General features: G+C 62.2%; 49 protein-coding genes (1 of these 49 running past the window's edge). 13 read left to right on the top strand and 36 right to left on the bottom strand.

Translation table 11 applies throughout. The annotated features are described in order from the left end of the window. The 17 genes from ACQ5SP_RS14900 to ACQ5SP_RS14820 all read right to left on the bottom strand — a co-directional run. The coding region (locus ACQ5SP_RS14900) for a hypothetical protein (RefSeq protein WP_430939193.1) at positions 1-77 on the bottom strand (77 nt) is incomplete at its 3' end. A gap of 219 nt (positions 78-296) precedes the next feature. Next, the gene (locus ACQ5SP_RS14895; RefSeq protein ID WP_430939188.1) at positions 297-1037 is read right to left on the bottom strand and encodes a hypothetical protein; all 741 of its coding nucleotides are present in this window, start codon (positions 1035-1037) and stop codon (positions 297-299) included. 179 nt (positions 1038-1216) lie between these two features. Continuing rightward, positions 1217-1564, bottom strand: coding sequence for a MarR family EPS-associated transcriptional regulator (locus ACQ5SP_RS14890; protein ID WP_430939187.1), 348 nt, complete (start codon positions 1562-1564; stop codon positions 1217-1219). A gap of 614 nt (positions 1565-2178) precedes the next feature. Continuing rightward, complete coding sequence (wecB, locus tag ACQ5SP_RS14885) at positions 2179-3315, bottom strand: non-hydrolyzing UDP-N-acetylglucosamine 2-epimerase (protein ID WP_430939186.1); 1137 nt, start codon at positions 3313-3315, stop codon at positions 2179-2181. Between the two features lie 2 nt (positions 3316-3317). Beyond that, complete coding sequence (gene wbjC, locus ACQ5SP_RS14880) at positions 3318-4454, bottom strand: UDP-2-acetamido-2,6-beta-L-arabino-hexul-4-ose reductase (RefSeq protein ID WP_430939185.1); 1137 nt, start codon at positions 4452-4454, stop codon at positions 3318-3320. Positions 4455-4458: 4 nt separating this feature from the next. Further along, positions 4459-5490, bottom strand: coding sequence for a polysaccharide biosynthesis protein (locus tag ACQ5SP_RS14875; RefSeq protein WP_430939184.1), 1032 nt, complete (start codon positions 5488-5490; stop codon positions 4459-4461). A gap of 507 nt (positions 5491-5997) precedes the next feature. Then, positions 5998-7164, bottom strand: a complete 1167-nt coding sequence (locus ACQ5SP_RS14870) for a hypothetical protein (protein WP_430939183.1) — start codon at positions 7162-7164, stop codon at positions 5998-6000. A gap of 8 nt (positions 7165-7172) precedes the next feature. Further along, positions 7173-8210, bottom strand: coding sequence for a pseudaminic acid synthase (gene pseI / locus ACQ5SP_RS14865; RefSeq protein ID WP_430939192.1), 1038 nt, complete (start codon positions 8208-8210; stop codon positions 7173-7175). Continuing rightward, positions 8203-9825: a UDP-2,4-diacetamido-2,4,6-trideoxy-beta-L-altropyranose hydrolase gene (gene pseG, locus ACQ5SP_RS14860; RefSeq protein WP_430939182.1), complete on the bottom strand. Its 1623-nt coding sequence runs from the start codon at positions 9823-9825 to the stop codon at positions 8203-8205. Before pseG ends, pseI begins: the two co-directional genes overlap by 8 nt. Then, complete coding sequence (gene pseF / locus ACQ5SP_RS14855; RefSeq protein WP_430939191.1) at positions 9825-10493, bottom strand: pseudaminic acid cytidylyltransferase; 669 nt, start codon at positions 10491-10493, stop codon at positions 9825-9827. Before pseF ends, pseG begins: the two co-directional genes overlap by 1 nt. 8 nt (positions 10494-10501) lie before the next feature. After that, positions 10502-11665 carry a UDP-4-amino-4,6-dideoxy-N-acetyl-beta-L-altrosamine transaminase gene (pseC, locus tag ACQ5SP_RS14850; protein WP_430939181.1) on the bottom strand — a complete coding sequence of 388 codons (1164 nt, stop codon included), beginning with the start codon at positions 11663-11665 and terminating at the stop codon, positions 10502-10504. A gap of 21 nt (positions 11666-11686) precedes the next feature. Further along, positions 11687-12961: a lipopolysaccharide biosynthesis protein gene (locus tag ACQ5SP_RS14845; protein WP_430939180.1), complete on the bottom strand. Its 1275-nt coding sequence runs from the start codon at positions 12959-12961 to the stop codon at positions 11687-11689. A gap of 446 nt (positions 12962-13407) precedes the next feature. After that, positions 13408-15318, bottom strand: coding sequence for a polysaccharide biosynthesis protein (locus tag ACQ5SP_RS14840; RefSeq protein ID WP_430939179.1), 1911 nt, complete (start codon positions 15316-15318; stop codon positions 13408-13410). A 175-nt stretch (positions 15319-15493) separates the two neighbouring features. Continuing rightward, positions 15494-16705 (bottom strand): glycosyltransferase family 4 protein, encoded by a 1212-nt coding sequence (locus ACQ5SP_RS14835; protein WP_430939178.1) that lies wholly within the window; start codon positions 16703-16705, stop codon positions 15494-15496. Positions 16706-16709: 4 nt separating this feature from the next. Continuing rightward, a complete protein-coding gene (locus ACQ5SP_RS14830) occupies positions 16710-17840 on the bottom strand; it encodes a DegT/DnrJ/EryC1/StrS family aminotransferase (protein WP_430939177.1) in 1131 nt (376 codons plus the stop codon). Between the two features lies 1 nt (position 17841). After that, positions 17842-18720 (bottom strand): sulfotransferase family protein, encoded by an 879-nt coding sequence (locus ACQ5SP_RS14825; protein ID WP_430939176.1) that lies wholly within the window; start codon positions 18718-18720, stop codon positions 17842-17844. Beyond that, positions 18717-19307 carry a sugar transferase gene (locus tag ACQ5SP_RS14820; RefSeq protein WP_430939175.1) on the bottom strand — a complete coding sequence of 197 codons (591 nt, stop codon included), beginning with the start codon at positions 19305-19307 and terminating at the stop codon, positions 18717-18719. The genes ACQ5SP_RS14825 and ACQ5SP_RS14820 overlap by 4 nt, the downstream gene beginning before the upstream one ends. 550 nt (positions 19308-19857) lie before the next feature. Here ACQ5SP_RS14820 and ACQ5SP_RS14815 point away from each other — a divergent pair. Continuing rightward, positions 19858-21033: an ATPase gene (locus tag ACQ5SP_RS14815; protein WP_430939174.1), complete on the top strand. Its 1176-nt coding sequence runs from the start codon at positions 19858-19860 to the stop codon at positions 21031-21033. Positions 21034-21042: 9 nt separating this feature from the next. On the opposite strand, the gene ACQ5SP_RS14810 is transcribed toward ACQ5SP_RS14815, so the two are convergent. The 12 genes from ACQ5SP_RS14810 to ACQ5SP_RS14755 all read right to left on the bottom strand — a co-directional run bounded on the left by ACQ5SP_RS14810 (position 21043) and on the right by ACQ5SP_RS14755 (position 31977). Next, positions 21043-21981, bottom strand: coding sequence for a type II secretion system F family protein (locus ACQ5SP_RS14810; protein WP_430939173.1), 939 nt, complete (start codon positions 21979-21981; stop codon positions 21043-21045). A 32-nt stretch (positions 21982-22013) separates the two neighbouring features. Continuing rightward, complete coding sequence (locus tag ACQ5SP_RS14805) at positions 22014-22970, bottom strand: type II secretion system F family protein (RefSeq protein ID WP_430939172.1); 957 nt, start codon at positions 22968-22970, stop codon at positions 22014-22016. Between the two features lie 9 nt (positions 22971-22979). After that, positions 22980-24395, bottom strand: a complete 1416-nt coding sequence (locus ACQ5SP_RS14800) for a CpaF family protein (protein WP_430939171.1) — start codon at positions 24393-24395, stop codon at positions 22980-22982. A 29-nt stretch (positions 24396-24424) separates the two neighbouring features. After that, positions 24425-25057, bottom strand: a complete 633-nt coding sequence (locus tag ACQ5SP_RS14795) for a L,D-transpeptidase (protein WP_430939170.1) — start codon at positions 25055-25057, stop codon at positions 24425-24427. Continuing rightward, positions 25057-26196, bottom strand: coding sequence for a hypothetical protein (locus ACQ5SP_RS14790; RefSeq protein ID WP_430939169.1), 1140 nt, complete (start codon positions 26194-26196; stop codon positions 25057-25059). Before ACQ5SP_RS14790 ends, ACQ5SP_RS14795 begins: the two co-directional genes overlap by 1 nt. A gap of 37 nt (positions 26197-26233) precedes the next feature. Continuing rightward, positions 26234-26878, bottom strand: coding sequence for a TadE/TadG family type IV pilus assembly protein (locus ACQ5SP_RS14785; protein ID WP_430939168.1), 645 nt, complete (start codon positions 26876-26878; stop codon positions 26234-26236). A gap of 41 nt (positions 26879-26919) precedes the next feature. Then, the gene (locus ACQ5SP_RS14780) at positions 26920-27393 is read right to left on the bottom strand and encodes a TadE/TadG family type IV pilus assembly protein (RefSeq protein WP_430939167.1); all 474 of its coding nucleotides are present in this window, start codon (positions 27391-27393) and stop codon (positions 26920-26922) included. A 271-nt stretch (positions 27394-27664) separates the two neighbouring features. Next, entirely contained in the window at positions 27665-29083 is a 1419-nt protein-coding gene (locus tag ACQ5SP_RS14775; protein WP_430939166.1) for a type II and III secretion system protein family protein, read from the bottom strand. Positions 29084-29194: 111 nt separating this feature from the next. Then, the gene (cpaB, locus tag ACQ5SP_RS14770) at positions 29195-30190 is read right to left on the bottom strand and encodes a Flp pilus assembly protein CpaB (protein WP_430939165.1); all 996 of its coding nucleotides are present in this window, start codon (positions 30188-30190) and stop codon (positions 29195-29197) included. A gap of 237 nt (positions 30191-30427) precedes the next feature. After that, positions 30428-30625, bottom strand: a complete 198-nt coding sequence (locus ACQ5SP_RS14765) for a Flp family type IVb pilin (RefSeq protein ID WP_430939164.1) — start codon at positions 30623-30625, stop codon at positions 30428-30430. A gap of 346 nt (positions 30626-30971) precedes the next feature. Beyond that, positions 30972-31451 (bottom strand): prepilin peptidase, encoded by a 480-nt coding sequence (locus ACQ5SP_RS14760; RefSeq protein ID WP_430939190.1) that lies wholly within the window; start codon positions 31449-31451, stop codon positions 30972-30974. Between the two features lie 16 nt (positions 31452-31467). Further along, entirely contained in the window at positions 31468-31977 is a 510-nt protein-coding gene (locus ACQ5SP_RS14755; protein ID WP_430939163.1) for a tetratricopeptide repeat protein, read from the bottom strand. Positions 31978-32250: 273 nt separating this feature from the next. Between ACQ5SP_RS14755 and ACQ5SP_RS14750 the strand changes: the two genes are divergently transcribed. After that, positions 32251-33456, top strand: a complete 1206-nt coding sequence (locus ACQ5SP_RS14750) for a glycosyltransferase family 87 protein (RefSeq protein ID WP_430939162.1) — start codon at positions 32251-32253, stop codon at positions 33454-33456. Positions 33457-33523: 67 nt separating this feature from the next. Here ACQ5SP_RS14750 and ACQ5SP_RS14745 read toward each other — a convergent pair whose 3' ends face one another. Continuing rightward, positions 33524-33667: a hypothetical protein gene (locus ACQ5SP_RS14745; RefSeq protein ID WP_430939161.1), complete on the bottom strand. Its 144-nt coding sequence runs from the start codon at positions 33665-33667 to the stop codon at positions 33524-33526. 41 nt (positions 33668-33708) lie between these two features. Between ACQ5SP_RS14745 and ACQ5SP_RS14740 the strand changes: the two genes are divergently transcribed. Beyond that, complete coding sequence (locus ACQ5SP_RS14740) at positions 33709-34116, top strand: hypothetical protein (RefSeq protein WP_430939160.1); 408 nt, start codon at positions 33709-33711, stop codon at positions 34114-34116. A gap of 18 nt (positions 34117-34134) precedes the next feature. On the opposite strand, the gene galE is transcribed toward ACQ5SP_RS14740, so the two are convergent. After that, positions 34135-35148: a UDP-glucose 4-epimerase GalE gene (gene galE, locus ACQ5SP_RS14735; protein WP_430939159.1), complete on the bottom strand. Its 1014-nt coding sequence runs from the start codon at positions 35146-35148 to the stop codon at positions 34135-34137. Positions 35149-35335: 187 nt separating this feature from the next. On the opposite strand from galE, the gene ACQ5SP_RS14730 reads away from it, so the two are divergent. Further along, positions 35336-35647 carry a hypothetical protein gene (locus ACQ5SP_RS14730; protein ID WP_430939158.1) on the top strand — a complete coding sequence of 104 codons (312 nt, stop codon included), beginning with the start codon at positions 35336-35338 and terminating at the stop codon, positions 35645-35647. A 3-nt stretch (positions 35648-35650) separates the two neighbouring features. On the opposite strand, the gene ACQ5SP_RS14725 is transcribed toward ACQ5SP_RS14730, so the two are convergent. Continuing rightward, positions 35651-36115, bottom strand: coding sequence for an Lrp/AsnC family transcriptional regulator (locus ACQ5SP_RS14725; protein ID WP_430939157.1), 465 nt, complete (start codon positions 36113-36115; stop codon positions 35651-35653). A gap of 113 nt (positions 36116-36228) precedes the next feature. On the opposite strand from ACQ5SP_RS14725, the gene putA reads away from it, so the two are divergent. Both putA and ACQ5SP_RS14715 read left to right on the top strand, forming a co-directional pair. Then, positions 36229-39705, top strand: a complete 3477-nt coding sequence (gene putA / locus ACQ5SP_RS14720; RefSeq protein ID WP_430939156.1) for a bifunctional proline dehydrogenase/L-glutamate gamma-semialdehyde dehydrogenase PutA — start codon at positions 36229-36231, stop codon at positions 39703-39705. A 76-nt stretch (positions 39706-39781) separates the two neighbouring features. Next, positions 39782-40555 (top strand): rhomboid family intramembrane serine protease, encoded by a 774-nt coding sequence (locus ACQ5SP_RS14715; RefSeq protein ID WP_430939155.1) that lies wholly within the window; start codon positions 39782-39784, stop codon positions 40553-40555. 63 nt (positions 40556-40618) lie between these two features. Here ACQ5SP_RS14715 and argF read toward each other — a convergent pair whose 3' ends face one another. Together argF and ACQ5SP_RS14705 are read right to left on the bottom strand one after the other, a co-directional pair. Beyond that, positions 40619-41545 (bottom strand): ornithine carbamoyltransferase, encoded by a 927-nt coding sequence (gene argF / locus ACQ5SP_RS14710; RefSeq protein ID WP_430939154.1) that lies wholly within the window; start codon positions 41543-41545, stop codon positions 40619-40621. Between the two features lie 30 nt (positions 41546-41575). Next, positions 41576-42766, bottom strand: coding sequence for an aspartate aminotransferase family protein (locus ACQ5SP_RS14705; RefSeq protein WP_430939153.1), 1191 nt, complete (start codon positions 42764-42766; stop codon positions 41576-41578). Positions 42767-43031: 265 nt separating this feature from the next. Here ACQ5SP_RS14705 and ACQ5SP_RS14700 point away from each other — a divergent pair, with 265 nt between their 5' ends. Next, positions 43032-43949: a DMT family transporter gene (locus tag ACQ5SP_RS14700; RefSeq protein ID WP_430939152.1), complete on the top strand. Its 918-nt coding sequence runs from the start codon at positions 43032-43034 to the stop codon at positions 43947-43949. Here the strand turns inward: ACQ5SP_RS14700 and ACQ5SP_RS14695 are convergent. Further along, a complete protein-coding gene (locus ACQ5SP_RS14695; RefSeq protein ID WP_430939151.1) occupies positions 43921-44733 on the bottom strand; it encodes an ABC transporter permease in 813 nt (270 codons plus the stop codon). The two genes, ACQ5SP_RS14700 and ACQ5SP_RS14695, sit on opposite strands and share 29 nt — an antisense overlap. Before the next feature lie 149 nt (positions 44734-44882). On the opposite strand from ACQ5SP_RS14695, the gene ACQ5SP_RS14690 reads away from it, so the two are divergent. The 6 genes from ACQ5SP_RS14690 (at position 44883) to ptsP (ending at position 50849) form a co-directional block, all read left to right on the top strand. Continuing rightward, positions 44883-45470 (top strand): GcrA family cell cycle regulator, encoded by a 588-nt coding sequence (locus tag ACQ5SP_RS14690; RefSeq protein WP_430939150.1) that lies wholly within the window; start codon positions 44883-44885, stop codon positions 45468-45470. A 107-nt stretch (positions 45471-45577) separates the two neighbouring features. Then, entirely contained in the window at positions 45578-46057 is a 480-nt protein-coding gene (locus ACQ5SP_RS14685) for an NUDIX hydrolase (protein ID WP_430939149.1), read from the top strand. A gap of 74 nt (positions 46058-46131) precedes the next feature. Next, complete coding sequence (locus tag ACQ5SP_RS14680) at positions 46132-46590, top strand: DUF1178 family protein (protein WP_430939148.1); 459 nt, start codon at positions 46132-46134, stop codon at positions 46588-46590. Between the two features lie 15 nt (positions 46591-46605). Beyond that, positions 46606-47274, top strand: a complete 669-nt coding sequence (locus ACQ5SP_RS14675) for an SDR family NAD(P)-dependent oxidoreductase (RefSeq protein WP_430939147.1) — start codon at positions 46606-46608, stop codon at positions 47272-47274. A gap of 81 nt (positions 47275-47355) precedes the next feature. Further along, positions 47356-48594, top strand: coding sequence for an aspartate kinase (locus ACQ5SP_RS14670; protein WP_430939146.1), 1239 nt, complete (start codon positions 47356-47358; stop codon positions 48592-48594). Positions 48595-48602: 8 nt separating this feature from the next. Further along, the gene (ptsP, locus tag ACQ5SP_RS14665) at positions 48603-50849 is read left to right on the top strand and encodes a phosphoenolpyruvate--protein phosphotransferase (RefSeq protein WP_430939145.1); all 2247 of its coding nucleotides are present in this window, start codon (positions 48603-48605) and stop codon (positions 50847-50849) included. A gap of 54 nt (positions 50850-50903) precedes the next feature. Here ptsP and ACQ5SP_RS14660 read toward each other — a convergent pair whose 3' ends face one another. Next, a protein-coding gene (locus ACQ5SP_RS14660) for a hypothetical protein (protein ID WP_430939144.1) crosses the window boundary here: on the bottom strand, positions 50904-51297 show its 3' portion. The gene runs 68 nt beyond the window's last position; only the last 394 of its 462 coding nucleotides appear in the window; the start codon falls outside the window, past its right edge; its stop codon occupies positions 50904-50906.

Raw genomic sequence — 51297 nt, 5'->3', positions numbered from 1 at the left:
ACGTCATGGCCGAAATCCGAGAAACACACCCCCGAGACGAGCCCCACATAGCCCGTGCCGATCATCGCGATACGCATCTACTAAAAAGGCCTCCTTATTTCAGCATATTCTGTCAAATGCCCGATAACGCAACACAGCGCCTCAAGTAGCGGAGCGATAAGCGCACCAGTGAATGCCCAAGCAACGAAGCGATAGCGCGATGACAAAACACGGCGCCCCAAGTAACGAAATGGTAGGGCCGCGAAAAAGCGCGGGCTGCAACGATCCCGAACCCGGCAGACACATCGAAAGAGCCTTCATCGGGGGGGCGTCGCCAGGTTCAGGGCTTCGGCGCGATCTCGGCCGTACCAGCGCATCTTCGAGGAGTTGCCGCTCAGCATCTTAGTCAGAACCTCTTCACCAATGCCCTGTTCGCGGAAAAGACTGGTGAGCTTGTAGGCAAGAATGATGGACATCCTGTATGTGCCAATGATGCATGAGCGAAAGAACGCCACGCGCCCCGGCTCCTCCATGCCTCTCCCTGCCGGGCCCTCGGCGGGAAGCTCCGCCTGCGCCGCGTTGCGGCCGGTGTCAGCTTCACGCCCAGGGCCATCTGCCTCGCGGGAGAACAGGCGACAGTATCGCTCCAGTTCCCGGGCCTTTTCATCGCTGTCCGTGGTCGGATCAGGTGAAAAACCGATGAATGGAAGGTGGAAGCCGAGGCGGCCATTTTCTCCTACCTCTCGCTCTCTCCCGTGGACGAAGACAAGCGCGCAACCCGACGCACAGTCCTGCCCGGCTGGAATAAAGGTGGCGAGCCCCGCGCTTTGCACCTGCTCACCAATCGCGAGTGCTGCGCGCAGAGTGCCGCCCGGCCCCGACAGGCCAAGCCTTGCCAGGTCATTTCCGGCGATCAGCCGCCGAAACTCACCCGCATCCGCAACACCGATCACGCCGTCCATGAAAAGCGTTTTGCTGGCCTGATCGATGCGGAACTCGGCGCTCATGGCCCCGACGGGCAAGAAGAGAGAAAATACAGTCAGTACGGATCGAAGCATGATGCGGGGCCATGTTTGCCAGGGGTGGATCTGCCACGAACGCGTTCATCACCTGCCGTCTCTTGGCGGCTCGACCCCACCTCTCTTCTTTCAAAGCCAGCGATGAAGCTATGCCTCAACCGCACCTCCGCGAGCGGCGCAGCGGGCAGGAAAAACCCGCAATAGCGCACCCGACCGCCTCACGCCTCACCGCTCGTTCGCGGCGCCGGCGCGCCTTCCGCACCAAGCGAAAGCTCTTCCTCGAGCGCGGCAATCTCGGCCTGCAAGGCTTCGTATTCGGCCCATTTGCGCTCGAGAAAGCCCCGTGTCAGCCGGGCTTTCTCCGCGATCCCCCGCGGGGTCAGAACATAGGCGTAGCGCAGCTTGTGATTGGACGCCTGGAAATTGCGGATCTTGATGTAGCCCTTGTCCGCGAGCGCCTGGAGACAGTAATTCACGCGCCCGAGGCTTGCCCCGAGCTCCCGGGCAATCTCGCGCTGGCTCAAATGCGGGTTGGACTCGAGGAGGCGCATGACTCGGAAGTGCATGTCCTTTCGAAGCGCGCTGCGATCAGATATGGGACGGCTCCACGGCTACCGCACCGCCGCATACCTCATGCGACCGGCCTACCCTGTCGTTTTTTCGCCCTGCGTCGTCCAGGAACTCTTCACCGTTCAAGCTTGAACATCCATGTAAAAACATGCTGTGAGCGCGTTTGCAATCCCCCGGGACGGTGAAATCTCACCCCTAAAAACGGAGCGCGCCACGCTCGCCACGGCTCACTGGCATAACGCTCTTCTCACCCTTTGCCTGCAACCGGTCCGGGCCATTCGGGAGATCTGTAGCCCTCGACCCGAGATCGGATGACCCGCGCGAAAACGCGCGGACGCCAATATCTCCGGCTGACGCGCATGCGCGCCCGGTGGGCAATATCCCGTCTGCGCGGCAGAATTCCAACAAGAGGAAGGCCATTAGCACCGGATGTGCATCACCGAAAGGCGTCGCGCACCTACTTGTCATCAAGGCCACGTCCCGGCAACAGGGCGATTGGTCGTGCCCCTTGTCTCCAACCTCGCTGCCGCAGGGCCGAAGATGGGGCTGCAACGGAGATCCAAAGTGAAGGATCCTGCCAGCAACAAGACTGCGTTCCGAACGCACCAGGTCAGTTTTTCTTCCACACAACCCGGTTAACATAGTCGATGTAGCTGAGAATAATCCGCAGTACCTTTTCGCTGACATTCGTTGTTCTGTAATCGGCCACAAGGCGTAGACCTCGCGCGTCGCCGCGCGGCTGATCTTCCAGGACGGCAAGACCCTGGCGGACTCTGTCGCTACTGAGTCCCACCATCATGACCGCGCCCTCTTCCATGCCCTCCGGACGTTCATGAGTCTCGCGAAGATTGAGAGCCGGGAAGTTCAGGATTGAGCTTTCCTCCGTGATTGTACCGCTATCGGAGAGCACCGCCCTGGCGTTCAGTTCAAGATGTACGTAATCGTGGAAGCCCAACGGTTTTTGCAGGCGCACACCCGGGTGAAATGGGATATCGGCCGTTTCGAACCGCTTCCTCGTGCGCGGGTGGGTCGAGACCACGACGGGCAGGCCATGATCTTCGGCCACGGCATTCAGCACATCGGCAAGCTTGCCCAGGTTTTTGTCGCTGTCGACATTCTCCTCGCGATGGGCACTAACGACGAAATATTTCAAACGATCGAGCCCAAGCCGCGAAAGAACCGTCGAGGCCTCGATCTGCGGCAGGTAATGGCTTAGCACCTCGAACATTGGGCTACCCGTCTTGATCACCATGTCGGGTGGCAGTCCCTCCCGTAGCAGATAGTCGCGCGCAATGGTGCTGTAAGTCAGATTGATATCTGCTGTGTGATCAACGATACGACGGTTGATTTCCTCGGGAACCCGCATGTCAAAGCAACGGTTCCCGGCTTCCATATGGAAGATTGGGACCTGGCGACGCTTGGCTGGGATCGCCGAAAGACAAGAATTGGTATCGCCCAGTACCAGAAGAGCCTCAGGCCGAACATCGGCGAGAATTTCATCAACTGCCGATATCAGGTTGCCGATCGTGTTGGAGGGACCACTACTCCCGACCGCACTGGCAAGGAAATAGTCCGGTTTGCGGACACCGAGGTCTTCGAAAAAAATCTGGTTCAATTCATAGTCATAGTTTTGGCCTGTGTGAACGAGCACGTGCTCACATGTTCTGTCGAGCAACGCCAGAACGCGGGACAAGCGGATTATTTCGGGACGGGTGCCTACGACAGACATTACCTTGATTTTCTGCATGCTCAAACCTTGCTTGGGATCGTATCCGGCCGGTCGCGGTCAAATATTTCGTTCGCCCAGAGCATCACGATGAGCTCCTCGGAACCGGTATTCGTGACATCGTGCACCCAGCCTGGAATCGTCTCAACCACCTTTGGCATGGAGCCCCTCGATCTGATCTCGATAATCTCGTCGGTCACGAGATGACGGAACCGGAAAAGGGCTTCACCCTTGATGACCAGAAACTTCTCGCACTTGGTGTGGTGATAGTGTCCGCCTCTCGTTATTCCCGGATCCGCAGTCAGAAAACTGAATTGGCCGCTGTCCGGAGTTTTAAGCATCTCTACGAAAACACCCCTGTCATCGCCGTGTCGCGGCACATCATACGCAAATCGGGACTTTGGGAGGTAGCTCAGGAAAGTTGCATAGAGCGCTCGGGGCAGCCCGGCGCCGACCCTCTCGATGCGGAGCGACTTGCGACCGCGTTCAAAAGCTTCGATTTGTGCCGCAATATCGCCGAGAGTCGTCTTGTATTCGGGTGCAACCGCGGCGAAACGGAAGCCGGAGTCGCGGCATGTCAGGATCTCTGAAAGGACAGCATCCAGAACGTCGTCAACATAAACGAGCTTAAGGTTCTTGGACGGATCGTCGATCCGGATCGGCAATCCATTTGCGATATTGTGGCAGAAGGTTGCGACAACGGAGTTATAGTTCGGACGGCACCATTTGCCAAATACCCCGGGAAAGCGAAACACCACGACCGGGTTGCCGGTGTCCTGCGCGAGCTCACGCACAGCATCTTCGGCTGCCAGCTTGCTGAGGCCATAGGGGGTTTCGAGCTCGGCTTGAGCCGACGAGGCGAGAATGAGCGCAACCTGGCGCCCGCGGCGTTCATTCTCGCCTCGTATAGCATCGCAGAGTTTGGCCGTCAGGCCGACATTCACATCGGCAAAAGCGCGTTGGTCTTCCGGCCGATTTTCACCAGCAAGATGAACAATCGCGTCCACTTTGGCAATTAGCTCGGAGAGAGTCGCCGGATCATCGCCGCGGTCAAAGCGCGACACGGTGATGTTCGGCATCTCCCCGAGGCGCACCAAAAGGTTGCGTCCGATAAAACCTTGAGATCCGGTCACCAGGATCCGTGTTGCCGAGTGCGACATCGTCTTACCCCTCGGGATCTGCCTGTTCGCCGCGGACAACCGTTTGAATGAACCGAAGTTTCATCAGAAGATCTTGCATGCCTTCCACGTCGAGGCGGGTCGTATTGTGCGAATTGTAATCCTCAGCCTGCGAAATCCGGACCTCTCCGGTGTCTACGAACTTGCCATAATTCAAGTCACGCAAGTCAGGCGGCACCCGGAAGTAGGCGCCAAGATCCTCGGCAGCGGCCATCTCCTCGCGGCTAAGAAGCACCTCAAAAAGCTTCTCGCCGTGCCTTGTCCCGATCGTTTTGATTGGATGATCAGGCACCCCAAGCAGATCAGTGAGCGCCAATGCCAGTGTCTCAATCGTGGCCGCGGGAGCCTTCTGAACGAAGATCTCGCCCGGCTTGCCATGCTCAAAAGCATAAAGCACCAGATCTACCGCCTCATCCAATGTCATCATGAAACGGGTCATCAATGGGTCGGTTATGGTGATCGTCTGACCCGTACGGATCTGTTTGGTGAAGAGCGGGATCACCGACCCACGTGAGGCCATGACGTTTCCGTAGCGAGTGGCGCAAATGATTGTGTCATTGCTGGCGCGCGACTTTGCGACAACAACTTTTTCCATCATCGCCTTACTGATGCCCATCGCGTTTATGGGATAGACCGCCTTGTCGGTACTCAAACAGATCACGCGTTCGACGCCACAGTTGATCGCGGCCTCCAAGGTATTCTCCGTGCCGAGTACGTTTGTCTTGACCGCCTCCATAGGATGAAACTCACATGAGGGAACCTGCTTAAGTGCGGCAGCGTGAAAGACGAAGTCAGCACCGCGCATGGCATTCAAAACCGACTGGTAATCGCGCACATCGCCTATATAGAATTTTACGTTTGCAGCGGCAGCCACCTTTCGCATATCGTCTTGTTTTTTTTCATCACGACTCAGGATCCTGATTTCGCGCAAACCGGAGTGTAAAAAGCGCCGCAACACAGCGTTTCCGAACGAGCCAGTTCCTCCAGTGATCAGAAGAGTTTTATCAGAAAACATCATTATCTCTTTTCATTTTGGATAGTCCTTCAAACTTGTGCGAAAAGCCACTATTAGGCCCACCGCATAGGTACTAAAAATATTCAACAGAACACTCCAAATGGTCAAGATTCAAACGATCTCGAGAGGTGATACTAAGCGTTTGAGAATTATTTTTCTCTTCCGAGGGTCAACGCTGCTCTATGTCCACAAGGAGGCTAAAGACAACGGAAGAACGGACCTATTGTTAAGCAGTGCGCCGCATTTTAGATTTCTGCCAGCCCAGACCAGTTATTTGGCAGCTGACTTAAGCGCACGCTGAAGATCAATGGCATACTGCCTTGCATGCCTGGACCAAAACCCACATGAAGATTTTTGGACAGACAATCATTGATAACCACTAAACTCATATTAGGCTCAGTTTTGGCAGCCTCAAATTCTAGTGACCCAGATAAGCATATCGAAGAAACTTTCAAAAAATTCTTCTTTGGGTTAGTAGTCACTTGTAATTTTCGAAAACAGTTATTGGTTCTACACATTCAAAGCTGATTTAAGAAATTCCAGACGCGCAACGTTTTCGCGTTCAAGGCACGTCCGTTCTTGAGCGATAATGGTTTTAAAATCACTCAGCCTGAATGCGCACTTCGAAGCTGGAAAACTAGTGGGCGCTCGATCGAAAATACGAAACACTGGTTTCCCTCGAAGAAGAAAGTCAACTAAAGAGCTTGAATTCACGGTCACCAAGACATCCGACTGCTCTGCCAGCTTTTCCATATCGCCATCTACCACCTCTAACCAAGGTACCTGCAAGGCAAGTATTGCTCTTATTTTCCAACGCCACCTAGTCGCTGGATGAAATTTTATCCAAAAATGTACATTGGCGCGCTGCTCTTCGGATAGTTCATCGTGGATCTGGACAAGCTCAGAAACTGCTTCTTGAATTTCACCGTGATTAAAAGAAACAGCAACCAACACCACCAATCTTTCTCCCAATTCTGGAATTTCTGGAGCAAGAGCCTTGATTGATCGATCTTCGGCATAACGCCCCGTGACCAAGAATTGGCAATTGGGCATCCTCCCTCTGAAGTGGACCCTGGAGAGCTCGCCCCAGGACCAAAACTCTTGGGCATTAACAGGAAAATAGAAATCTGGTGACAGAACAAGACCATGTTGCACGACAATGGTGCGACATCTGCCCTGGCGATTCAGCGCCTGCACGATAGCGGCAACATCGAAAATCTGGTCATTGTAGCAGACAAAAACCTCAAGATCGGAAAGTTCCGTCTTCGTTATTTTCTGGATCGCGCGATAGAAGACAAGAAGGTAAGCGAGCACATCGCGGCGCCGTCCGCGGAAAAAGATGCACAGCGCGAGCATCACTAGAACGCAGAACTGCCCGGTAGTGATCCTCGGGAAAAGATTGATGGCTGCGGTGTGCGATTTGTCGGAGAAGGTTTCGAGATCGCCGAGGCGCAAATTCCGAAGGGTCTCCGTGTATTGGTGATGGCGAAGCTGATTTGGCCCCTTAACGAAAGCAATCCGCCCATATTTTGGAGTTTCACCGCGACCGAACCAGTATCTGAATGCAGTGATAGCCAATTTTGTCGCCAAGACGTGTCGCCGGTTGGCAAGCCGGCGCAATATACGGTATTTTCCTTCTCCAGCAACAATTCGGATATCCCACAGATCGCTTCGCATACCCGTTTTCAAAGGTCAACTGCTCGAACTGGCGTATTTTTGGCTACGTTTCTTTTCACCCGTTTCCCCAAGACCTTGTCCAGTAACTTCGGCGACAACCCATTCCCGGGACGGACGCTGCGCACAGCGTCAGCAGTGATCAATTCCCCGGCTTCCAAGTCCTTTACGAAATAAAGGCTCCTCCGGAACTTCACGTTGCCCTGCTCGCTCGACTTCCGGCCGTAATCGACTTGCCCGAGCGCCTCCCAAGCCGTGCGAGCCCCCGTGCAGAGCGCTTCGAGCTCCAGCGGCTCCAGCGAGAAGCTGTCGTCCGGCCCGCCGCCGCTCCGATCGAGGGTCACGTGTTTCTCGATCACCGATGCGCCGAGGGCTACGCTCGCGATGGCGGTCGTGTTGTCGAGTGTGTGGTCCGACAGGCCAACCACCGTTCCGAAGCGCTCCGCCATGTCCGGCAGGGTCCGCAGGTTGTAATCTGCCGCCGGTGCCGGATAGCCCGAGACGCAGTGGAGCAGCACCAACTCCTTGCACCCGCCGTCCCGCGCCGCCGCGATGGCCTCGGCGATCTCTTGGGCGTCCGCCATGCCGGTCGAGATAATCATGGGCTTGCCCGTCGATGCGATATAGCGGATGAGCGGCAGGTCCACTGCCTCGAAAGACGCGACCTTGTAGGCCGGCGCGTCCAGTTCCTCTAAAAGGTCGACCGCGGTGGGGTCGAAGGGCGAGCTGAAGAGCGTGATCCCGACCTTTCGGGCATGGACGAAGAGTTCTGCGTGCCACTCCCAGGGCGTATGCGCCCAGTCGTAGAGATCCCAGAGGGTGCGACCCTTCCAGGGCCCATCAGTGATCTGAAAGTCGGGTGCGTCACTCTTAAGCGTGATCGTGTCGGGTCGGTAGGTCTGGATCTTGATCGCGTCCGCCCCGGCTTCGGCGGCAAGCTCGATCAGCTTCAGCGCCTTTTGAAGGTCCCCGTTATGGTTCGCGGAGAGCTCGGCGATAATATACGGTGGCTGGTCCGGCCCAATCGCCCTGCCCCGTACCCTAATCATCACATTCACTCTTCATGAGTTGCTTTGGATCAGCCACGTCACGTCCCTCACCCCTGGCAAGGCTTTCCGCTGGCATGGATAACCTTACGAACTCGCCATCACGAGCCTCTTCCGTGAAGCTCAGAGAGCCAAACAACCGCAGCGACGTTGCGTGCTCCTTATGCACTTCGGCCAAGAATCTTGTGCCGGCAGGCACCACGTTTTGCGTAAGAGCTGCTCGAAGTATCGCAGCAGCTTGCCCTTGGCCCCGTAACGAACGCGAGATGCAAATGCTCACGATTAAGCAATCCGGATCATCCGAATTCTTGTCAATCCGCACATGCGCGACCGGGCCCGTCCCACTTTCGACCATCAAGAGAGTCCGTTCACTGTTTTCAAGCGCAGACCGCATCCATTCGAGGTGTTGTGTCAGGGTCGGGATGTCAGTGTTGCGATAATATCGTGCAGCGTTTCCTCGATAGCGCCAGTCATAGATCGCCTCTGCATCTTCGAACCGGGCAGGACGCACACAGTAAGGTGGTTCTGAAAATATCCTATTGACAATTTTTGGGATCCCACTTCCGTCGACCAGCCCTGCCGATGCTTTTGACATCTGCATCAGCTTGGTCGGCAGATCAGGAGCTTCCAGCACTTCTCTTAAACCGAGCGGCAACGCTGCTTGATCGCTTGTCAACTGACTTGCCGCCCCAGCCCTTACAAGCGCGTCGGCAGCCGGGACCTGGTTCTCCGCCAGCACGACCAGAAGCGTCGGCAAGCCGAGACAGCACCGCTCCCAGGCGCTGCTGCCCGCAGCACCGATGGCGAGGTCGGCCTCAGCCATCAGCGCAGCCATGTCGCGCACACCGACCCGCAGTTCCGTTGGGACAGGCATCCGGGCGGCAAGTTCCCTGATACCTTCTTTCCATGGCGCCGAGGGGCCGAGGACCACGGTGATCCAGCACTCTGCCGGCAGCGGCGCGCCGGCAAGTGCGTCCAGCACCTGCCCGGTCGCGTTGTCCTGATCGACGCCGCCGAGCGAGACCAGGATATGCTCCAGCCGTCCGTCCTTGCGTCGCGCAAGGCTCTCTTCCCGCCGCGCCCGGAACTCCGGCCTCAGCAGCGCGTAGCGCGGGCCGATCAGCCGCGCGCATTCGGCGGGTACCAGCCCGTCGTAATCCTCCGTCGCGCGCCCAAGGTTCTGGTCGAGCAGCAGATGGCACTCATGCGGGCGATCGGCCAGGTCGTCGATCGCCAGGACCTGCCCGACAGCAGGGTGCACCGCCCGCTCCCACGCGGCATCGAGCGCGTAATGGTCCACGACAAGCCAATCGGGGCGAAGATCGTCCAGGATCGGCTGGCAGTCCCGCGCATCCTGCGCCCGGGTCACGCCCAGCCAGGCCGAATGTGGCGTCGCGCCATCATCGGCGTGCGCCTCCGGCGCAGGCAGAAGGTGGCAGCGATGCCCCCGCTCTTGCACCAGCGAGGTGAGGTCGCCGGGCAGGTCGCGGCAGAGGACATGGCAGTCCGCCCCGGCCTCGGCGAGCGTATCGGCCAGGGTAAGGCAGCGCATCATATGCCCTGTGCCGATCTCGATCGAGGCATCCGCCCGGAACGCTATGACGGAACGCGCAACCATCAGCGGTCCAGCCCTTGCGCCCGGAAGAGGAGCTCGGCCAATTGCCAGTCCTCCTCGGTGTCGATGTCCTGCACCCGCTTGCGCGGCACGGGGAGGCCAACGGCCCCGGGCCCGAAGATCGGGGCATCAGTCCGCCATTGCCCGGCATCGGCCCAGTAGAACTGGCCCGCATCATGCCAAGCCTCCTCGAGATCCTGGGAGCGGGTCCCGAAATGCTCGGGCTGCACCATCTCGACGGCGTTACCAGGCCCCATCCGCAACGCCCGCTGGATCGGGAACGCGTAGCGTGTCACCGGAAAGGCATAGGTCACGCCGTTGTGCTGGAGCCGCGACCGGCCGCGCTGCAGGTCCTCGGCGAGGACAAAGGGTGCAGTCGCGTAGAGACAGCAAACGGGGCCTTCGGCCTCCAGGGCCTCGATGGCATGGGCGATGACCGGGCGCGTCGGCGCGTGGGCATCGGCAAGTGCCGCAGGCCGTTCGAACGGTGTCTCGGCCCCGGCCGCGCGCGCGGCGGCGGCGATCTCGGGATCGTCGGTCGACACGACGACGCGCTCGAAACACCCGCTCTCAAGTGCCGCAGCAATCGGCCAGGCGATCATCGGGCGCCCGCAGAAGTCACGCAGATTCTTGCGCGGAATCCGCTTGCTCCCGCCCCGGGCCGGGATCACGCAGACAGTCACCGGCCCATCGCCTTCCGCAGCACATTCACCACCATGTCCTGTTCTTCGTCCTTGAGGGAGGGGTGCATCGGGATGGAGATCGCTTCCCGATAATACTGTTCCGCGTTCGGGAAATCCCCCCAATCAAAGCCCAGTTGCCGATAATAGGGCTGCGTGTGAACAGGAATATAATGCAAATTCACCATAATATCCTGAGAGCGCAACGCATCAAAAACCTCGCGATGTGTGGTCGGTGCAATTTTCTCTAGTTGCAGCCGAATAACGTAGAGATGAAACGCTGAATGGCTGTCCGGATCCTGCCATGGCAAGGTTAGGGGCAGATCGGCCAGCAAGGGTTTATAGCGGGCAGCGATCTCGTGGCGCCGCGCGACATACCGCTCCAGCCGCGTCATCTGAGAGATGCCCAGCGCCGCCTGGATATCGGTCATGCGGTAATTGAAGCCGAGCGCAACCTGCTGATAATACCATGGGCCGTCCATAGGTTGCGTCATCAATTCGGCGTCGCGGGTAATCCCGTGGCTGCGATAAAGGCCAAGCCGGGTAGCAAGGTTAGCATCGTTAGTGACCGCCATGCCGCCCTCGCCAGTGGTGATGATCTTCACCGGGTGGAAACTGAAAACGGTGATGTCGCTGTAGCGCCCATTACCGATTGGATCGCCTTTGTAACGACCGCCAATCGCGTGGGATGCGTCCTCAATTATCCGGAAGCCGTATTTCTGACCAAGGGCGTGGATTGCTTCCATGTTGCAGGGTTGGCCCGCTAGGTGGACGGGGACGACGACCTTTGGCAAACGCCCCATCTTCTCGGCCGAACGGAGTTTCTGCTCCAGCGCAATCGGGCTCAGATTGTAGGTGCGCGGATCGATATCAACAAAATCGACCATTGCACCGCAGTAGATGCCGCAATTAGCCGAAGCGACGAAGGTGTTCGGTGTGGTCCACAACCAATCCCCCGGCCCTAGATCAAGCGCCAGACAGGCAATGTGAAGAGCCGACGTCGCGCTGTTCACAGCAACAGCATGGTGAGCACCCGTTGCATCCTTCACTGCATCTTCGAAAGCGGGAATTCGCGGTCCCTGAGTCAGATTGGTGGAATGTAGAACATCAACCAAGGCTTCGATGTCATCCTGCGTAATATCCTGCTGTCCATAGCGGATCATATCTGGGCAATATCCAATAGCTTAAGACGAGGGGCGAGCAGCAATGACAACACTACCGCGTGGGGTCAGGTAGAGGTAGGCAGCCGATTTCAAGAGCAGCACAAAGAGGAAAGATAGGTTTAAAGCGATTGGGACAGCCAGTACCGGCCAGTTCAGGCTGAAAACTGCGGTCGCCGCAACAAAAACGCAAAGTGCGGCAACATGAGAAACAATAATTGGTCTATCGAATCCTTGCGCGTAAAGGGCAAAATGCGGGACCATGCTGATGCCTTGAAGCGCCATTGCCGAAAGAACCCAAGGGAAGATCCCACTTTCATTCTGGTAAACCTGGGTCCCAACCCAGGCGAGGAGATAGGGCAATAAGATCAAGCTCACCCCTCCAAAAAAGACTACGGACAAAACGGTTTGCCTTAAGGCTCGACAGGTCTCAGTCCGCAATCGCTTAAAATCTTTCTCGTGATTGAGGCGAATAAGTTCAGGATAGGTGAATGCAAAAATTCCAGCGTCCAAAAAAGCAAGCAAGGAGCCTGCAATTCCGATAAACAACACATAGACAGCTACAATCTCAACGCCGCCCAGCGCTTCAAGCCAGTATCGATCCAGGATCTGGACTCCGCGCAAAGCCAATGTTGACATAAAAAAACCGAAGCTAACAATAATGCCCCGCCTCAGCCAAAGCCAGTCAATCGGCAGTTGCCATCCTTCAATCCCTAGACGGGATATGCTCACCCAACCAACCGCGGCTGCCATAAAACCACCGGCGGCCCAGAGAGCAAACACCATGTCTAAATGACGACTTTCGGCAGTCGTGGCCAAAAGCGCGACGGTCAGTATCGCCCAACTTGCTTTTCGTAAGAACAATACCAAGCTTGCGCCAACCGGTCGTGACAGGGCAATTAACAGCCGCGCAACTTCCTGGTTAAAGTGCTCAAGTATTACAATTGGTGCGAACCACCAGAGCAGTGATACGGGCCAATCTGTCAGGCTGAGTGATACAAGGGCAATTGGCAGAACGACAACGTAGAGACACAGCGATAGGGCAACTTGGCTTTTTACAAATTGCCCACGCTTCACGGCCGAGGTTGGTATTATTTCCCGTGTTGCATATGTATAAAAATCAAGGCCAACAAGATATATTACGTAACCGACTGTCGCAGAAAAAAGGCCATAATACCCCACCATCTCCGGGTCCAGAAGCTTAGCCAGAACGATTATAAAAGCGAACCTGACCCCCAAAGTTACCAATCGCAAAGCAATGTTAAGAAGTCTTTCCAAATCAGTAGTAAATAAAAGCATCAATACTCTCAAACAAAATGAGCTTAATTTATGAATTCACTCATTGTGGGCCTAAAATCGAGCAATTTGCATATTGTGAAAAATGAAATATGCATATTTATAATTTTACCAAAATGTCTATTCAGCTCACCACCTAGGAGAAATCGCAAAATTTGAACTATCAAAAATGTCTCTAGGATGCTTGAGTCTCCCTCAGTAAGGCTACTTATGATTCCCAGGATTAAAGGGCGCGCTATAACCAACGACGCTGTGGACGCGTGCCACTAGAATTTTTTGCCTGGCATAGGATTCTGACGGTATACTCCGATGTTACGGTCCCCAAAGAGCATAGGTAATCCGGCGCTTATCGCATCGAGCTTGTTTCATACTCAAGACTGCACGCGTGCAACGTTACGGAAAGCAACGTCAATGGTCTAAATGGCTCGAACGGGGTGGCCTATTTTTCCTCAAAACTTGCCTGAAAGTATCACCCCGGGCTCCTCAGGGCAGCTGTAGCCTTCGACACGGGTCCGGATAACTTCACGAATGCGTGCGGGCGCCTGCTCTTCTACTGCCTGCCTGATTTCTCTTATCGCGGCCTGTATCTCATGTTCGCTCAGATGTCGCTCAGCTGCGCGCAGGATTTTCGGGTGGGGTGTTCCGGAGACGCTAGCTGAATCGATCAGCAGCTCCTCATAGCGCTTTTCTCCAGGCCTGAGCCCTGTGAACTCGATGCGAATATCACCCGCGTCGGTCTCGGGGTCGTAGATGCGTTGCCCGTTGAGCTCGATCATGCTGCGCGCGACATCAATGATCTTTCTCGGCTGGCCCATGTCAAGGACGAAGACCTCACCTCCCTCCGAGAAGGATCCGGCCAGCAGAACGAGCCGCGCGGCTTCCGGAATTGTCATGAAAAACCGGGTGACGTCAGGGTCTGTGACCGTCACGGGCCCCCCTGCCTCGATCTGGCGCTGGAAGAGCGGCACGACTGAGCCGGACGAGCCCAGCACGTTGCCGAAACGCACCATGGAAAAGCGCGTTGCCGTGCTCCGCGTCGCCATATCCTGTATGATCAATTCGGCCAGCCGTTTCGTTGCGCCCATGACGTTTGTCGGTCGCACCGCCTTATCACTCGAGACCAGAACGAACCGCGCAACGCCGGCCGCTTCGGCTGCAAGGGCAACCGTCTGGGTGCCAAGCACATTGGTACGCGCGCCCTCAATCTCGTTATGCTCGACCATTGGGACGTGCTTCAGAGCTGCCGCATGAAGGACCGTGTCAACACACTCTTCGGCGAGGACACTCTCGACCCTCTGGCGATCATTGACGGAGCCAAGCCGGGCCGAGAGCTCTATCCCGGCGGCATCCGCCAACGCCCTGAGATCCTGGTGAATCGTGTAGAGCCCCAGTTCACTTTGATCGAAAAGCACGATCTTTGACGGACCACACTCAATCAGCTGCAGGCAGAGTTCCGAGCCGATCGACCCCCCTGCCCCTGTCACCATGACGGAACTCCCGGCGTAAGCGCGGGCAATGGCCGGGGTGGCGAGATCAACCTCACCACGTCCAAGCAACTCGTCGGGGGTAACCGTGCGGGTCCCGATACCGTCATTACCGGCCAGAATATCGACGTAAGATGGCAGGGCACGCACCTCGACACCGAACTCGGCGACGCTGTCGGCGAGCTCCTTCACACGGTGCGGGTTCAGGGACGGCATGGCCATGAGCACGTGGCTGATCTGATGGCGTCCAAGCTTCTCGGACAAGTTCTCCGGGGGATAGACCGGCAAACCGGCCACTATCAGGCCATGAACTTTGGGGTCGTCGTCGAGGAAAAAGATCGGGCGCAGTTCCTGGGCCTGCCGGAGCGCGGAGGCGAGCTGGATACCGGCCGAGCCTGCCCCGTATATCGCAACACGGTCCGCGACCGCTCCACGCGTACTGGCATAGGTGATCAGTTGGCGCCCCAGGATCCGGACCAGAACGGCAAAGGTGAAAAAGACCAGAGAGAAAATGAACGGGACGGTGCGCGGAAGGAACGCCTGAAGCAGGAAGCCGGCAGCAATCGAAACGCCCCCCAGTAGGAAGGCCGCGATCGCGATCCGCGTGACGGCACGGCCTTCGAGGGCGGAAATCTTGATCCAGGGCACCCGTAGCAACACAAGTACCGCGGGAGTGGCAACGGTCATGACTCCGAAAAGGGCCGACATGCTGAGAGGGGTTTCGGCGAAGAAAACCGGTTCGCCTAGACGCAGCAGGAAGGCCAGATAGAGTGCGAGCAGGGCAAGCGCCGTATCGACGATTAAGATAATCGCGTATTTGCTCGGGCGCGACAGATCGGACAGGTCGGCCAGGACGACTTGGGGAAGGACTCGCATTTCGCTCGCTACCTCAGAAAGTCTCTGGTCTGAGCCGCCTGGCGCTTTTTGGATTGATATCTCAAATCACAGCTCACATCCAAAGCCGGCAGGCATCCCGTCATTTCACCCGCGACTCCCTGTCTGACGGAACACGCGGAAATCCAGCGGCAAGGGAGCCGTCTGGAAAGTCCCATCAAGTCGCCGCAGATCCACCCTTTTCGGAACCGAGCCCCTTAAGGAGTGCATCCCAGCGCGACAAGGCCACCGAGGGCTGCGCCGTGTCGGCGGCAAAGGCGGCCAGCGCTTCACGCCGATCAGCCGAGGCGAGCAGCTCGTCAAGAGCCTCGGCGATGTCTCTTGGATCGTCACTCTTGGGCACCACGCCCAAGCCCCGCTCGCGGATGTCCCTCGCCAAGGCACTCTCCGGCTCAACAAGTGCGAGAACAGCCACGCCGAGCTGGGCATAGGTGAGAAGCTTTGACGGATAAGCGACTCGATAGATACCGGGCGCTAGGGCCACGAGCCCAACATCGGCCGTCCTGATGAGTTCCTGGGCCTGCGAAAAAGGCAGGAAAGGCGCAAACTTGACCTGCGGATGCCCACCCCAGTCCCTCTCCAGCGCCGCCTTCGCCGAGCCATCTCCGAGGAACATCAGTTCCAGGTCCGGGTAGCGACCGAAAAGCCGGCTGATACCCTCCGTGAGAGCGGCCAGGTTCTGAAAGCGCCCAAGATTTCCGGCAAAGATCAGCCGCCGCACCCCGCCGGGTTTCTCAAGGCTTTCGGGCGGTACATGCGACTGCGCGGTGTCGGCGCTCAGCGAAAAATTGTTGATGACGCGGATAGGCAGCGCACCAAGTCCGCGCGCGCCCAGGGTTGCCGCCATGTCTTCCGAGAGAACCACGATTGCAGCACTGCGCCGCAGCGTCTGATTGTCGAGTGCGAGCGAAATGCGGGCCGGCAGCCTTTTGCCCAATACATGGCCACTGATCTGCGAGACCTCGGGATGAATATCTTGCATGTGATAGACGAAGCGCGCGCCCGTTAGGCGCGCGGCAAAGCTGGCCGTCCAGGCTGCGATCACTGGTGGGAATGTCGAAGCGATGACGATATCCGGGCGCGCGTGCAGAATGCGCCCGAAAAGCTTGGAACAATAGAGAATGATATTGGCGAAACGACGGAAAGGACGTGCCTTTTCGCGCGAGAACACCCAAGCCCGGCGGACATCAAGTGAACCCAGACGCTCTCGCCGCGGCGCCTTAACCGCGCCATCACGGTAAGACGGCACCGAGGTAAGAACCTGTACCTTGTGGCCTGCAGATGCAAAATGGTCGCCCATTGCACGCAGCATGAGCGCGTAGGGCGAGGTATCAGGCCAAAAGAAACGATGAGAGAGCAGAAGCTTCAAGACCTCATGCCCGCTCGATCAGGTGAGAAATCAAGCCGATAACCTCGTCCTGCTCCGCATCCGTCATGTCGCTGCCCGATGGCAGACAGAGGCCGTTTTCGAATAAGCCTTCGTCAAATCCCGCGCCGACGTAGCCTGCTCCTTCGAAAAGCGGCTGAAGATGCATCGGCTTCCAGACCGGGCGTGCCTCGATCTCGTGGTCGAGAAGATGTCTGCGGATTTTTTCTCGGTCCACCCCGCAGCGCTCAGGATCTATCACGGCAACGGTTAACCAGCGCGTGGCGCGGTCACCCTCGGCTTCCGGCATGAAGCTTACGCCAAGAGGCGCGAGCTGTTCATGATATCGCTCGAAAACCCGTCGCCGTCGAGCGACACGCTCTTCCAGGATTTCCATTTGCCCCAGACCGACCGCGGCAGAAATGTTGGACAGGCGGTAATTGTAGCCGTATGTGGAGTGCTCGTAATGCGGCGCCTGGTCCCGCGCCTGGGTCGCCAGGAACCGCGCTTGCCGCGCCCAGTCTTCATGGCGCGTGACAAGCATACCGCCGCCGGATGTCGTGATGATCTTGTTGCCGTTGAATGACAGGATCGCAGCATCGCCGCCGGAGCCGGCTTTACGGGTTTCCCGATAGAACGCGCCGAAGCTTTCGGCCGAGTCGACTATGAGGGACACGCCGTACGCGGCTGCCAGCGCCTCGAACCGGTTCAGGTCAACACTCTGGCCATATAGATCCGTCGGAACAATCGCCTTCGGGAGCCGGTTCTCCGCCTGTGCACGCGCCAGCGCGTCCTCGACCAGCTTGGCGTCCATTGTCCAGGTCGCGGGCGCAAGATCGAAAAACATTGGCGTCGCCCCCTGGTAGAGGATCGGGAAGACGCCACCGGCGAAGGTCATGGACGACACCCAAACCTCGTCATCCGGTCCGACCCCGGCGATGCGGAGCGCCAAATGCAGCGCGGCAGATCCCGAGGACAAGGCCACGCAGTGCAGGCCGGGCCCAAGATACTCTGCCACGGCGTCCTCAAAAGCGTCGAGCTGCGGGCCAGCCGGGGCGACGAAACCGGAGGCGAAGGCCCGCGCCAAATGAGCTTGCTCATGGCCGGACATGTGCGGACGGGAGAGATAGATGCGCATCTCAGCTATACCCGTGACGCATAAGCGGAACTTCGAGGATCGGCATTATCTCTTGCAGGTTCTCGATATAATTTCGACCTTTCCCGACGCTCGCCCCGTGAATTTTTCCCGCCGCAGCCGTAACCATATCCGAGGGAAGGTCAGTGCCAAGCCGTTCCAGGATGCGATTGAGTGTTCCGGAAGGGTTATCCGCCAGGTCTTCGTATCGCACGCTGATTACCCTGCTCCTAGAGAGATTAGACAAGGCTGCATCTGCCCGGCCAACACAGGCAGCCCATTGCCGCGCGCAGAGTTCCTCGACGGGCGCATCGTAATAGCGGTCCATATCAGCGAAACGTGGTCCCCAGACGCCCAAATGTTTGCGACGACCAAGGCTGACCGCAATGCGTCGGCTCAGGGCAGCCGTGGCGTAGACCGGTAGATCACCCGGCGGCGCAAAGCGTGCCTTGGCCAGAAAATAGGACAACCCAGGAACCTCCAGCTCACCCAGCCAGCGCTTTCGTGCGGAAGCAACGACATCTACACCATCTCGGACTATGTAGAGGAATACCGCTTCAGGCAGGATGGCATCGACGAAGGGGACGCGGAGACTGTTGGCACAGGTCTTCTCTACGACAAAAGCCGGCCGGCCGCACCGTCTCCAGATGCGCTCAAAAGAGCGGCGTACGTAGCGACACACCTCAGGTCGAGCCGCACCGGCAGGCAACTCATCATCCGGATGGCGCAAGTTGCCGTGTCGCCAGATGGGATTGATCTCATCGCATGGCCAGGTCTCGAAACCGGGCAACTCTGTCAGGGCATCACGCAGGGCATTTGTTCCCGATCTAGCTGCGCCGATTATGATTACAGGCGTAAAAGGCAGCGCCTTTGGAAGGGTCATTGCCTCAATGTCCTCCATATGAGGACCAGGTCTTCGGCGAAACTCCAGTTCTGAACATAGGCACAGTTGATCCGTACCTTGTCCGGCCATATGACGGATTGACTGAAGTCCTCCGGATCCTCGACGCTCGAAAGAATTTCTTCCTCATTCCGATACTTGAGGGTTGCCGGTCCGGTAATTCCGGGGCGCACCGTCAAAAGCAGCCTGTCGGCGTCACTAAGCCTGTCTGCAAAACCGGGCACGTCGGGACGCGGCCCGACCAGTGACATATCCCCCTTCAGCACGTTCCAGAGCTGCGGCAGCTCGTCGAGTTTACACTTCCGAAAAAGCCGTCCGAGCGGCGTAATCCGCATATCATTCGCAGTCGTGACCGTTGATCCCCCTACGGGCCGCATAGTGCGTAGTTTCACGATTTGAAAAATTCTTCCGTGAAGGCCCACCCGTTCCTGAATAAAAAAACCGCTAGCGCCCGTATCGCGCGCCGCAAGCCACCAGGCCAAAAGCATCACCGGCCAAAGTAGGAGCAGACCAACCGTGGCTACGCCAACGTCGAAACTGCGCTTCAGAATGCGGTCGCGTCTCGTCACGCCATTCTTTTTTGCCGCGAGCTTTGAGTCTTGGCCCAGATTCTACGTAAGCGCGTCGCGCGCGGTATCAGTTTACACTTCATAAACTGATTTCAGTTTCAATTGCGGTAGCCTGACGGTTAGCCGACTGCTCATGGAATCTTTGAAAGAGGGCCTTTTGCTCAATAGCTACCGCACCACTGCATGCGCCACATGCAGCACTCGGAAAAGTTCAGCAACCTGTGCCAAGCCAAGCTCGACCGCGCTAGCTCGCTCGAATCGACACAGCTGCAGATCGCGAAAACTTGATGGGCAACCATCCGTTCATCTATGAACACGCTAGCGCTCCACCCTGTGTGCTGCAAGCAGTTCAAGTATGCGATGGAGTTGGATAATTCGGCATCTCCGCTTGCGCGGATCGACCAGTATGGCTAGCCTTTTCTCACCTTGGGGTTACGCATTACAGGCAGACAAACAGGCCGTGACATATTTCAAACCACCGACGCCACCCGAAAGCCTGGAAGAAACGGGGCTTGACCAGACTTTCCTCATCGGCCTCGCTGCGAAAATCATGAACGCCCTCGGGATCATGACGCCGGCGCTGCTCGCAGACGAGATCAAGCTGCCGAGGCCCCTGGCCCGAAAGCTCGTCGAAGAGATGCAGCATCTGAGCCTCGTGGAGTCCCACGGGCTTGTCAGCCATGGCGACGTCAAGTCCGATATCCGCTACGGGCTGACCGACCGCGGCAAGGCCTGGGCGGCAGATGCCATGCTTGCCTCGCAATATGTCGGGCCCGCCCCGGTGACGCTCCAGGCCTTCCGCGACCAGGTGGCGCTGCAATCGATCACCCATGAAGAGGTACACCGCGACAAGCTGGAGAAAGCGCTCGGCAAGCTCGTGCTGCCGGGCGACCTCATCATGCAGCTCGGGCCCGCGGTTAACTCCGCGCGCTCGGTACTCCTCTATGGAGAGGCCGGTAACGGCAAGACCTCGATCGCCGAGGCGCTCGGCTCCACGCTCGAGGACACGCTCTATTTCCCGCACGCGATCATCGTCGGCGGGCAGATGATCAAGTTCTACGACGAGACGATCCACGAGCTCGTGGATCGCCCCGACCCCGAGACGCCGCTCGACCCGCGCTGGGTGGCCTGCAAGCGGCCGGTTGCGGTCACCGGGGGCGAGCTGACGCTGGAGATGCTCGACCTGATCTTCGATCGCTCGAGCCGCTTCTACGAGGCGCCGGTCCACCTGAAAGCCGTGGGCGGGGTTTTCGTCGTCGACGATTTCGGCCGCCAGGTGAACACGCCGCAGCAGCTGCTGAACCGCTGGATCGTGCCGCTCGAGCGCGGCTTCGACATGCTCTCGCTCCATACCGGCCAGAAATTCCAGGTCCCCTTCGACCAGCTGGTGATCTTCTCGACCAACATGATGCCCGAGGAGATGGCCGACGCGGCCGCGCTCCGCCGGCTCTATTTCAAGATCTTCGTGCCGAGCCCGACCAAGGAAGACTATCTCGAGATCTTCCGTCGGGTCTGCGAGGACGAGAAGCTCGACTATCCCAAGGGTGACATCGAGCATTTCTACCGGCGGATCTACGAGGACGGGAACCTTGTCACATCAGGCGCCCATCCGGGCTTCCTCGTCAAGCACGTGGAAGCGGCCTGCGCCTTCAAGGGGGTCCCGACGCAACTGACCCCGGAAATGCTGGATCTCGCCTGGAAGAACGTGGCGGCGACACAACGTTAATATTGTCGGTCACCCGCCGGGACTCATCGCGAAGAACATAGCCAATATCGATATCATCACCGGCGTAATTACGATAACGAGGTTGACCGGGAACAGGAACAAAGCGAGCGGGAAGATCATCTTGACTGCCAGAGAGTTCGCTTTCTCCTCGGCCCGGGTCAAACGGAGTTGGCGCATTTCCTTGCTGAAGACGCGCAGGGTCTGGCGCACGCTCGAGCCAAGCTCTTCGGATTGCCGGAAAAGAATAGCAAGCGACCTTGCTTCCTCAAGATTCACCCTCTCAGCAAAATTGTTGATCGCTTCGTGCATCGGCCGGCCAGCACGAACTTCGAGAGTAATAATCGCCAGGTTGATCCCGAAATCGCGCTGCGTCTGGAGATATTCGCGCGCGACACGATCGAGTGCAGCCTCGATACTGAGACCCGCATCGACGCAAACGATGAGAAGATCCATGAAATCGGGAAAAAGCTTGCGATACGCGATCTCACGCTTGTTACCCAGCCGGTCCAGGACAGCAGCCACGAGGATAAATGCAACGCCTGCGACGATGCCCGCGAACAGCCCCGTAATTGTTCTGTTCGTTTCCGGGTAGATGATTTCAACGAGGACATACGCACTCGCGAACACGGCCATCGTTACAAAAATGCGAATAAGGTTAAAAACAAAGAGGGCCGTCTTCGAAAAGTAACCGGCTCGGATCAGCCGGGACCGAAGGCTGTCAGGCCTTTCCTTGCGCAAAACCTCAATATAATTTCGAATGTACTCGTTCTCGGATCCCATGACCCGGTCGAGGTCTTCATTCGCGATCGCGACCCCACCCGCGCTCTGTCCATCGAGCATGTCCGAGCGCCGCCGCATATCGCGGCGGGACTGCATGCCGTTTATGATCCCGTAGCTGAGAGTGAGCGCCGCAAAGAAGATCACGGCGAGAATTAATGACTGTTCCATACGAACTCTTCTCCCGGCTGTGACGTCGTGATCTAGAAGTCGAAATTGACCATGCGGTTCAGTATGACCGTTCCGATGGCCATCATCGTCAAGCAGACGACGACCACCTCGGTCCCATATCCGCTTTCCCAAAGCGGGTCGAAATACGTCGGGACCATCGCGTTCAGCATGAAGAATAGAACAAAGGGCGAGGCCGCCAGCACTGCCGCGGTGGCACGCCCCTCTGCCGAGATCGCACGAATCTTGTTCCTAAGCATAAGCCGCTCGCGAACCATCGTAGCCAGGTTTTCCAGCAGTTCTGCGAGGTTACCACCCGTTCCCTGTTGAACCGTCAGGGTAACCGCCAGGAGCTTGACCTCTTCCGCGCCGACCCGTTCGACCATGTCCAGCATGCTGTCGTCGAGAGCACCCCCAAAAGCCAACTGGTCGCTCAGGATGCCAAATTCTGATCCAATGGGATCAGGCATCTCGCGGGCAACGAGTGCAATGGCAGCACCGAGCGGATGGCCTGCATTCAGGCTTCGGACAATGATATCAAGCGCATTGGGCAATTGATTGACGAACTTCCTGATGCGGCGCGCGCGCATGTAAGCAATTGTCGCGACCGTCACAGTAACCGTCAGGACGATCTGCAAGACGAGCTTGATGACGAGCGGCCCCGCATAGAAAAGCGAAATTGCAAACCAGGAAGCGACGAAGATCGCAGCTACACTCAGGAAGCGCTGATGCGTCGCGAGTTCGAGGCCAGACTGCTCATACAGCCGGGCAACCCATCGAAAAGGGGCCAGGAACGAGTTTCTATCCTGGCTCGTACGCTTCCTCAGGAGGTTGCGATAAGCTTCACCTCGGTTTGCGGAACGCTGCAGTGTCTCTAGTCGCGAATTGACCTCGGCCGATTTTCGTCGGGCACCGAAAAGGGCTCGGAGGAGGGTATCGAAAACCAGCAACCCCGCGACGAAGACGGCGCCATAGATCATGATCTCAGTCATCGCGGCACCTCAGAGCTTTATGGAGGGATCAAACATGCGCGTATCTACCTCGAGACCGATTGCCTCAAGGTCTTCGAGGAAGCGCGGTCGGATTCCCGTCGCGCGGAATTCGGTGCGAAGATTACCGTCCTGGTCGAGACCCAGCTTCTTGAACTTCATGATCTCCTGGAGCTGGATAACGTCCCCCTCCATGCCTGTGAGCTCCGCGATGGATACGACACGACGCGAGCCGTCGCGGAGACGCTCAAGTTGAATAATTACGTGGATAGCCGAAGAGATCTGTGACCGGATTGCGGTCTGGCTCATTGGCATGCCTGCCATACCGACCATCTGCTCCATGCGCGCCAGGGCGTCACGCGGGCTGTTGGCATGGATCGTAGTCATCGAGCCTTCGTGACCGGTGTTCATGGCCTGCAGCATGTCAAAGGCTTCGGGGCCCCGAACCTCGCCCACGATGATCCGGTCGGGTCGCATCCGGAGCGCGTTTTTCACAAGATCGCGCTGCAGAATCTCATTGCGTCCGTCGACCGAAGGCGGGCGTGTCTCCAGGCGAACCACGTGCGGCTGCTGCAGCTGGAGTTCCGCCGCGTCCTCGATAGTGACCATGCGCTCGCCGTGCGGAATATAGGCTGACAAGGCGTTCAGCATCGTCGTCTTACCAGAGCCCGTTCCGCCGGAAATAACCATCGAAACCTTTCCGCGAACGGCATTCGCCAAAAGGTCAGCCATCGCCTCAGGCAGCGCATGGTTTTCAACAAGCTTTTTTAGGTGATAGGGCTTCTTCGAGAATTTCCGGATTGACAGCTGCGGCCCATCCACCGCGACAGGGCGCACAGCCACGTTGACACGCGACCCATCGGCGAGGCGAGCATCGACTAAAGGGGAAGCCTCGTCCACCCGCCGGCCGACCGAGGCCACGATCTTGTTGATGATCCGCATCAGGTGCTCTTCATCCTTGAAGCGCACGCGTGTTTCCTCGACGCGGCCGAAGCGCTCGACATAGACTTTGCCGGCTCCGACCACGAGGATGTCAGAGATTGTGTCGTCGCCGAGAAGTGGTTCCAGCGGACCGAGGCCCAGCATCTCGTCGGCGATGTCGGAAGTCAGCGCGTCCAGCTCGCCGGCATTAAGTGGAAAATTATTGTCCTTGGCATAGGACCTAACGAGAGGGCGCAGCTCCGCGTGGAGCTGTTCCTCGTTCATCGCATCAAGCACCGCAAGATTGATCTGCTCGAGGAGATACCGGTGGAGGTTGACGCGCTCTGCCACGAAATCCGGAAGCGTACTGCTCGCAGCACCGTTGGGCTTTGGCTCGTCCTGCAAGCCCGACTTGCCGCTCTCTTCGAGCACCAGCACACCATTTCCGTCGTCTGCCTCGACACGTTTCGGCGCGGCGTTGCGCTGCCGGAAGAAACGTCCTGCCATCTTGGTCTCCTTCCCCAAACCGGGTGAAGCTAGGGCCGCACTATGACCTTGGTACCTACACGCACTTTTCCGAAGAGCTCCATTACGTCGGCATTCGAAAGCCGGAAACAGCCGGAGGTCTGGAAACCCCCAAGGCTGGATGAGTCGTTCGTCCCGTGAATCCTGTAGAGCGTGTCACGCCCACCCTGGAACAGGTAAATCGCGCGCGCGCCAAGCGGATTATAGGGCCCCGGCGGCACGTAGGAAGGCAAGTCAGGCTCGCGTTTGCGCATATCGGCGGGAGGGCGCCAGGCTGGCCATTCGGCCTTGCGCCCAACCACGGTCGTCCCGGTCCAGGTGAAACCATCTCGGCCGACGCTGATCTTGTAACGCTCCGCCTTGCCGCCACCGAGGATACGGTGAAGCGTGCGCTCGGAATTCGAGATAATGATTGTGCCTGGCGGCTCCGAGGAAGGGTAGGAGACGATCTCGCGGCTCTGCGGGCCGTGACTGCGCGGTACTCTCTTGGTCTCCACCTGCACGACATGGTCTGCAACAGAGGGCGCCGCTGGACCGAGGGCCTGGAACGCCGTGCTTGGCCCAGCGAAAAAGATGAGGGCGCCGAGACAAAGGGCGACAAGGCCCGAAAGGCGTTTTGGCGAAATAGCCGACAGGACTGGCATCAGGACTTGGCTCCGAGGATATCGATATCGCGCATGAAACGCTCAAGGCGTTTTACGAAGGGAGAGCGTGAATAAAGCTGACGCGGCAGTATACCACGATCAAGACTCTCATCCAGCGTCCGTTCGTCTTCGGGAAGGTAGGTAAACGGCGTCGGGTCGAACAGTTCTTTCAGCTTTTTCTTCTTGATCCTCTGTCCGAACATCGAGCGCTGGTGCTTGTTAATGACGACGTGCAGCGGAAAATCTTCACCGCGGCTGCGGCGGATTCGCTTGACCCAGTCCAATGCATGTTTGACAGCGGGCAGGTTCAGCTCGGTGACCACCGTGCATGTATTCACCGCCGACAGGACCTCTTCGGTCCAGGGCGCTTCATAGTAGGGCATATCCAGCACGGTGTGTCGATGCTCTGCGCTGACTACATCGAGCATCCTCAGGACCAGCTCTTCGCCACCAGGATGAATCGGTAGATCAGGCTCCTTGAAGGAGTAGATAAAAAACTCGGCGTCGTGCTGGCGCTGGATCAGGTTGATGAATTCGCGGTCGATCCGGTTCGGATGGTCGACTACCGAGCCGAGCCGGTAGTCATTAACCATGTTAAGACCCAGTCCGACATCGCCAAGCGAGAAGTCCAGATCGAAAACCGCGATTGGCGCATCACCCGTGGTCAGTCTGTTCACGAGCAGATCCGCCATAGAAACGGCAACAGTAGTGGCACCTGCCCCACCGATCGAAGAGATGACGGCATGAACCGGGTTTCCCGTGGTTTTCGTAACCGCAACAGCCGCCGAGACGGCTTCCATCAGAGCGTCCTTGTCGAGCGGTTTCCGCAGCCAGTCCGAAATCTGCAACCGGAACAGGCGGCGAACCTGATCATCGCCCAATTCGTTTGACACGACGATCATGGGCACTGAGCGAAACTCGCCGCGCAGGCTTTCAAGAAGATCCAGCTCCGGTTGGGCTACTTCGTCGAAATCTGCAATTACCAGATCCGGGGACAGCTCAGCTGGCCCATCATGGCTGGTCGCTGCCCTGTGCTGCAGCGCCAGACGTGCCGCTCCTTCAAGAACGGCAGCGACGTCACCTGGTTCCGCGGTCTCGGGCCGAATGATCAGGACTGTCTGCTTCGCACTACTTGCCATGTATTCCTAGCTCTCTGCTCGACGGGTGTTTTCAACCTCAACAGCTTGCACTCGTGCACAAATCTTCACTGGTGACCGTGACTGGATTGGCCGGGATTTCAATAGTAATCCCTTCTCCGCTTCCACCGAATGCAGCCAGTACACCGCCAATGATTGGCAGATCGAACGAAACGCCAACGGCTTCCACTGTGATGGTTACCACGGCGCCGCCATCCGTTGCACCGCCCGGTCTTCCAACATAACCGAGCCCGGATCTGTGGTAGGTTACTCGGACATTTTCCTCTCTCAACCGAGGGTTCACATCGCACATACCGAGGCGACCGCCTGCTGCCGCATTACACGTGCCGTCAGACCCGTAAAAGATCCAGTCTAACGCGTCCGTGTCCACGTTAGTGCCATCTGAGCATGTCGGTGGATCTGTCGGCGGATCTCCAGGGCAGGAAATCGGAGCCACGAAATTCGCCGGATCGGTCGGGTCCGGAAAGTCCTCGCCTGGATCCAACGTACTGTTGGCCAGGGCGGATATATTGGTTAGAGGGTCAGAAACAGCCGCCAGCCGGGCCCCATGTTGCATCGCTTTGACTGTCTGGTTCCACTGAAAAACAGCAAAACCAAATTCGATGAGCGCCGCGAAAACCAACAGGACGAGCGGTATCACCAGAAGCCCTTCTACAAGGGCCAAGCCGCTCTCGTTCCTCGAAAATGCGCGTATGTGAGTTCTCATCAAAATCCAAAGACTTGCGTCTGGTGATAGTATTCGAGTTCAATCGTCTCTTCGAGGCCGAGCGCCGAAAACAACGGTGAGCCCCTGTACGCGGTCTGGGCGTAAACCGTGATGACATCGCCGATGGCCGGTGTGGCGGGCGTGACCTGGAATTCGCTCGCTGGACTACCATTCCAGCCCGGAACCCGCTCTCCCGGCGTCGGCGTGGCGGCAGTGCCAAGAGGGTCCGCATAAAACGCGATGTTCTTGGCGATCTTGCTACAGGTCGCCGCATCGTATGTGCAGCGGCTCAAATAACGGGCGGCGTCCCGGACCCCCGTCTGGATCTGGTGGCGCTGCCAGAGAATTGTACCAAACTCCAGAAGGCCAATTGAGAAGATTGTAATCACCGGCAGTACGACGATCGTCTCGACCAGAACCGAGCCCCGTTGGGATCGGCGAAACCAGGAAAAGTGCCGAAACCTTAGGCGCATTATCCTACACTACCCCAATCCTAAGCTCTGGCTCTTCGCCAGAACTCAGGGAAATTGCGACATCGATGCAAGGTCTCGAAGCGCTGGCGCTACTTAGCCGCCGAATTCGATGTCCGTGTTTTCGACATTTGGAGGCCAAGGCGATATCTCCTGGATTCCCGTATTCGCGTCCATCGCGTTCCCGGCACGGAACGACACCGTATCCCAGTTATTCATGTAATCGGCGCAGCCGCCGAGCAGGGCTGCCGACGCGATGAGGGCGAGAACCGCCTTATTTCTTGACCGCAAGACCATCGTCAAACTCCAGATCAATCAGGTGTCCGTACGGCCCGACGACTCCCTCGCCGAGTTCGAAAGCGCGTATCATGTCCCGATCCACTTCGAGCATGCCGAGCAGGAAAAGCTCAACGTCATTGCTCGACCGCGTGCCATCGAGCGGCGAGACCAGAGGCTCATCCGGCGCCGCCGGGCGGACGAGACGCGGCGTGACGAGGATAACCAGGTCCGTTTCCTGCTTCTGGAACTCGGTCGACCGGAAGAGCGTCCCGAGGACGGGCAACTGACCCAACCAAGGCAGTTGCGCGACGTTCCTTTCATTCGATGTGTCAAGAAGCCCTGCGATTGCGAAGCTTTGGCCATCTCGGAGGGAGACCGTTGTATCCGCTTTTCGCGAAATGAAAGCCGGGTTGCCATTCACCGAGAGTGACGTGTCGACATCGCTGACCTCCGGGCGGACCCGGAGACGGATCAGGCCATCATCCAACACGGTCGGCAGGAAGTTCAGCGTCACGCCGTAGTCGCGGTAACCGGTCGATGTGGCGACGTTGCCGTTTTCGTCGGTGGTGCTTTCGTCGATGGGCACTTCACCGCCAGCGGTGAAGTCCGCCTCGACATTGCTGGTCGTGACAAGTCTCGGGTTAGCAAGGCGCCGGGCGAGCCCTTTGTCCTCCAGCGCGTTAATCACGAAGTCGATCTGCGTACCCGAAATCTCGAGCAATTCGCCAACGAATGTACCAAAGGGCGTGAAGTCACTAGCACCTGTGCTGCTGCCATCGTTATCAGATAGCTGAACGCCAAGCGCACGACCCGCATTGCGGTTGACCTCGAGAATCCGAACATCCAGCTCGACCTGCTGCGGATCCTTCAACCGTATAGCGTTGATGATGGTAGAACTCTCGCCGGTGTATTGCCTTGCAATGTCCAGTACTCTTTGAAGGTCTACCGCATCCTTCACCCGTCCCGACAGCCTTATGGAGTTGTTGACACTGGTCACATCGACCTCAGCACTCGGCACGACAGCGTTGATCGTATCGCGCAACTCTTGGAAGTCGAGCCGCACGCGCACGTCAATCACTTCGATAAGCTGGCTGTTTTCGTCATAAAGCGTGATGTTCGTAAAGCCCGGAGTTTTGCCCTGGATATAAAGAGACGAAGCCGTCAGCGGGAAGACATCTGCCACGGCCGAATCTCCAACCACAACGTCGGCGTAAATCCCGTCCGCCTGGATCGTTAGCGTAAATCCTGGCTCAAGCGTGACACTCGAAACTTCCCCATCATCGATAGCGATATCGCGGACCTGGGATGCCGCCGGCGCGGCGGCGAGCGCTACCAGAGAGATCATTGCCAATCCAATGATCTCGCAAACCCGGGCTGGCCAACCAACCCTGTTCTGAATGAGATCTTTTTTCATTGTCCCTGCCTTTCAGCTGTCCCTGCGCATTTCACGCCGTTCCCGCTCTTTCGCTTTTTTCTTCGCCACTCCGCCAAGCCCCAAGCCAGCATCGAGTGGGTCATGCTCACCTCACTGAGAAGGTCCTGCGTCTGGCTTGTTGACGCTGTATTCGCTTCTCTGCCCTCCACGGATTACACCCACGGTGGACTTGCTGTCCATTAGGTCCCTTGCGGTCGCCGGTCCCTCGTCCGCTCCCTCTTCAAGCTGATCGAGGCGAAGGGTAAGGCCTTCGCCCCAGCTTTCGATCAGGCGCTCAAGATTGGTCAGGCGCTCTAGCTCTTCCTGGCGGATTTCATCCTGTTCGCCCTGGGCGGCCCTAAGCATTTCCTCGGACACGGTCGGCTCGCCCAAATCGGCTGCCGAAACACGATTTGGTTCGTCAACATCTGCCGATCCGGTCTTACGAAGCGCCAAAGAAAGGGACCCAACCCGTTGGGCCAGAACAAGCTTCTGGGCTTCCTGGGTCGTGACCTCGAAGGTGACCGTTCTGGATGGCGTCGGATCATCCCGCGTTTCATCGGCGATCTGGTCGATCGCCAGGACTTTCACACCCTGCAGAAGCAGATCGACGAAATCGCCACGCGTCAGCATGACGTCGACCCGGTCGCCGGGCAGCACGAAGCCTGCAACATTGTTGACGCTAATCGCGATCGCTTTCATGCCGGGAGACAGCATTGTCGAAAGCTTCGCACGCTCGCCAGGATTTGTCACATTCGCCGCAAGAACCAGCTCACCTTCCTGCATGGCCGAAAGCACGTAACGGGCGTCGTCTTCTTCTTCACTCGCGATCACCTCTTCGATCGTCTCGAACGCTCCACGCGGCGCGACGTCCGCCCTCCACTCGATCAAGGCAAGGCTCTCGCGAGTAACACGCTCCCCGAAGCGAAGTGGCTCGCTCGCGACAACGACCATCCGGGATGGCGCTTCTTGAGGCTGCTCGACGGTCTGGCGTGTCGAGGCGACGAGTTCCTGCCGCTGCTCGTTTAGCCAGTTTCGTGCTCCGTAGACCGCTACGGCCGCCAAAAACAGCGCTACCGCAAAACTGAGGATGTTCGTAGACCGCATCTCTGGACCAAAGCCTCACAATCCTGGGCAAAAGCGTGCCACGTCACCACTGCGCCCGCCAACAGATCTGCAATTCCCGAGCGAAGCCACACAATCGCTCGTCTGGGCTGCGCTTAGCCGGAGGAGGGCTCGATCGCAATTGCCAAGCCCCCCCCTTTTTCCCCGCCTCAAGAACACCATCAAGCCTGGTGCTTCAAGGACGGTCGAAGCCTTACGTTTTAACGCAAGCCGACCAGGTCAGCTGGCGGGCGTAGAAAGCGTCGAAATCCAGCTTGCCCAATCACTCCAGATGCCGGCGAGATTGGCACCAAAGAGGTTCACGGCCACAACCACGGCCGCGGTGAGCAGGCCCAGCAGCACGACATATTCGGTCAGAGCCAAGCCGTCCTCGTCCCGGCGGAACCGGGCAAGCAAATTCTTAAAGCGGATGAGCATCAGATTTCCCTCGCTGTTTTACATCCTTCAGAACAACTGACGCACTAATTACAGCAAACATCAACGAACTGATATCACTTAAACTGTCACCACGACAGGTTGTACCGCATTTCCAATCGACTAGAAAACAATTTTCACGTCACATGTGTCGCCTTTGCCACGGGCTGTCTCTTCCAAATCCCCCGATCCCAGCGAGATCATTTCATACCCGATCACGCCACGATTCAAAAAGATCGCGGATCTTGGCGCCTGTCACCGCGGAATTGCGTCGCAGCTCCCCGGGAAATGTCGAAAAACGCCATTTCCGGCAAGTGCCCGATTGCCGCAGCCGGCAGGCGCGGCCCGCCTACACCCCGCGCAGCGCGATCACGACCCAGGCGCTCAGCCCCATCGGCACGGCATAGGGCACCTTTCGCGACTCGCGGATGATGGAAAGCCGCCGCCCGACCAGGCCACGTCCCCCGAGCCACCGGTTGCCGAGGCGCAATGCCAGCAGGAACACCGCCGAGAAGACGACGAGCAGCACGGCATAGGCGGCGAGCCCGTCCCAGCCGACCAGGAAGCCGAGCGGCAGGGCAAGCTTGGCATCCCCGCCGCCCATCATGCCGGCCATCCAGAAGCCAAACGAAAGCACGAAGAGCAGCAGGCCCGCAGCGAGGTCGCCGATCACCACCGCCGTCGGCAGGCCCGTCGCGAAGAGCGCGTAACAGCCGATCAGCGCCAGGACGGCCAGGTTGCGCACCTTCAACCGCAGGAAGTCCTGCACGGCGATGTAGAGAACAAGGAAAAGCGCCGCCCAGAACCCGAGCGGCGCCAGCCATGTCATCGTCAAGCCGGGAAGATCAGATACCCCGGAGGCCACCCGGTGCCCGCTTCGGATAGTTCACCGAGTTGCGCAGCAGCTCGAGATTGTTCGCGGCGGTCTCGTTCTGGGGATCCAGCTCGTAGGCCCGGATGAAGTACTGCCGGGCGACCCGCAGGTTACCGCGCAGGAGATGCGAGTAGCCGTAGTTGTTCAGGAACTCGATCCGGTTGCCGATCACCGGCTGCAGCTTCTTGTAGGCAAACTCCGCCTTGTCGAAGCGACGCAGCATATCGGCCGAGGCGGCATAGCCGAGCCAGGCGGCCGGGTCTTCCGGCACCACGTCGAGCGCTTCCTTGAAGAGGCGGTAGGACCGGCCGAAGTTCCGCTCGCGGAACTGCGCCTTGGCACTCACCAGAAGCTGGTCATCGGGGTAGTAGTCGCGGTTCGCGGTGTCCTTCACCGCACGCGAGCCGTCACTGAAGGACGAGAATTCGCCGATCCCGAGTTCCGCGCAGGACGCGAGGAACAGGACCGCAACTCCGAGCAAGATCTTTCGCATAATACCCCAGCCCTTTGTCTGTGCTAGCCGGACATTGCCCGAAAGACGGGATGTAAGGCTAGCAAAAAACGCCCTTTTTGCGCTAACCAGCGTTAACCGGTGCAAAGACGTAACACCTGCGCTCTCCGCGCCACTGCACGGACCAGGCCGGCAAACGCCCGTTCAGAGCCGCTGGCCCGGGACTCCCGGCCCCGCTATGAAAGGGCAGGCACGATCCCGCGGCGCATTCACGGCCCGGGCACGGATCAGGAGAACCGCCCGGTGACACTGCTCACACCCGCAAGGCTGAAACTCTACCCGGCCGTTCTGCTCGGCTGCTATCTCATCGTGGCAGCCGGTGTAATTACGCAGTTGGCCATCCAGTGGCCGGATCTCGTGGGCGTGCCCGGCGTCGATTTCGTGATCTTCTACTGCGCGGGCGACATGGCCGCGGCCGGACTGGCGGCCGAGGCCTACAGCCCGGGGGAGCTGCCGAAGCACTGCCTTGCCACTTACCCGTGGATGGCTGAGGCTTTTCCCAAGCTCGCGGAGGTCTCGGCCAGCTGGTTCTACCCCCCGATCTTCTTCCTGCCCGTCCATGTGCTGAGCAAGGTGCACTTCGTTCTCGCACTCGTGCTCTGGCTCGGGCTGACGGGCGCATTCCTGGCCCGGGCGCTGCGCGGGTTCATGACCAGCACGCAGGCCTGGCTGATCCTCGCCACGGCGCCGGCGCTCTGGTACACGATTATCGCAGGGCAGAACGCCTTTCTCACCGCGGGGCTCATCGCGGTCTTCTACCGAAAGTTCTGGGGCAACGCGGTGCTCGCCGGTCTCGCGATCGGGCTGCTCTGTTACAAGCCGCATCTCGGCCTCGTCTTCCCGATCCTCCTGCTCGCCTATCGCCGCTGGACGAGCATCGCGGTGGCGGCCGCGATGGTGATCGCGCTGACCGCGGCCTCGCTCCTCGCCTATGGCACGGCGCCCTGGCAGGTCTTCTTCACCGAGAATCTTCCCATCGTGACCGAGAAACTCACCTCGGGCGATTTCCCGCTGGCGAAGATGGGCTCGGGCTTCGTCTTCGCCCGGACCCTCGGCGCGCCGGCCTGGGTTGCGGAGGCGATCCAGATCCTCACCATTCTGGTCGCGCTCGGAACCCTTGTGGCGCTCATCCGGCGCGGGGCGTCCTTCGCGCTGGTCTTCGCCTTCGCGGTCGCGATCGCGCTGCCGGTCTCGCCGCATAATTTCATCTATGACTGGGTGATGCTCATCATCCCGGCCATGCTCCTGGTCAACGCCCTCGGCCCGCAATCCCTGAAAGGATACGAAAAAGCGATCCTTGCACTTTTATGGATCGTCCCGGGCATTCTGCTCGCCCTGCCGAAGGATTTTCCTTTCGCCCCCGGATTTCCCGTCCTCGTCGCCTTCGCGGCCATGATCGCGATTCGGGCCTGGGCGGCCGATCCCCGGGAAACGGCGCGGAAATCCTGACCCCGGGTGAGTCCGGAATGCCGTCGCCGGATTTCCGCCCGCAGCCCGGAAAAACCCCGTGCAAAAGTCACTCTTTGACAAGATTGGTGCCGCGAATCTGCCCAATTTCGCCGCGATAGTGATCCTCGACCGAAACCCGCCGCCGCCGGCAAATGCCCGATAACGCTGCACCGCAGATCGCCCGGGCACCCACCAGAGCCAGCAGCGGCATCAGCCCCGGGAACCCCCCGGCCCGCGCGAGGAAACGCAGAGATGGCGAACCAAGGGATCTATCACACCGCGCCCAAGCCGTCCGAGCACGGCCATCGCCTGCCCTTCAAGCTCGACGAGATCTGGGCGATCCTCCGTGACTTCGGCCACGTCGCCGGCGTCATCGTCGGCCTCTGGGCGCTCGGTCTGCAGATCTTCCTCGCGGGTGGCATCGACATGGCCAACCTGCGCGACGCCGCCAGCGTCTCGTTCAACGCCGAGGCCGAACTGGCGCCCGCGGTCGCGCCGGCCCCGTCGGCCATCGACGTCGTCTGCGCGACCCCCGAAATCGCGGTGATCGAACACGCCACCGCCGATTGCGGCGAAACGGCGGGCTTGCCCGCCCGTGTCAGCATCGAGGAACAGCGCCGCGACACGGTCCGCAAACTTCTCCTCGGGCCGCAGAACTGAGGACCGCGACGCCGCGCCTCAGGCCCGGCGGGCGGCCTGCCCCCTGACCCAGGCCCAGCTCGAGCGGCAGATCTCGTCAAGATCCCTACGCGCCCTGAACCCCAGCTCCGCCTCCGCCCGCGCCGGATCCGCGCAGTAGACCGGGACATCGCCCGGCCGTCGCGGGACGACCCGGTAGGGCAACTCGCGCCCGACGGCCCGCCCATAGGCCGCGAGCACCTCCAGCACCGAATGCCCGCGCCCCGTGCCGAGATTCAGGACATGGCCGGGAGCCCCGGCGAGCAGTCGCTCGACCGACAGGCGGTGGCCCTCGGCCAGGTCCATGACATGGATGTAGTCGCGCACGCCGGTTCCGTCCGGGGTGGAATAGTCATCACCGAACACCTCCAGCCGGCGCAGCTGTCCCGCGGCGACCCGGGCGATCAGCGGCACGAGGTTGTTCGGGCGGCCGGACGGATCCTCGCCGATCATGGCGCTCTCATGCGCGCCGGCCGGGTTGAAGTAGCGCAGCACGCCCACGGCCCAGCGCGGATCGGACGCCGCCAGCTGCTCGAGGATCTCCTCGCCCTTGATCTTGGTGAATCCATAGGGGTTCACCGCCCGGCGCGGCGCGCTCTCCGGCGTCGGCGTCACGTCGGGCACGCCGTAGACTGTGGCCGAGGAGGAATAGACCAGGCGGCGCAGGCCGGCCGCCTCCATCGCGCCGAGAAGCGTCACGAGCCCGGCGATGTTCACCGCCATGTAATCGAGCGGGCGGTCCATCGACTCGCCCACCGCCTTCAGCGCCGCGAAATGCATCACCGCGTCGGGGTTCTGCGCCGCCAGCACCCGGCCAAGCGCGGCGGGGTCGCGCACGTCACCGCGGTAGCAGGGCACCGGCGCCCCCGTCAGCCGGGCCAGCCGGTCGGGCACATCCTCGCGCGCATTGGAAAAATCGTCGAAGAGCACCGGGCTGTGGCCGGCCGCCGCCAGGGCGACACAGGCATGCGAGCCCACATAGCCCGCCCCGCCCGTCAGAAGGATAACCGCCATCGCACTCACACACTGACACCGCCTACACCCGATGATGCTAGCGCCCCGGGGCGCGCCGGCACAGCCCCGATCGGCATCCTGGCCGGCGGCGCCTTCCCGCCGGATCCGGCACTGCGGCAAATCGTGACTCGCAACATCGCCGGCCGGGCCCTACCTTCAGGTTAAGCTCAATCAACGGAGGTCGCGCATGCCCCGCCTCGTCAAGCTCTTCATCGTCAACGGCCTGATCGGGCTCGGCCTCGGCGTCGTGTTCACGGCCGGGCTGCTCTGGCTCAACATCGCGAACCTGGGCCATCTCGTGACCCACTCGCCCGAGGGATGGCTGGCCGTCGTCATGCTGGTCTGGTTCAGCGGCGTTACCTTCGGCGGCGTCCAGATCGGCATCCGCGTGATGTCGATGGCCGAGAAGGACGACAAGGATGACGGGGGCCGCCGCGCGCCGGAGCCGGTGCGCGATCCGGTGGCAATCCCGGTCCGCGTGGACGAGCACCGCGCCTGAACTTCAGGACATGTCGTCCTTGACCGCCTCCATCGCCACGTAGGTGGAGGTGTGCGAGACATGCGGCAGGGCCGAGATCTTCTCGCCCATGATCTGGCGGTAGGTGGCCATGTCGCCGGTGCGCACCTTGAGCAGGTAGTCGAACCCCCCCGCGATCATGTGGCATTGCTCGACCTCGGGAATGTCCATGACCGCGCGGTTGAAGGCCGCAAGCGCCGCCGCCTTGGTATCGGTCAGCTTCACCTCCACGAAGGCGATGTGATCCCGGCCCAGCTTGATCGGGTCGAGGCTTGCCCGGTAGCCGGTGATGACCCCCTCGGCCTCGAGCCGTTTCAGCCGCGCCTGGGTGGGCGATTTCGACAGCCCGACACGGCGGGCCAGCTCCGTGACGGTAATCCGCCCCTCCGCCGAGAGCACGCGCAGGATCGCGCGGTCGAAGCGGTCCAGATCGATCTCTTTTCCAGTCATTCGTCCTGTCACCTGACTATTATTCAGGACAGAAGATCGCATATCCGGCAAAAAAGGCCAATCCGACTGCCGCCGGCAGGCTATACTGGCGCTGATTACCGGAGGCATCCCCTATGACCGACACGTTGACCGCGATCCGCGCCCGCATGCGCGAGGACACCCTGCCCGACGAGTCGAAGGTCCTGAAACGGCTGGTGGCCGAGGCCGACCTCGACGCGACGACCCGTGCCCGCATCGAGGCCCGCGCGGTGGCGCTGGTCGAGAAAATCCGCACAACCGCCGCCCCCGGCCTGATGGAGGTGTTCCTGGCCGAGTACGGCCTCTCGACCGAGGAAGGCATCGCGCTGATGTGCCTGGCCGAGGCACTGCTGCGCGTGCCCGACGCCCATACCATCGACGCGCTGATCGAGGACAAGATCGCGCCCTCGGACTGGGGCAAGCATCTCGGCCATTCCTCCTCGTCGCTGGTCAACGCCTCGACCTGGGCGCTGATGCTGACCGGCCGCGTGCTCGACGACGAGCAGCAGGGCATGGCCGGCGTTCTGCGCGGCGCGGTCAAGCGCCTGGGCGAGCCGGTGATCCGCACCGCCGTCGGCCGCGCCATGCGCGAGATGGGCCGCCAGTTCGTGCTGGGCGAAACCGTCGAGGCCGCGATGCGCCGCGCCCGCACGCTCGAGGCGAAGGGCTACAGCTATTCCTACGACATGCTGGGCGAGGCCGCGCGCACCGACGCCGACGCGGAACGCTACTGGCAAGCCTATTCCAACGCGATCACCGCGCTGACGCCCGCCTGCGACAAGGGCGATATCCGGATGAACCCGGGCATCTCGGTGAAGCTCTCGGCGCTCCATGCCCGCTACGAGGTCGCCCAGCGCGACCGCGTGATGGCCGAGCTGGCGCCGCGGCTGATGTCGCTGGCCCGTCAGGCCAAGGCCGCCGGCATGGGGCTGAACATCGACGCCGAGGAAGCCGACCGGCTGGACATCTCGCTCGACGTGATCGAATCGGTGCTGGCCGATCCGGCCCTGGCCGGCTGGGACGGCTTCGGCGTCGTGGTGCAGGCCTACGGCCCGCGCGCCGAGCACGTGATCGACTGGCTCTACGCGCTGTCGGAACGGCTCGACCGCCGGATCATGGTCCGCCTCGTCAAGGGCGCCTACTGGGATACCGAGATCAAGCGCGCCCAGGTCATGGGTCTCGACGGCTTCCCGGTCTTCACCCGCAAGGCCTCGACCGATGTCTCCTACATCGCCAATGCGCGCAAGCTGCTCGGCATGACCGACCGGATCTACCCGCAATTCGCGACCCACAACGCCCATAGCGTCGCCGCCATCCTCGAGATGGCCGGGGACCGCGACGCCTTCGAGTTCCAGCGGCTCCATGGCATGGGCGAGCGGCTGCACGACATCGTGCTGGCCGGCGAGAACACCCGCTGCCGCATCTACGCGCCGGTCGGCGCCCATCGCGACCTGCTGGCCTACCTCGTGCGGCGGCTGCTCGAGAACGGCGCGAACAGCTCTTTCGTCAACCAGATCCTCGACGAGGCAGTGCCCCCCGCCGAGGTGGTGGCCGACCCCTTCGACGCGGTGGCAGGCTTCCTCGAGGCGCCCGAGAACCCGGTCATCGCCCACCCGTCGGAGATCTTCGGCGCAGGCCGGCGCAACGCGCGCGGCTGGGATCTGACCGACCCGCTCGACCTGGCCGAGATCGAGGAGGCCCGCGCGCCCTTCCACGACGCCCGCTTCGAGGCCGGGCCGCTCATGGCGGTGACGCCCGAAGGGGCCGGGACACATCCGGCGACGAACCCCGCCGATCCGGCCGACGCGCTGGGCCACGTCACCCATGCCGCCGTCGCGGATGTGGACGCGGCCATCGCCGCCGCCCGCCCCTGGGATGCCAGCCCCGCCGAACGTGCCGCGGTGCTGAACCGCGCCGCGGATCTCTACGAGGAAAACTTCGGCAAGATCTTCGCCATCGTCGCCCGCGAAGCCGGCAAGATCCACCTGGACGCGGTGGGCGAACTGCGCGAGGCGGTCGATTTCCTGCGCTACTACGCCACCCAGACCGATCAGCCCCACCCCCCGCGCGGCGTCTTCGCCTGCATCTCGCCCTGGAACTTCCCGCTGGCGATCTTCACCGGCCAGCTGACCGCGGCGCTCGCCGCGGGCAACGCGGTGATCGCCAAGCCGGCCGAGCAGACACCGATCATCGCCCACGAGGCGGTACAGCTCCTCCATGCGGCCGGGGTGCCGCGCACAGCGCTCCAGCTCCTGCCGGGCGAGGGCGGCACCATCGGCGCGGCGCTCACCGCGGACCCGCGGATCGAGGGGGTCTGCTTCACCGGCGGCACGGACACCGCGCGGCTGATCCAGCGCGCCATGGCCGAGAACCTCGCCCCCCATGCGCCGCTGATCGCGGAAACCGGCGGGTTGAACGCGATGATCGTGGATTCCACCGCGCTCCCGGAACAGGCCGTGCGCGATATCCTCGCCTCGGCCTTCCAGTCGGCCGGCCAGCGCTGCTCGGCGCTGCGCTGCCTCTACGTGCAGGAGGATATCGCCGAGGACCTGCAGCGCATGCTCTTCGGCGCGATGGAGGAGCTGCGCCTCGGCGATCCCTGGGCACTCTCCACCGATATCGGCCCGGTGATCGACGACGCGGCGCGCGCGCGCATCACCGCCCATGTCGACAAGGCCCGCCGCGAGGGGCGTGTCCTCAAGGAGCTGCCCGTGCCCGCCAGCGGCAATTTCGTCGGCCCCACCGTGATCCGCGTCGCAGGCATCGAGACGCTGGAGGAAGAGATCTTCGGCCCCGTGCTGCATCTCGCCACCTACCGGAACCGCGATCTCGACCGGGTGATCGAGAAGATCAACGCCACCGGCTACGGGCTGACCTTCGGGCTGCATACCCGGATCGACGACCGCGTGCAGCATGTCGTGGACCGGATCGAGGTCGGCAACATCTACGTCAACCGCAACCAGATTGGCGCCGTGGTGGGCAGCCAGCCCTTCGGCGGCGAGGGTCTTTCCGGCACCGGCCCCAAGGCCGGCGGCCCGAACTACGTGCCGCGCTTCACCGCCCCGCCGCGCCCCCATCACAGCGGCGACGAAGGCGCGGAGGTTCCCCCGGAGCAGGTCCAGGCCGCCCTCGACGCGCTCAGCCCGCCGCACCACCCGGTCGAGATCCGCGACATGCCCGGGCCCACGGGCGAGTCCAACCGCCTGTCGCTCTTCCCGCGCGGGCCGGTGCTCTGCCTCGGGCCGGGGCGCGCGGCGGCCGAGGCCCAGGCCGCGGAGGTCCGCGCCGCGGGCAGCCTGCCGCTGCGCGTCGCCGATGGCGGCGATCTGGCGGGGCATGTCACCCCCGACACGCTGCGCCGGCTGCGCGGCCTCGAGGCCGTGGCCTGGTGGGGCGGCGCGGAAACCGCGCGGACGTTCGCCGCGGCGCTGGCCGCGCGCGCGGGTCCGATCGTGCCCCTCCTGACCGAGGAGGGCGCCGCAGCGCGGCTCTGGCACGAGCGGCACCTCTGCGTGGACACGACCGCCTCGGGCGGGAACGCGGCCCTGCTCGCGGCCGGGGGCGAGGCCTGACCCCCCTTGTCCCGACGCGCCTTGACGCCATCTGGACGGTGGGGGACGCTGCCCCCGCTGCCAGAGACGGGGCCCCATGTTTCCGATCCGCGATCACAATCCCTCGCTGCGCACCCCCTGGGTGACCTACGGGCTGATCGCGGCCAATATCCTGGTCTTCCTCGCCTACTGGCCGCTCTTCAACGAGCCGCGCGCGCTCCAGGCCTTCTTCCTGGAATGGGGACTGATCCCGGTGAAGGTCGCGGGCGGCGACGGCGTCTACCCGCTCTTCACCTCGATGTTCCTGCACGGCGGCGTGCTGCACATCGCCGGCAACATGCTGTTTCTCTGGATCTTCGGCGACAATCTCGAGGACGTGTTCGGCCATCTGGGCTTCGCGCTCTTCTACCTCGCCTCGGGCGTCGGCGCGGGGCTCCTGCACCTGGCCGCCGATCCCGCCTCGCCGGTGCCAACGGTGGGGGCCTCCGGGGCCATCGCGGGCGTGATGGGGGGCTACCTGCTGCTCTTCCCGCGGGCGCGCGTCGACGTGCTGATCATCATTTTCTTCTTCATCCGCATCCTCGCCCTGCCCGCCTGGGTGATGCTCGGGCTCTGGTTCGGGTTCCAGCTCGTCAACGGGCTCGCCGCCGACACGCAGTCGGGCGGCGTCGCCTACTGGGCCCATGCGGGCGGCTTCGTGGTGGGGCTGGCCTTTACCCTGCCGGTCTGGTTTCGGCGCGGCGGGCCGGCCTATTGGCAGCGCACCCATGGGCTGCCGCCCTATCCAGAGGGCCGGTACCGGATCCGGCGCACCGACGTGCCGCGCGCCGGGCATCGCCGCCGGCCCGGCCGCGGCCCCTGGGGGCGCTAGGCCCGCGCCTTCACCGTTCCGGAAATATCCCCGCCGGAGGCCCAGAATCGCCGCGCAGCGGCCTCAGACGCCGAGGCACCAGCGCATCACCGCCTTCTGGGCATGCAGCCGGTTCTCCGCCTCGTCGAAGACCACCGATTGCGGGCCGTCCATCACCGCGGAGGTGATCTCCTCGCCGCGATGGGCCGGCAGGCAGTGCATCACCAGCGCGTCCGGCTTGGCCGCCGCCAGCAGATCGGCGTTGACCTGGTAGGGGCGCAGCTGGTTGTGCCGCCGCTCGCGCGCCGATTGCGGGTCGTGCATCGAGAGCCAGGTATCGGTCAGGATCAGGTCGGCATCGGCGACGGCCTTCATCGGGTCGCGCTCGATCTCGGCCCTGACGCCCGCCTCGCGCGCGAACTCCATGAAGGCACGCTCGGGCTCCAGCGTCTCGGGACCGGTGAAGGTGAAGTCGAAACCGAAGCGCGCGGCGGCGTGGATCACGCTGGCGCAGACATTGTTGCCGTCGCCGGTCCAGACCACCTTCTTGCCGGCGATGGGACCGCGGTGTTCCTCGTAGGTCAGCACGTCGGCCATGATCTGGCAGGGATGGGTGCGATCCGTCAGCCCGTTGATCACCGGCACGTCGGCATGCTCCGCCAGCTCGAGCAGGGTCGTCTCCTCGAAGGTTCGGATCATGATCAGGTCGACATAGCGCGAGAGCACCCGCGCCGTGTCGGCGATGGTCTCGCCGTGCCCCAGTTGCATGTCGGCGCCGGACAGCACCATGGTCTCGCCGCCCATCTGGCGCACGCCCACGTCGAAGCTGACGCGCGTCCGGGTCGAGGGCTTCTCGAAGATGAGCGCCACCATGCGCCCGGCAAGCGGCTGCGCGTCGTCCGGCGCGCCCTTCGGGCGGCCCTGCCGGGCCTCCTTCATGGCCCGCGCCTGGTCGATCATCTGCCGGAGCGCCCCGGCCTCGGTCTTGTGGATATCGAGGAAATGCGTCATCTGCCCGTCCCTGTCCCTTTCCGCGCCGGATCAGCCGGCCGCCGCCAGCCCGGCCGCGACGGTCCCGGCCGCCCGGTCGAGCCGCGCCACCGCCTCGCCGATCTCGGCCTCGGAGATGTTGAGCGGCGGCAGCAGCCGGACCACGTTCTCGGCGGCGGGCACGGTCAGCACCTGCTCCGCATAGCCCGCCTGCACCAGGTCGGTGTTCGCCGCCCGGCATTTCAGGCCCAGCATCAGCCCCGATCCCCGCACCGCCTCGAAGACGTCCGGATGCTGCGCGACCAGCCCTTCGAGCCTCTGGCGCAAGAGCCCGGCCTTGCGGTTCACCGCGTCAAGGAAATCGGGATCGGCCACGATCTCCATCACCGCGGACCCAACGGCGCAGGCCAGCGGGTTGCCGCCATAGGTCGAGCCGTGCGTGCCCGCGCCCATCGGCGCGCCGGCGGCCTCCGTCGCCAGCACGGCACCGAGCGGGAAGCCCCCGCCGATGCCCTTGGCCACCATCATGATGTCCGGCTCCACCCCGGCCCATTCATGGGCGAAGAGCCGCCCCGTGCGCCCCATGCCGCATTGCACCTCGTCGAGGATCAGCAGCGCCCCGGTCCGGTCGCAGAGATCCCTGAGCCCCTTCAGGCACTGGTCCGGCAGCGGACGGATGCCGCCCTCGCCCTGCACCGGCTCGATCAGGATCGCGGCAGTCCGGTCGGTCACCGCGGCCTCGAGCGCGTCATGATCGCCCCAGGGCAGGTGCACGAAGCCCGGCATCAGCGGCCCGAAGCCCGTGACCATCTTCTCGGAGCCCGCAGCGGCGATCGCCCCGGTGGAGCGGCCATGGAAGGATCCCTCGAAGGTGACGATCTCGACCCGCTCCGGCTGGTCCTGATCGTACCAGTATTTCCGCGCCATCTTGATCGCCAGTTCCGCCGCCTCGGTGCCGGAATTGGTGAAGAAGACCGTGTCCGCGAAGGTGGCTGCGACCAGCTGCGCGGCCAGGCGTTCCTGCGCCGGAATGTGGTAGAGGTTCGAGGTATGCCAGAGCTTGCCCGCCTGCTCCGTCAGGGCCTCGACCAGCCGCGGATGGGCATGGCCCAGCGCGTTGACCGCGATCCCCGCGCCGAGATCCAGGTATCGGCTGCCATCGGCCTCCACCAGCCAGCAGCCTTCGCCCCGCTCGAAACTGAGCGGCGCGCGGTTGTAGGTCGGCAAGACGGCAGGGATCATCTGTCGGTCCTTTCGATGGAAATGCGATCTGCGCAAAGCGCGGGAGGATTGTCAATTGCAGGGGACGGTGCCGCGGGCGGCGGCATGGCGGACGGATCGGCGCGTCAGCGGCGGTGCGCCGGGCGGATGCCGCGGCGGCGCGTCTGGGTCGGGCGTGGTGCGCGGATGGTCATCGTCGGGTCCTCTGATCGGGGCGGCGGCCCCTTGCGTTCCGCGGCTTAGAGGGTTTCCCTGCGGCTGTCCAGTTCTTGCCCAGGTCCCGCCCATGTTCACCCCAGGCACGCCCGATCCGCTCCGCGCCGTTGCGGCGATGCTGGCCGCGGCGGCGCTGATCGCGGGGACGACGATCCTGGCCAAGGCCATTGGGCAGGGCGTCTTCGGCCCTGCCCTGCATCCCCTTCAGGTCAGCCAGGGGCGCTTCGCCTTTGCCGTGCTGGGGCTGGCCGCGGCCGCCGCCGTCCTGCGCCCGCGAATCGCGCACCCGGCGCTCGCGCTCCATGCCGCGCGCTCGGTCTGCGGCTGGGCCGGCGTCAGCCTGATGTTCACCGCCGTGGTCTACATCCCGCTGTCCGACGCGACGGCGATCAGCTTTCTCAACCCGGTGATCGGGATGATCCTCGCCATCCCGCTCCTGGGCGAGCGGGTGGGGCCGATCCGCTGGTCGGCCGCCGCGATCGCCTTCGCCGGCGCGGTGATCCTGCTGCGCCCGGGGGGCGGCGTGATCCAGCCCGGCGCGCTCTTCGCGCTGGCCGCGGCGCTTGCCCTGGGGCTTGAGGCGGTGTTCATCAAGCGGCTGACCGGGCGCGAGGCGCCGTTGCAGATCCTGATCGTCAACAACGCGATCGGGCTGGCGATCTCGACCGTCGCGGCGCTGTTCGTCTGGGCGGCCCCGACACCCGCGCAATGGGCCGCACTGGCCGGGATCGGGATCGCCATGGTCGCCGCGCAGGCGCTTTTCATCCAGGCGATGCGGGCGGCCGATGCCAGCTTCGCGCTGCCCTTCTTCTACACCGTGCTGATCTTCGCCACGCTTTACGACGCGGCCTGGTTCGGCAACCTGCCCGATGCGGTCAGCGTCGCGGGGGCCGTGGTGATCCTGGCCGGCGCGCTGCTGCTGGCCTGGCGCGAGGGCCGGCTGACGCGGGGCGGGCGGATCACGACTTCAGCCGGTAGCCGGTCCTGAACCACCGCCAGCAGAGCGCGGCCACCGCCAGCGTCGCGGTGCTGCAGACCATGACACCGATCCAGGGCGAGGTGTCCGAGGTGCCCAGCACCCCGTGACGCATCCCGTCGATCAGGTAGAAGACCGGGTTCATGTGCGAGGCGACCTGCATCGGCGCGGGCAGCGTGGCGATGGAATAGAAGGTGCCCGACAGGAACGAGAGCGGCGTGACGATGAAGTTGGTGATCGCCGCCATGTGATCGAATTTCGAGGCGATGGTCGCCGCAACCAGCCCGATGGCCGACAGGAAGGCACTGCCCAGCACCACGAAGACCAGCGCCCAGAGCGGCTTGGCCACGCCGACGCCCACGATCGGGAAGATCACCAGCGCCACGGCCAACGCCACGAAGAGCCCGCGCGCGACGCCGCCGGCGATATAGCCGACCACCAGTTCGGCCGGCGAGAGCGGCGGCATGAGCGTGTCGACGATGTTGCCCTGCACCTTCGAGATCATCAGCGAACTCGAGGTGTTGGCGAACGCGTTCTGGATCACCTGCATCATCAGGATGCCCGGCGCCAGGAAATGCGAGAACGGCATGCCGTTCACCTCCCCCCGCTGCGGCCCGATGGCAAGATCGAAGACCACGAGGAAGAGGCCGGCGGTCGCGAGCGGCGCGGCGACCGTCTGCATCCAGACCGTCGTGAATCGCCGGATCTCGCGCGTCATCAGCGTCCAGAGCCCGAGCCAGTTCACGCGTCCGAAACGGCGCACGCCCATGCCGGCGATGTCCTGCGTCTGTGCCATGCTTTCCCCGCGAATTTAGGTGTGCGCACCTTGTATCCGCCTGATGCGTGGTTACAATAGGCGGACCTGGAATTTTCCACGGCACGACCGAAATGACAGACGCGCTGCACCCGGCAGGGCCGCGCGACAGAGATGAGTTGAGAGGACCCATGTCCTGGACCGATGAACGCGTCGAGCTGCTGAAGCAGATGTGGACCGAAGGAAAGAGCGCGAGCCAGATCGCCAAGGAACTCGGCGGCGTCACCCGCAACGCGGTGATCGGCAAGGTGCATCGCCTCGGCCTGTCCAACCGCAACAGCGGCGCCACGAAAACCGCTGAGAAGCCGGCGCCCTCCGAACCCAAGGAACCGGCCAAGCCGAAGGCGGCCCCCAAAGCGGCGTCGAAGCCCGCCGCGGCGGCCGAGAAACCGGCCGACCCGGCGCCGTCGGCGCCCGCGCAGGCGCAGCCGCGCAAGCCCCAGCCCCCCGTGGCCGGGCAGCCCCTGCCGCCGCAGCCCTCGGCCAACGAGATCAGCCCCGAGGCACTGGCCAATGTGCGCGAGATCGAGAAAAAGGCTCGCAGAATCAGCCTCATGGAACTGACCGAGCGCACCTGCAAATGGCCCATTGGCGACCCGGCCACCAAGGATTTCTGGTTCTGCGGCCTGCCCTGCCAGTCGGGCAAGCCCTATTGCGAGGCACATGTCGGCGTGGCCTTCCAGCCGATGTCCTCGCGCCGGGACCGCAAATCGCGCTGACCTCGCGCCCGGCCGCCGGCGTCCTTGGAACGGGCGCCGGTCCGGCTTAACTTCGACCCGGTAGACCGACCTGATCCGCGCTGCCCATGATGTGACCCGACCGCCAGATGGTGACCCTGCCCAGAACCCCGCAATTCCCCGTCCGGACGGGTGGCGCCCGCAAGGACGAGGTGCGGACGCAATTCGCGGCGCTTTGCTACCGTGTGCGCAAGGGGGCGACCGAGGTTCTTCTCATCACCAGCCGCGACACCGGGCGCTGGGTGCTGCCCAAGGGCTGGCCGATGGACGGCGTCACGCCCGCCGATGCGGCCGCCCGGGAGGCCTGGGAAGAGGCCGGGGTCACGGGCCAGGTCCGTCACGCCGTGGCCGGGCTCTATTCCTATAACAAGGCGATGGAAAGTGACGACGATCTGCCCTGCATCGTCGCGATCTTCCCGCTCCAGGTGCGCAAGCTGGCGCGGGATTTTCCCGAACGCGGCCTGCGCAAGCGCAAGTGGTTCTCGCCCCGCAAGGCCGCCGGCAAGGTCAGGGAGCCGGAACTCCAGGAAATCCTGAGCCGCTTCGATGCATCGCGGCTGGGCAAATAGGCCCGACCCGTGTCGGGATCGTTGATTCCGCCGGTGGATCGGCTATTTAATCGGGGCGGCAAGCAGAGGCTCTGATGATACGTTATACTTTGCGCTGCGACAGGGGTCACACCTTCGACAGCTGGTTCCAGTCCGGAGATGCCTTCGAGAAATTGCATGCCGCCGGCATGGTGAGCTGCGCCGTCTGCGGCTGCACGGACGTGCAGAAGGCGATCATGGCGCCGCAGGTGCGGCCCGGCCGCGCGGCCGAAGCCGCGACATCCGCCGCCCAACCCGCCGAGACAGGGGACAAGCCGCTCTCGCAGCCGGCAAGCCCGGCGGAACAGGCGCTGGCGGAACTGCGAAAGCGGATCGAGTCGGCCAGCGAGAACGTCGGCAAGGACTTCGCCAACGAGGCGCGGCGGATCCACGAGGGCGAGGCGCCGAAACGCTCGATCATCGGCGAAGCCGCCGCGGAAGACGCCCGCAGTCTCGTCGAGGACGGAATCCCCGTCACCCCCCTGCCCTGGGCGGCCCGCGGCAAGAGCAACTGACCGCGGAGGCCGCGCATGACCGTTCTGATCACCGGGGCAAACCGCGGAATCGGCGCCGAACTCGCCCGCCGTTACGTGGCGCGGGGCGCGCGCGTCATCGGGACGACGCGGGGCGCCACCCCGCCAGACCTGCAGGATGCCGTCGAATGGAAAACGCTCGACGTCACCGACCCGGCAAGCTTCGCGACGCTCGCGCGTGATCTCGACGGCTGCCAGATCGACCTGCTGATCTGCAACGCCGGCGTCTACCTGGACAAGGGGCATTCCCTGGCCGGCGGCTACGGTGCGGATCTCTGGGCCGGGACCTTCGCCACCAACGTCACCGGCGTCTTCCTGACGGTGCAGACGCTTTTGCCCAACCTGCAATGCGGGGATACCGCGCGCGTGGCCGTGATCGCCTCGATCATGGGCTCCAGCACCCGGGCGCCGGGCGGTTCCTACATCTACCGCGCGTCCAAGGCGGCAGCGGTGAACCTTGCGCGGAACCTCGCGGCCGACCTCGACGGTCTCGGCATCGCGGTGGGCGCCTACCATCCCGGCTGGGTCCAGACGGATATGGGCGGCACCGCCGCCGAGATCGACGTCGAGACGGCTGCGAACGGCCTCGTCGCCCGCTTCGACGCGCTCTCGCCCGAAACGGCGGGGTGTTTCCTGTCCTATGACGGGACGGAGCTGCCTTTCTGACGCGGCACAAGCCGGCTTGCCCTCGCCCCGGCGCGCGCGTATGAAGCCCCCCGATCGAGGGCAGGTCCAGGGAAAGCGCGCATGCCGCTTCTGGTGATGAAATTCGGCGGCACGTCGGTCGCCGATCTGGCGCGAATCCGCAACGCCGCCGAGAAGGTGCGCCGCGAGGTCGCGAACGGCTACGACGTGATCGTCATCGTCTCGGCCATGTCCGGCAAGACCAATGAACTGGTGGGCTGGGTCGGCGAGACCTCGCCCTTCTACGACGCGCGCGAATACGATGCCGTGGTCAGTTCCGGCGAGAACGTCACCGCCGGGCTGATGGCGCTGACGCTCCAGGAAATGGACGTGCCCGCGCGCAGCTGGCAGGGCTGGCAGGTGCCGCTTCGGACCAGCTCGGCCCATGGCGCCGCGCGCATCGAGGAGATCCCGCGCGCCAATATCGACGCCAAGTTCGCCGAGGGCATGAAGGTCGCGGTGGTCGCGGGCTTCCAGGGGATCAGCCCCGAAGGCCGTATCACGACGCTTGGACGGGGCGGATCGGACACCACCGCCGTCGCCTTCGCCGCGGCCTTCGAGGCGGAACGCTGCGATATCTACACCGACGTGGACGGTGTCTACACCACCGACCCGCGCATCTGCGATCAGGCCCGCAAGCTGAACCGGATCGCCTTCGAGGAGATGCTGGAACTCGCCTCGCTGGGGGCGAAGGTGCTCCAGACCCGTTCGGTGGAGCTTGCGATGCGCTACAATGTGCGCCTGCGGGTGCTGTCGAGTTTCGAGGACCAGACCGAGGGTGCCGGCACCCTGGTCTGCGCCGAGGAGGAAATCATGGAATCCAAAGTCGTCTCCGGCGTCGCCTATTCCCGCGACGAGGCCGAGGTCACGCTGGTCTCGGTCGCCGACCGCCCCGGCATCGCCGCCGCCATTTTCGGGCCGCTGGCCGATGCGGGGGTGAATGTCGACATGATCGTGCAGAACATCTCGGAAGAGGGACGGACGGACATGACCTTCTCATGTCCGGTCGACCAGGTGGCACGGGCCGAAAAGGCGATGAAGGATGCCCGCGACCGCGGCGAGATCAATTTCCACGACCTCGTGGCCGACACCGCCGTCTGCAAGATCTCGGTGGTCGGCATCGGGATGCGCAGCCATGCCGGCGTCGCGGCCCGCATGTTCCGCGCGCTGGCCGAGGAAGGCATCAACATCAAGGTGATCACCACCTCGGAAATCAAGATTTCCGTCCTGGTCGACAGGAAATACATGGAACTCGCGGTTCAGGCGCTCCATGATGCCTTCGAACTGGAAAAGGTAGCCTGACCGGCGCAATGGCCGAAAAGACCGACTCCGACTCACGCAAGCTGCTCCGGCGCCTGCGCGACACGCTGGCCGAAGAAGGCGAAGGCCAGGAGCGGCTGGACAACATCACCCATTTGATCGCGGATTCGATGGGCACGGATGTCTGTTCCATCTATCTTCTCCGCGACGCCGATACGCTGGAACTCTGCGCGACCGAGGGGCTGAACCCGGAATCGGTCCACCAGACGCGGCTGCGGATCGGCGAGGGCCTCGTCGGGCGCGTCGCGCGGGAAGCCAGCCCGATGAACACCGGCGACGCCACCGCCGAGCGCGGCTTCCGCTACATGCCCGAAACGGGTGAGGAGAACTTCACCTCCTTCCTCGGCGTGCCGATCCAGCGGCTGGGGGAAACGCTCGGCGTGCTGGTCGTCCAGTCGCGCGACGGGCGCGAGCATTCCGAGGATGAGGTCTACGCGCTCGAGGTCGTGGCGATGGTGCTGGCCGAGATGGCCGAGCTCGGCGCCTTCGTCGGCGAGGGCGAGGCACTCGCCGCGCCGCACCAGCGCCAGATCCTCTTCCGGGGCGGGGTCGGACAGGAGGGCGCCGCCATCGGCCATGTGCTCCTCCATGAACCGCGGGTGGTGGTCACCAACCCGGTGGCCGACGACCCGGTGGTGGAGAACAAGCGCCTGCACGATGCCATGGACACGCTGCGCGGCCATGTGGACGACATGCTGTCGGTCGCGATGGGTACCGCCGGGGAAGAGCACATGAAGGTGCTCGAAGCCTACCGGATGTTCGCCAACTCCCGCGGCTGGGTCCGGCGCATGGAAGAGGACATCGAGCGCGGACTCTCGGCCGAAGCCGCGGTGGAAAAGGAACAATCCGCCGTCCGCGCCCGCATGGGCCGCGTTCCCGATCCCTATCTGCGCGAGCGCCTCCACGACCTCGACGATCTCTCGAACCGGCTCCTGCGCATCCTGACCGGCCAGGGCGGCACGGGCGAGGCCGGCTCTGTCGAGAACCCGATCCTGGTGGCCCGCAATATCGGCCCGGGCGAGCTGCTCGACTATGGCCGCGACCTGAAGGGCGTCGTGCTCGAGGAAGGCTCCGTCGGCAGCCATGCCGCCATCGTGGCCCGCGCCCTGGCGATCCCGCTTGTCATCCATGCCGAACGCATCACCGCCGAGGCGCTGAACGGCGACCAGATCATCGTCGACGGCGACCAGGGGCTGGTCCATCTGCGCCCCGAGGAAACGGTCGCCCACGCCTTCCGCGACAAGATGGCGATGCAGGCCAAGGCGCAGGAGCGCTACAGCTCCATCCGGTCAAAGCCCGCCCGGACCCGCGACGGCGTGACCATCGGCCTGCACATGAACGCCGGGCTGATGGCCGATCTGCCCAGCCTCGAGGGCTCCGGCGCCGAGGGGGTCGGCCTTTTCCGCACCGAGTTGCAGTTTCTCACCCGCTCCACCGTGCCGCGGCGCGGCGATCTCGCGGCGCTCTACGGCCGCGTGATGGATGCCGCCAAGGGCCGGAAGGTCGTGTTCCGGACGCTCGATATCGGGTCGGACAAGGTGCTGCCCTACATGAAGCGCGTCGACGAGCCCAACCCGGCGCTCGGCTGGCGCGCGATCCGGGTGGGGCTCGACAAGCCCGGTGTCATGCGGATGCAGCTGCAGGCGCTGATCCGGGGCGCGGCGGGACGGCCGCTCGCGGTCATGTTCCCCTTCGTCGCGCAGTTCGAGGAATTCAAGGAGGCGCGCGGCCTGCTGCTCGAGCAGATCGAACGCGAGCGCGCGCTCGGCCACGTTCTGCCGGAGGGCGTCGAGATCGGCGCGATGCTCGAAACCCCCAGCCTCGCCTTCGCGCCGCGGCAGTTCTTCGAGCTCGCCGATTTCATTTCCATCGGCGGCAACGATCTCAAGCAGTTCTTCTTTGCCGCCGACCGCGAGAACGAACTGGTCCGCCGGCGCTACGACACGCTGAACGTCAGCTTCCTGACCTTCCTCGAACAGATAGTCGCGCGCTGCGCCGAGACGGGCACGACGCTCAGTTTCTGCGGCGAGGACGCCGGGCGCCCGATCGAGGCGCTCTGTTTCGCCGCGATCGGGCTGCGGACGCTGTCGATGCGCCCCGCCTCGATCGGCCCGGTCAAGCATTTGCTGCGCCGCGTGGACCTGGCCGAGGCCCGCGCCGTGATCGACACGGCGCGCGCCTCGGGCGCGCAGTCGGTGCGACCGGCGGTCATGGACTGGCTGGCCCGCCAGACATGACGAGGGCCGCCCCGTCGGGACGGCCCCTTGATCGCTGCCGAGTATCTTCGGACCCTAGTTGAACATCGACTTGATCAGCGCGCGTTTCTCGGCCGCGCTGTCGGGGCCGTTCAGGATCGCATAGGCGCGATCGAGTTCCTGAACGTCCATGTTCTCGGCCGAGTAGTGGTCGGACAGCGCCAGGACCTCGAGGCCCCGCGCGACGTAGTCCTCCTGTTGTCTCACGGGCATCGCGTCGACGGTGATGTCGAACCCTTCGGTCTCGACATGCGCCGGGGTATCGACCAGCACGGCTTCGATCTTGGCCAGCTGCTCGCCCGGCATGCCGCCGCTCGAGATGACGGCGTAGAGTTCGTCGACCTGTTCCTCGGTCAGCGCAGCCTCGTTCACCTCGACGGCGTAGATCTCGAGACGGTCGAGCACCTGCGTGCGCATCATGTCGTCGGAA

The organism is Rhodovulum sp. YNF3179 (assembly GCF_050586465.1).
Lineage (GTDB): Bacteria > Pseudomonadota > Alphaproteobacteria > Rhodobacterales > Rhodobacteraceae > CAJXYS01.
This window is presented reverse-complemented; position numbering and strand designations above follow the sequence as displayed.

Coding starts and splice junctions, on each gene's coding strand:
- ACQ5SP_RS14895 (WP_430939188.1), bottom strand. CDS start 1,037: ATGCTTCGATCCGTACTGACTGTATTTTCTCTCTTCTTGCCCGTCGGG.
- ACQ5SP_RS14890 (WP_430939187.1), bottom strand. CDS start 1,564: ATGCACTTCCGAGTCATGCGCCTCCTCGAGTCCAACCCGCATTTGAGC.
- wecB (WP_430939186.1), bottom strand. CDS start 3,315: ATGCAGAAAATCAAGGTAATGTCTGTCGTAGGCACCCGTCCCGAAATA.
- wbjC (WP_430939185.1), bottom strand. CDS start 4,454: ATGTCGCACTCGGCAACACGGATCCTGGTGACCGGATCTCAAGGTTTT.
- ACQ5SP_RS14875 (WP_430939184.1), bottom strand. CDS start 5,490: ATGATGTTTTCTGATAAAACTCTTCTGATCACTGGAGGAACTGGCTCG.
- ACQ5SP_RS14870 (WP_430939183.1), bottom strand. CDS start 7,164: ATGCGAAGCGATCTGTGGGATATCCGAATTGTTGCTGGAGAAGGAAAA.
- pseI (WP_430939192.1), bottom strand. CDS start 8,210: ATGATTAGGGTACGGGGCAGGGCGATTGGGCCGGACCAGCCACCGTAT.
- pseG (WP_430939182.1), bottom strand. CDS start 9,825: ATGGTTGCGCGTTCCGTCATAGCGTTCCGGGCGGATGCCTCGATCGAG.
- pseC (WP_430939181.1), bottom strand. CDS start 11,665: ATGATCCGCTATGGACAGCAGGATATTACGCAGGATGACATCGAAGCC.
- ACQ5SP_RS14845 (WP_430939180.1), bottom strand. CDS start 12,961: ATGCTTTTATTTACTACTGATTTGGAAAGACTTCTTAACATTGCTTTG.
- ACQ5SP_RS14840 (WP_430939179.1), bottom strand. CDS start 15,318: ATGCGAGTCCTTCCCCAAGTCGTCCTGGCCGACCTGTCCGATCTGTCG.
- ACQ5SP_RS14830 (WP_430939177.1), bottom strand. CDS start 17,840: ATGCGCATCTATCTCTCCCGTCCGCACATGTCCGGCCATGAGCAAGCT.
- ACQ5SP_RS14825 (WP_430939176.1), bottom strand. CDS start 18,720: ATGACCCTTCCAAAGGCGCTGCCTTTTACGCCTGTAATCATAATCGGC.
- ACQ5SP_RS14815 (WP_430939174.1), top strand. CDS start 19,858: ATGAACGCCCTCGGGATCATGACGCCGGCGCTGCTCGCAGACGAGATC.
- ACQ5SP_RS14810 (WP_430939173.1), bottom strand. CDS start 21,981: ATGGAACAGTCATTAATTCTCGCCGTGATCTTCTTTGCGGCGCTCACT.
- ACQ5SP_RS14805 (WP_430939172.1), bottom strand. CDS start 22,970: ATGACTGAGATCATGATCTATGGCGCCGTCTTCGTCGCGGGGTTGCTG.
- ACQ5SP_RS14800 (WP_430939171.1), bottom strand. CDS start 24,395: ATGGCAGGACGTTTCTTCCGGCAGCGCAACGCCGCGCCGAAACGTGTC.
- ACQ5SP_RS14795 (WP_430939170.1), bottom strand. CDS start 25,057: ATGCCAGTCCTGTCGGCTATTTCGCCAAAACGCCTTTCGGGCCTTGTC.
- ACQ5SP_RS14790 (WP_430939169.1), bottom strand. CDS start 26,196: ATGGCAAGTAGTGCGAAGCAGACAGTCCTGATCATTCGGCCCGAGACC.
- ACQ5SP_RS14780 (WP_430939167.1), bottom strand. CDS start 27,393: ATGCGCCTAAGGTTTCGGCACTTTTCCTGGTTTCGCCGATCCCAACGG.
- ACQ5SP_RS14775 (WP_430939166.1), bottom strand. CDS start 29,083: ATGAAAAAAGATCTCATTCAGAACAGGGTTGGTTGGCCAGCCCGGGTT.
- cpaB (WP_430939165.1), bottom strand. CDS start 30,190: ATGCGGTCTACGAACATCCTCAGTTTTGCGGTAGCGCTGTTTTTGGCG.
- ACQ5SP_RS14765 (WP_430939164.1), bottom strand. CDS start 30,625: ATGCTCATCCGCTTTAAGAATTTGCTTGCCCGGTTCCGCCGGGACGAG.
- ACQ5SP_RS14760 (WP_430939190.1), bottom strand. CDS start 31,451: ATGACATGGCTGGCGCCGCTCGGGTTCTGGGCGGCGCTTTTCCTTGTT.
- ACQ5SP_RS14745 (WP_430939161.1), bottom strand. CDS start 33,667: ATGCCGCTGCTGGCTCTGGTGGGTGCCCGGGCGATCTGCGGTGCAGCG.
- ACQ5SP_RS14740 (WP_430939160.1), top strand. CDS start 33,709: ATGGCGAACCAAGGGATCTATCACACCGCGCCCAAGCCGTCCGAGCAC.
- galE (WP_430939159.1), bottom strand. CDS start 35,148: ATGGCGGTTATCCTTCTGACGGGCGGGGCGGGCTATGTGGGCTCGCAT.
- ACQ5SP_RS14730 (WP_430939158.1), top strand. CDS start 35,336: ATGCCCCGCCTCGTCAAGCTCTTCATCGTCAACGGCCTGATCGGGCTC.
- ACQ5SP_RS14725 (WP_430939157.1), bottom strand. CDS start 36,115: ATGACTGGAAAAGAGATCGATCTGGACCGCTTCGACCGCGCGATCCTG.
- putA (WP_430939156.1), top strand. CDS start 36,229: ATGACCGACACGTTGACCGCGATCCGCGCCCGCATGCGCGAGGACACC.
- ACQ5SP_RS14715 (WP_430939155.1), top strand. CDS start 39,782: ATGTTTCCGATCCGCGATCACAATCCCTCGCTGCGCACCCCCTGGGTG.
- argF (WP_430939154.1), bottom strand. CDS start 41,545: ATGACGCATTTCCTCGATATCCACAAGACCGAGGCCGGGGCGCTCCGG.
- ACQ5SP_RS14705 (WP_430939153.1), bottom strand. CDS start 42,766: ATGATCCCTGCCGTCTTGCCGACCTACAACCGCGCGCCGCTCAGTTTC.
- ACQ5SP_RS14700 (WP_430939152.1), top strand. CDS start 43,032: ATGTTCACCCCAGGCACGCCCGATCCGCTCCGCGCCGTTGCGGCGATG.
- ACQ5SP_RS14695 (WP_430939151.1), bottom strand. CDS start 44,733: ATGGCACAGACGCAGGACATCGCCGGCATGGGCGTGCGCCGTTTCGGA.
- ACQ5SP_RS14690 (WP_430939150.1), top strand. CDS start 44,883: ATGTCCTGGACCGATGAACGCGTCGAGCTGCTGAAGCAGATGTGGACC.
- ACQ5SP_RS14685 (WP_430939149.1), top strand. CDS start 45,578: ATGGTGACCCTGCCCAGAACCCCGCAATTCCCCGTCCGGACGGGTGGC.
- ACQ5SP_RS14680 (WP_430939148.1), top strand. CDS start 46,132: ATGATACGTTATACTTTGCGCTGCGACAGGGGTCACACCTTCGACAGC.
- ACQ5SP_RS14675 (WP_430939147.1), top strand. CDS start 46,606: ATGACCGTTCTGATCACCGGGGCAAACCGCGGAATCGGCGCCGAACTC.
- ACQ5SP_RS14670 (WP_430939146.1), top strand. CDS start 47,356: ATGCCGCTTCTGGTGATGAAATTCGGCGGCACGTCGGTCGCCGATCTG.
- ptsP (WP_430939145.1), top strand. CDS start 48,603: ATGGCCGAAAAGACCGACTCCGACTCACGCAAGCTGCTCCGGCGCCTG.